Source organism: Streptomyces sp. P17 (genome assembly GCF_032436805.1).
Taxonomy (GTDB): domain Bacteria; phylum Actinomycetota; class Actinomycetes; order Streptomycetales; family Streptomycetaceae; genus Streptomyces.
Window position 1 is genome coordinate 1 of sequence record NZ_JAVRBF010000037.1, and the last position, 55,513, is coordinate 55,513.

The 55,513-nt window shown below is 68.3% G+C and carries 57 protein-coding genes and 6 pseudogenes (1 of these 63 cut by a window edge); 24 read left to right on the plus strand and 39 right to left on the minus strand.

Annotated elements, in window-relative coordinates; all coding sequences use genetic code 11:
- The 3 genes and pseudogenes from RMT89_RS23535 to RMT89_RS23545 all read right to left on the minus strand — a co-directional run.
- Positions 1–335, minus strand: a pseudogene (locus tag RMT89_RS23535) (hypothetical protein); the annotation flags it as partial.
- Positions 323–982, minus strand: a complete 660-nt coding sequence (locus RMT89_RS23540; protein WP_315885758.1) for a hypothetical protein — start codon at positions 980–982, stop codon at positions 323–325. The gene RMT89_RS23540 and the pseudogene RMT89_RS23535, both read right to left, overlap by 13 nt.
- Before the next feature lie 783 nt (positions 983–1,765).
- Positions 1,766–2,425 (minus strand): annotated as a pseudogene (locus tag RMT89_RS23545) (hypothetical protein).
- 255 nt (positions 2,426–2,680) lie between these two features.
- Here RMT89_RS23545 and RMT89_RS23550 point away from each other — a divergent pair.
- The 3 genes and pseudogenes from RMT89_RS23550 (at position 2,681) to RMT89_RS23560 (ending at position 3,870) form a co-directional block, all read left to right on the plus strand.
- Positions 2,681–3,056, plus strand: a pseudogene (locus tag RMT89_RS23550) (DUF192 domain-containing protein).
- A gap of 311 nt (positions 3,057–3,367) precedes the next feature.
- A complete protein-coding gene (locus RMT89_RS23555; protein WP_315885759.1) occupies positions 3,368–3,628 on the plus strand; it encodes a type II toxin-antitoxin system Phd/YefM family antitoxin in 261 nt (86 codons plus the stop codon).
- Entirely contained in the window at positions 3,625–3,870 is a 246-nt protein-coding gene (locus tag RMT89_RS23560) for a type II toxin-antitoxin system RelE/ParE family toxin (protein WP_315885760.1), read from the plus strand. The genes RMT89_RS23555 and RMT89_RS23560 overlap by 4 nt, the downstream gene beginning before the upstream one ends.
- A gap of 46 nt (positions 3,871–3,916) precedes the next feature.
- Here the strand turns inward: RMT89_RS23560 and RMT89_RS23565 are convergent, their stop codons facing one another.
- The 5 genes from RMT89_RS23565 to RMT89_RS23585 all read right to left on the minus strand — a co-directional run bounded on the left by RMT89_RS23565 (position 3,917) and on the right by RMT89_RS23585 (position 6,538).
- Positions 3,917–4,465: a hypothetical protein gene (locus RMT89_RS23565; protein WP_315885761.1), complete on the minus strand. Its 549-nt coding sequence runs from the start codon at positions 4,463–4,465 to the stop codon at positions 3,917–3,919.
- Entirely contained in the window at positions 4,462–5,160 is a 699-nt protein-coding gene (locus tag RMT89_RS23570) for a hypothetical protein (protein WP_315885762.1), read from the minus strand. The genes RMT89_RS23565 and RMT89_RS23570 overlap by 4 nt, the downstream gene beginning before the upstream one ends.
- On the minus strand, positions 5,157–5,729 hold the full coding sequence (locus RMT89_RS23575) for a hypothetical protein (RefSeq protein WP_315885763.1): 573 nt from the start codon (positions 5,727–5,729) through the stop codon (positions 5,157–5,159). The genes RMT89_RS23570 and RMT89_RS23575 overlap by 4 nt, the downstream gene beginning before the upstream one ends.
- A 201-nt stretch (positions 5,730–5,930) precedes the next feature.
- On the minus strand, positions 5,931–6,257 hold the full coding sequence (locus RMT89_RS23580) for a hypothetical protein (RefSeq protein WP_315885764.1): 327 nt from the start codon (positions 6,255–6,257) through the stop codon (positions 5,931–5,933).
- Positions 6,254–6,538 carry a hypothetical protein gene (locus RMT89_RS23585; RefSeq protein ID WP_315885765.1) on the minus strand — a complete coding sequence of 95 codons (285 nt, stop codon included), beginning with the start codon at positions 6,536–6,538 and terminating at the stop codon, positions 6,254–6,256. The genes RMT89_RS23580 and RMT89_RS23585 overlap by 4 nt, the downstream gene beginning before the upstream one ends.
- Before the next feature lie 425 nt (positions 6,539–6,963).
- On the opposite strand from RMT89_RS23585, the pseudogene RMT89_RS23590 reads away from it, so the two are divergent.
- From RMT89_RS23590 to RMT89_RS23620, 7 genes and pseudogenes are all read left to right on the plus strand, one after another.
- A pseudogene (locus RMT89_RS23590) lies at positions 6,964–7,224 on the plus strand (DUF192 domain-containing protein); the annotation flags it as partial.
- Positions 7,225–7,998: 774 nt separating this feature from the next.
- On the plus strand, positions 7,999–8,313 hold the full coding sequence (locus tag RMT89_RS23595; RefSeq protein WP_315885766.1) for a hypothetical protein: 315 nt from the start codon (positions 7,999–8,001) through the stop codon (positions 8,311–8,313).
- A gap of 3 nt (positions 8,314–8,316) precedes the next feature.
- Positions 8,317–9,621, plus strand: a complete 1,305-nt coding sequence (locus RMT89_RS23600; RefSeq protein WP_315885767.1) for a putative T7SS-secreted protein — start codon at positions 8,317–8,319, stop codon at positions 9,619–9,621.
- Positions 9,622–9,741: 120 nt separating this feature from the next.
- A complete protein-coding gene (locus RMT89_RS23605) occupies positions 9,742–10,089 on the plus strand; it encodes a hypothetical protein (protein ID WP_315885768.1) in 348 nt (115 codons plus the stop codon).
- Positions 10,086–10,772 carry a hypothetical protein gene (locus tag RMT89_RS23610; RefSeq protein ID WP_315885769.1) on the plus strand — a complete coding sequence of 229 codons (687 nt, stop codon included), beginning with the start codon at positions 10,086–10,088 and terminating at the stop codon, positions 10,770–10,772. The genes RMT89_RS23605 and RMT89_RS23610 overlap by 4 nt, the downstream gene beginning before the upstream one ends.
- Positions 10,773–10,795: 23 nt before the next feature.
- Complete coding sequence (locus tag RMT89_RS23615; RefSeq protein WP_315885770.1) at positions 10,796–11,422, plus strand: hypothetical protein; 627 nt, start codon at positions 10,796–10,798, stop codon at positions 11,420–11,422.
- On the plus strand, positions 11,419–11,556 hold the full coding sequence (locus RMT89_RS23620; RefSeq protein ID WP_315885771.1) for a hypothetical protein: 138 nt from the start codon (positions 11,419–11,421) through the stop codon (positions 11,554–11,556). Before RMT89_RS23615 ends, RMT89_RS23620 begins: the two co-directional genes overlap by 4 nt.
- Here RMT89_RS23620 and RMT89_RS23625 read toward each other — a convergent pair.
- The gene (locus RMT89_RS23625; protein ID WP_315885772.1) at positions 11,540–11,899 is read right to left on the minus strand and encodes a hypothetical protein; all 360 of its coding nucleotides are present in this window, start codon (positions 11,897–11,899) and stop codon (positions 11,540–11,542) included. The genes RMT89_RS23620 and RMT89_RS23625 overlap by 17 nt on opposite strands.
- Positions 11,900–12,059: 160 nt before the next feature.
- Between RMT89_RS23625 and RMT89_RS23630 the strand changes: the two genes are divergently transcribed.
- The 3 genes from RMT89_RS23630 (at position 12,060) to RMT89_RS23640 (ending at position 13,585) form a co-directional block, all read left to right on the plus strand.
- Positions 12,060–12,437 carry a DUF192 domain-containing protein gene (locus RMT89_RS23630; RefSeq protein ID WP_315885773.1) on the plus strand — a complete coding sequence of 126 codons (378 nt, stop codon included), beginning with the start codon at positions 12,060–12,062 and terminating at the stop codon, positions 12,435–12,437.
- An 87-nt stretch (positions 12,438–12,524) separates the two neighbouring features.
- Positions 12,525–13,409, plus strand: coding sequence for a helix-turn-helix transcriptional regulator (locus RMT89_RS23635; RefSeq protein WP_315885774.1), 885 nt, complete (start codon positions 12,525–12,527; stop codon positions 13,407–13,409).
- On the plus strand, positions 13,406–13,585 hold the full coding sequence (locus RMT89_RS23640) for a DUF397 domain-containing protein (protein WP_315885775.1): 180 nt from the start codon (positions 13,406–13,408) through the stop codon (positions 13,583–13,585). The genes RMT89_RS23635 and RMT89_RS23640 overlap by 4 nt, the downstream gene beginning before the upstream one ends.
- 193 nt (positions 13,586–13,778) lie before the next feature.
- Here RMT89_RS23640 and RMT89_RS23645 read toward each other — a convergent pair whose 3' ends face one another.
- The 14 genes from RMT89_RS23645 to RMT89_RS23710 all read right to left on the minus strand — a co-directional run bounded on the left by RMT89_RS23645 (position 13,779) and on the right by RMT89_RS23710 (position 25,345).
- Positions 13,779–14,411, minus strand: coding sequence for an OmpA family protein (locus RMT89_RS23645; protein WP_315885776.1), 633 nt, complete (start codon positions 14,409–14,411; stop codon positions 13,779–13,781).
- A gap of 8 nt (positions 14,412–14,419) precedes the next feature.
- Positions 14,420–15,001, minus strand: coding sequence for a hypothetical protein (locus RMT89_RS23650; RefSeq protein ID WP_315885777.1), 582 nt, complete (start codon positions 14,999–15,001; stop codon positions 14,420–14,422).
- A gap of 34 nt (positions 15,002–15,035) precedes the next feature.
- Positions 15,036–15,635 (minus strand): pilus assembly protein TadG-related protein, encoded by a 600-nt coding sequence (locus RMT89_RS23655; RefSeq protein ID WP_315885842.1) that lies wholly within the window; start codon positions 15,633–15,635, stop codon positions 15,036–15,038.
- Positions 15,632–15,808, minus strand: a complete 177-nt coding sequence (locus RMT89_RS23660) for a hypothetical protein (RefSeq protein ID WP_315885843.1) — start codon at positions 15,806–15,808, stop codon at positions 15,632–15,634. Before RMT89_RS23660 ends, RMT89_RS23655 begins: the two co-directional genes overlap by 4 nt.
- Before the next feature lie 104 nt (positions 15,809–15,912).
- Positions 15,913–16,686: a response regulator transcription factor gene (locus tag RMT89_RS23665; protein WP_315885778.1), complete on the minus strand. Its 774-nt coding sequence runs from the start codon at positions 16,684–16,686 to the stop codon at positions 15,913–15,915.
- A 14-nt stretch (positions 16,687–16,700) separates the two neighbouring features.
- On the minus strand, positions 16,701–18,080 hold the full coding sequence (locus tag RMT89_RS23670; protein WP_399498470.1) for a sensor histidine kinase: 1,380 nt from the start codon (positions 18,078–18,080) through the stop codon (positions 16,701–16,703).
- Between the two features lie 282 nt (positions 18,081–18,362).
- The gene (locus tag RMT89_RS23675) at positions 18,363–19,250 is read right to left on the minus strand and encodes a DUF5936 domain-containing protein (protein WP_315885779.1); all 888 of its coding nucleotides are present in this window, start codon (positions 19,248–19,250) and stop codon (positions 18,363–18,365) included.
- 12 nt (positions 19,251–19,262) lie between these two features.
- Complete coding sequence (locus RMT89_RS23680; protein WP_315885780.1) at positions 19,263–20,207, minus strand: type II secretion system F family protein; 945 nt, start codon at positions 20,205–20,207, stop codon at positions 19,263–19,265.
- 10 nt (positions 20,208–20,217) lie between these two features.
- Positions 20,218–21,555 carry a CpaF family protein gene (locus tag RMT89_RS23685; protein ID WP_315885781.1) on the minus strand — a complete coding sequence of 446 codons (1,338 nt, stop codon included), beginning with the start codon at positions 21,553–21,555 and terminating at the stop codon, positions 20,218–20,220.
- 13 nt (positions 21,556–21,568) lie between these two features.
- The gene (locus RMT89_RS23690) at positions 21,569–21,967 is read right to left on the minus strand and encodes a TadE/TadG family type IV pilus assembly protein (protein ID WP_399498472.1); all 399 of its coding nucleotides are present in this window, start codon (positions 21,965–21,967) and stop codon (positions 21,569–21,571) included.
- A gap of 103 nt (positions 21,968–22,070) precedes the next feature.
- Complete coding sequence (locus RMT89_RS23695; RefSeq protein WP_315885782.1) at positions 22,071–22,466, minus strand: pilus assembly protein; 396 nt, start codon at positions 22,464–22,466, stop codon at positions 22,071–22,073.
- 2 nt (positions 22,467–22,468) lie between these two features.
- Positions 22,469–23,707, minus strand: coding sequence for a P-loop NTPase (locus tag RMT89_RS23700; protein WP_315885783.1), 1,239 nt, complete (start codon positions 23,705–23,707; stop codon positions 22,469–22,471).
- A gap of 9 nt (positions 23,708–23,716) precedes the next feature.
- Positions 23,717–24,424, minus strand: coding sequence for a Flp pilus assembly protein CpaB (gene cpaB, locus RMT89_RS23705; protein WP_315885784.1), 708 nt, complete (start codon positions 24,422–24,424; stop codon positions 23,717–23,719).
- A 63-nt stretch (positions 24,425–24,487) separates the two neighbouring features.
- Positions 24,488–25,345 (minus strand): hypothetical protein, encoded by an 858-nt coding sequence (locus tag RMT89_RS23710; protein ID WP_315885785.1) that lies wholly within the window; start codon positions 25,343–25,345, stop codon positions 24,488–24,490.
- Between the two features lie 199 nt (positions 25,346–25,544).
- On the opposite strand from RMT89_RS23710, the gene RMT89_RS23715 reads away from it, so the two are divergent.
- The gene (locus RMT89_RS23715; RefSeq protein WP_315885786.1) at positions 25,545–27,230 is read left to right on the plus strand and encodes a glycoside hydrolase family 18 protein; all 1,686 of its coding nucleotides are present in this window, start codon (positions 25,545–25,547) and stop codon (positions 27,228–27,230) included.
- 32 nt (positions 27,231–27,262) lie between these two features.
- On the opposite strand, the gene RMT89_RS23720 is transcribed toward RMT89_RS23715, so the two are convergent.
- From RMT89_RS23720 to RMT89_RS23735, 4 genes are all read right to left on the minus strand, one after another.
- Positions 27,263–28,582, minus strand: a complete 1,320-nt coding sequence (locus RMT89_RS23720; protein ID WP_315885787.1) for an Nramp family divalent metal transporter — start codon at positions 28,580–28,582, stop codon at positions 27,263–27,265.
- 45 nt (positions 28,583–28,627) lie between these two features.
- Positions 28,628–29,041, minus strand: coding sequence for an ATP-binding protein (locus RMT89_RS23725; RefSeq protein ID WP_315885846.1), 414 nt, complete (start codon positions 29,039–29,041; stop codon positions 28,628–28,630).
- 76 nt (positions 29,042–29,117) lie between these two features.
- On the minus strand, positions 29,118–30,014 hold the full coding sequence (locus RMT89_RS23730; RefSeq protein WP_315885788.1) for an MEDS domain-containing protein: 897 nt from the start codon (positions 30,012–30,014) through the stop codon (positions 29,118–29,120).
- Positions 30,015–30,047: 33 nt separating this feature from the next.
- Positions 30,048–30,449 carry a LuxR C-terminal-related transcriptional regulator gene (locus RMT89_RS23735; protein ID WP_315885789.1) on the minus strand — a complete coding sequence of 134 codons (402 nt, stop codon included), beginning with the start codon at positions 30,447–30,449 and terminating at the stop codon, positions 30,048–30,050.
- Positions 30,450–30,929: 480 nt separating this feature from the next.
- Here RMT89_RS23735 and RMT89_RS23740 point away from each other — a divergent pair.
- Positions 30,930–31,226, plus strand: a pseudogene (locus RMT89_RS23740) (zinc carboxypeptidase); the annotation flags it as partial.
- Positions 31,227–31,375: 149 nt separating this feature from the next.
- Here RMT89_RS23740 and RMT89_RS23745 read toward each other — a convergent pair.
- The 4 genes from RMT89_RS23745 to RMT89_RS23760 all read right to left on the minus strand — a co-directional run bounded on the left by RMT89_RS23745 (position 31,376) and on the right by RMT89_RS23760 (position 34,273).
- Entirely contained in the window at positions 31,376–31,900 is a 525-nt protein-coding gene (locus RMT89_RS23745) for a hypothetical protein (RefSeq protein ID WP_315885790.1), read from the minus strand.
- Between the two features lie 161 nt (positions 31,901–32,061).
- Entirely contained in the window at positions 32,062–32,472 is a 411-nt protein-coding gene (locus tag RMT89_RS23750) for a RidA family protein (protein WP_315885791.1), read from the minus strand.
- Positions 32,469–33,230 (minus strand): IclR family transcriptional regulator, encoded by a 762-nt coding sequence (locus RMT89_RS23755; RefSeq protein WP_315885792.1) that lies wholly within the window; start codon positions 33,228–33,230, stop codon positions 32,469–32,471. The genes RMT89_RS23750 and RMT89_RS23755 overlap by 4 nt, the downstream gene beginning before the upstream one ends.
- Positions 33,227–34,273: a sugar kinase gene (locus RMT89_RS23760; RefSeq protein WP_315885793.1), complete on the minus strand. Its 1,047-nt coding sequence runs from the start codon at positions 34,271–34,273 to the stop codon at positions 33,227–33,229. The genes RMT89_RS23755 and RMT89_RS23760 overlap by 4 nt, the downstream gene beginning before the upstream one ends.
- Before the next feature lie 114 nt (positions 34,274–34,387).
- Here RMT89_RS23760 and RMT89_RS23765 point away from each other — a divergent pair, with 114 nt between their 5' ends.
- Positions 34,388–35,653 carry an amino acid deaminase gene (locus tag RMT89_RS23765; RefSeq protein ID WP_315885794.1) on the plus strand — a complete coding sequence of 422 codons (1,266 nt, stop codon included), beginning with the start codon at positions 34,388–34,390 and terminating at the stop codon, positions 35,651–35,653.
- Positions 35,654–35,663: 10 nt separating this feature from the next.
- Positions 35,664–37,250: a D-aminoacylase gene (locus tag RMT89_RS23770; protein ID WP_315885795.1), complete on the plus strand. Its 1,587-nt coding sequence runs from the start codon at positions 35,664–35,666 to the stop codon at positions 37,248–37,250.
- Positions 37,251–37,254: 4 nt separating this feature from the next.
- Here RMT89_RS23770 and RMT89_RS23775 read toward each other — a convergent pair whose 3' ends face one another.
- Both RMT89_RS23775 and RMT89_RS23780 read right to left on the minus strand, forming a co-directional pair.
- Positions 37,255–38,097 (minus strand): serine protease, encoded by an 843-nt coding sequence (locus RMT89_RS23775; protein ID WP_315885796.1) that lies wholly within the window; start codon positions 38,095–38,097, stop codon positions 37,255–37,257.
- A gap of 71 nt (positions 38,098–38,168) precedes the next feature.
- A complete protein-coding gene (locus tag RMT89_RS23780; protein ID WP_315885797.1) occupies positions 38,169–39,020 on the minus strand; it encodes a hypothetical protein in 852 nt (283 codons plus the stop codon).
- A gap of 164 nt (positions 39,021–39,184) precedes the next feature.
- Between RMT89_RS23780 and RMT89_RS23785 the strand changes: the two genes are divergently transcribed.
- The 3 genes and pseudogenes from RMT89_RS23785 to RMT89_RS23795 all read left to right on the plus strand — a co-directional run.
- On the plus strand, positions 39,185–40,396 hold the full coding sequence (locus RMT89_RS23785) for a pyridoxal phosphate-dependent aminotransferase (protein WP_315885798.1): 1,212 nt from the start codon (positions 39,185–39,187) through the stop codon (positions 40,394–40,396).
- 79 nt (positions 40,397–40,475) lie between these two features.
- The gene (locus tag RMT89_RS23790) at positions 40,476–40,886 is read left to right on the plus strand and encodes a hypothetical protein (RefSeq protein WP_315885799.1); all 411 of its coding nucleotides are present in this window, start codon (positions 40,476–40,478) and stop codon (positions 40,884–40,886) included.
- A gap of 264 nt (positions 40,887–41,150) precedes the next feature.
- Positions 41,151–41,474, plus strand: a pseudogene (locus RMT89_RS23795) (hypothetical protein); the annotation flags it as partial.
- Between the two features lie 104 nt (positions 41,475–41,578).
- On the opposite strand, the gene RMT89_RS23800 reads toward RMT89_RS23795, so the two are convergent.
- Positions 41,579–43,402 carry a phosphoenolpyruvate carboxykinase (GTP) gene (locus tag RMT89_RS23800; protein WP_315885800.1) on the minus strand — a complete coding sequence of 608 codons (1,824 nt, stop codon included), beginning with the start codon at positions 43,400–43,402 and terminating at the stop codon, positions 41,579–41,581.
- A 283-nt stretch (positions 43,403–43,685) separates the two neighbouring features.
- On the opposite strand from RMT89_RS23800, the gene RMT89_RS23805 reads away from it, so the two are divergent.
- From RMT89_RS23805 to RMT89_RS23820, 4 genes are all read left to right on the plus strand, one after another.
- Complete coding sequence (locus tag RMT89_RS23805; RefSeq protein ID WP_315885801.1) at positions 43,686–44,399, plus strand: hemolysin III family protein; 714 nt, start codon at positions 43,686–43,688, stop codon at positions 44,397–44,399.
- A gap of 98 nt (positions 44,400–44,497) precedes the next feature.
- Positions 44,498–46,024, plus strand: coding sequence for a DHA2 family efflux MFS transporter permease subunit (locus RMT89_RS23810; RefSeq protein ID WP_315885802.1), 1,527 nt, complete (start codon positions 44,498–44,500; stop codon positions 46,022–46,024).
- Positions 46,021–46,656, plus strand: coding sequence for a TetR family transcriptional regulator (locus RMT89_RS23815; protein WP_315885803.1), 636 nt, complete (start codon positions 46,021–46,023; stop codon positions 46,654–46,656). The genes RMT89_RS23810 and RMT89_RS23815 overlap by 4 nt, the downstream gene beginning before the upstream one ends.
- A gap of 33 nt (positions 46,657–46,689) precedes the next feature.
- Complete coding sequence (locus RMT89_RS23820) at positions 46,690–47,421, plus strand: Mut7-C RNAse domain-containing protein (protein WP_315885804.1); 732 nt, start codon at positions 46,690–46,692, stop codon at positions 47,419–47,421.
- Between the two features lie 96 nt (positions 47,422–47,517).
- Here RMT89_RS23820 and RMT89_RS23825 read toward each other — a convergent pair whose 3' ends face one another.
- The 5 genes from RMT89_RS23825 to RMT89_RS23845 form a co-directional block, all read right to left on the minus strand.
- Positions 47,518–49,920, minus strand: coding sequence for a galactose oxidase-like domain-containing protein (locus RMT89_RS23825; protein ID WP_315885805.1), 2,403 nt, complete (start codon positions 49,918–49,920; stop codon positions 47,518–47,520).
- Positions 49,917–51,110, minus strand: coding sequence for a glycosyltransferase family 2 protein (locus RMT89_RS23830; RefSeq protein ID WP_315885806.1), 1,194 nt, complete (start codon positions 51,108–51,110; stop codon positions 49,917–49,919). The genes RMT89_RS23825 and RMT89_RS23830 overlap by 4 nt, the downstream gene beginning before the upstream one ends.
- Complete coding sequence (locus tag RMT89_RS23835; RefSeq protein WP_315885807.1) at positions 51,107–52,732, minus strand: glycosyltransferase family 39 protein; 1,626 nt, start codon at positions 52,730–52,732, stop codon at positions 51,107–51,109. The genes RMT89_RS23830 and RMT89_RS23835 overlap by 4 nt, the downstream gene beginning before the upstream one ends.
- Entirely contained in the window at positions 52,729–53,997 is a 1,269-nt protein-coding gene (locus RMT89_RS23840; protein WP_315885808.1) for a glycosyltransferase, read from the minus strand. Before RMT89_RS23840 ends, RMT89_RS23835 begins: the two co-directional genes overlap by 4 nt.
- 202 nt (positions 53,998–54,199) lie before the next feature.
- Positions 54,200–55,513 carry the 3' portion of a thioredoxin domain-containing protein gene (locus tag RMT89_RS23845; RefSeq protein ID WP_315885809.1) on the minus strand. It continues 720 nt past the right edge of the window, so only the last 1,314 of its 2,034 coding nucleotides appear in the window; the start codon falls outside the window, past its right edge; the stop codon is at positions 54,200–54,202.

The following is a 55,513-nucleotide window of genomic DNA, read 5'->3' on the forward strand; positions in this document are numbered from 1 at the left end:
CACTCGTAGCCCGTCGAACCGGCCTCCCAGATCGGCTCCAGGTACTTCTGCAACTGCTCAGGGGTGTACTTCGGGGCGTACCAGCAGGGAGGAGGCGACCAGGAGGTCGACGAGGTCAGCGTGCCCGTGGAATTGCCGCTGCCGTTCTTCGAGTGGTCGAAGACAACGCCGCCGACGGACACGGAGACGGTGTCGCCGTTGGTATCGGCGTTCTGCTCCGTGTCACCGTTGTTGTCGTAGCCTCCTCGGGCGAAGGCTGTCTGAGCGGCGAAGATGGACGCGCATACGAGCGTCAGGACCGTTGCGGTCCTCGCTGAGTTCCTTACGGTTGGCACGCCTTGTCTCCCCCGTTCGAGGCGATGTTGGTGGTCTGCCAGACTCCCTTGTCGTTCTTGGTGAGGCTGGTGTTGTACAGCACGTAGGAGTCCGCGGTGGCAGGCGACTTGTCGACCTTCCCGGTCTTCCTGTTCTTGATGTAGGACTTGCTCTCATCGGAGCAGTAAGTCACATAGGCCTTGTCGGCGCCGGAAAGGGTCACCTTGTAGTCGAAGTACCGGGTCTCGCCGATCCAGGTATCTCCACCGTCGATGTACTGCTGCACAAAAGTGATCGACGACTCCAGGGCTTTGCCCGTGTTGTAGAAGCCGAGCGCCTTCGTACCCGTGCTCCCCTCGAAGATCGCTTCGTCCACGGAGTTCACGCTCAGGGCACTGTCCGCGAGGACAGCGTCTTTGGTCGCGTCGCCAGTCTTCTGGTCCTCGAAGACATTCTTGGCGTTGGACGGGAAGGTGATCTTCGGGCGGCCACCGGAGTCCGAGGCGCCGGCCGTCGGGGACGGGGACTTCTTGGTCCCTGTGTCGGCTCCCGCGATCTTGTCGTTGTCCTTCTTCTCGGAGCTGTCGTCGCTTCCGCACGCGGACAGCGTCAGGGCCGCTGCGGCGGTCAGCATGATCGCTGCGAGGACGGTGGGGCGGCGGTTCACGGTCGGCTCCCGGGTCAGGCGAGGCTTCTCTTGAGCGAAGCAACGCTATCCAGGAGGGTGTGCCGACACCAGGGTGAAGCTTGCCGTTCGGTGGGGCGTATGCCACCAAATCGGTCTCCTGTGAACAGCGTTGAGGCATAACGGTTGCATAACGCGACGCCCTGCTGCCCAAGCAATACTGCGAGCAGGCCGTTCCGCTTATGAACGAGCAAAGGAGATCGTTCAAGGGGTCCAGGGCAAGGGGGTGTTCGTCATTGCGATGCCGCACTCTGCTCACCCTGGTGGTGACTTGCTGGGCCGCGGAGAACAGGCGGAGCCGCAGGCATCGGGTTCCGGTCGATAACGTGTCAGCGCCGGACAAGGTCACCTTGTAGTCGAAGTAGCGGGTCACGCCGGTCCATGTGTCGCCGCCGTCGATGTACTGCCGCACGAAAGTGATCGACGACTCCAGGGCTTTGCCGGTGTTGTAGAAGCCGAGTGCCTTCGTACCCGTGCTCCCCTCGAAGATCGCTTCGTCGACGCCGTTCACCCTCAGGGCGCTGTCGGCGAGGATCGCGTCCTTCGTCGCATCGCCCGTCTCCTGGTCCTCGAAAACGTTCTTGGCGTCCGACGGGAAGGTGATCTCCGGGCGGCCACCGGAGTCCGACGCGTCGGCCGTCGGCGACGGGGACTTCTTGCTCCCTGCGCCAGCTTCCGCGACCTTGTCGTTGCCCGTGCTGGTTGCGTAGAGCACCATCCGTGCTCGTCAGCAAACTGGGCCTCTTCTGGTGCGCGAAGTGGCACTCAGGGCTGGCACTTGTCGCTTCCCCTCTGGGACTGGATCTTGTCGATGACCCATACAGCCTTGTCGTTCTTGCGTAATTGGGTGGTGTAGAGCACGTAGCTGTTCTTGGTGGCTGGCGTCTTGTTGACCTTCTCGGTCTCCAGGAACATGTCGTACGCCTTGCTCTGGTCCTCGCAGTACACGAGGGAGGCCTGGTCCTTCCCGCTCACGTTGGCGACCGCGTCGTAGTAGCGGTACGCACCAGTGACCCGCGCCTTGGCCTTGACGTACGCCTTGACGAACTCCTCGGTGGTGGCGGCCGCCTCACCCTCGTAGTATTAGAGGTACGCCTTGTCGAGCGCGTCCTGGTTGACGATCGCAAGGTCCACAGCCTTGATGGACTGCTCGCTGTCAGCGAAGACCGCGTCCTTCTCCTTGTCACCGGTCTTGGACCAATCGAAGGTGTAGCTCAGGTCGGACGGCAGCTCAATCTTCGGGCGGTCGGTGGCGGCCGGAGCGCTCTCGCTCGGGGACGCCGAGGTCTCGCTTCCGGTGTCGGCTCCCGCGATCTTGTCGTTGTCCTTGCTCTCGGAGCTGTCATCGCTCCCGCACGCGGACAGCGTCAGGGCCGCTGCGGCGGTCAGCGTGATCGCTGCGAGGAGGGTGGGGCGGCGGTTCACGGTCGGCTCCCGGGTCAGGCGAGGCTTCTCTTGAGCAAACCAACGCTATCCAGGAGGGTGTGCCGACACCAGTGTGAAGCCCGTCAACCGGCGGGGTTTATCGGAGCAAATCGACCATCGGCAGCCCCGATTGAGCCATCACGGTTCCGTAACGCGGCCACCCGGCCGTGAAGCTCATCAACGAAGCCGTCATCCCGCATACGAACGAGCAAAGGAGGTGGCGTAGCGGTGCTCAGATCGGGGAGACTCCTGGCCATGGGGCGGAAGTGGCGTGACGGGCGGGGGCATTGGTTGTTCCTGGGAACTCCGGCGGGGTTTCCGTGCCCCTTGAGATCGCCTCTTCGTACCGGGCCCGCGCACGAGGGCTTCTCGGTCGCGGCTACCTCGACGGCGCTCTCCTGCTCTGCCCTGCAAACAGCGTCCACACCTTCGGCATGCGGATCCCTATCGACGTCGCCTATCTCGATCGGCGGCTGCATGTCATCGCCGTGCGCACCATGAAGCCGGGACGCCTCGGGTTTCCGCGACTCAAGGCCGGCACGTGCTGGAGGCCGAGGCCGGATCCATGGCGGGCTGGGGCTTACGGGTTGGCGCGCGGGTGGCGGTCGAGGCGGACTGTGGCATGGGGTGAGCCGTGACCGTCGGTACGGCCGCAATGGGCCCCTCGTCATCGCGCACTCTGACAAGCAGGATGCCGCCGCGACCTGGGAGAAGCCCTACGTGAGGGAATCGCGGGGAGAGAGTCGGCCACCGGCACCCGAGCCATCCACAGCCCGCCGAGGCCATGACGCCGACGCCGTACGCGATCAGCCGCGCACCCTTCAAGCGTGGCGACCACTGGCACCTTCACCCGACGTGGACCCGAGTACCGGCAAGGCCCGTACCCCAGCATTGCCGATGGTTTGCCCGCCGAAATGTGCACACTTCTGTAAGGTGGTGTCTGTGACGGAGACGACTTACTCGATCGTGGAAGCCCGCGCTCGGCTGGGTGCCATCGCGCGCGAGGTGAGCGCTACCCGTGAACCGGTCGCGATCACCGACCACGGCCAAACCATCGCCATACTGGTCAGTCCCGCCGACGCCCTCGAACTACAGGAACTGCGAGCACTGGCTGCGTACCGTGCCCGCCAGACCCGCGGCGAGAACGCCGGCGTCCCGCACGACGAGGCCTACCGCCGTGTGTTCGGCGGAGCTGACGCGTGAGCTACGAGGTCATCTGGGAGCCCGAGGCACTTACCCAAGCCGAACGGCTCGCCAAGGACGACCCTGACGGGGTACGACAGGTGTTCCACGCAGTCGACCGTCTCGCCGACGATCCGCGGCCCGACGGCGCGTTCGGGAGCGCTGACGTGCTGCGCGTCCACGTCGGCCGATACCGCGTGATGTACGAAATCAGCGACCAGCAGATCCGCGTCAGCGTGATCCATCTCGGACGCGTGCGCTGACTTCTGCAGCAGAGCGGCAAGCTATCCGGACGCTGAGCCAGGGCCGTCAGACCCAGCGCAGTGAATACGCGATGACCTCGCACAGGTTGCCCATCGGGCTGTTCTTGCCGCTGAGGGGCAGGGAGAAGGCCAGGTGCAGGTAGCCCACGTCGCCGGGCATGTGGACGTGGAAATCCATGGTGGTCTCGGTGACGGCCCGGACCACCTTTCCCACGGGGAAGGCAACGACGTCCACGTCAGCGTCGGGTCCACCTCGGAGAGCCAGCCGCTGCGCCAACTCGTCGGGCTGCGGGGTGAGCCCAGAGGGCGTAAGCCGCAGTGAGATCAGAAGTGAGGCAGGCAGGGTCGCACTGTCGGGCGATTCCGTCTTCAGGAAGAACTCCAGGGCACCGTGGGCGAGTCCGCTCTCGGCGGTGTTGCGCAGCGTCGTCCAGATGCTTCGGGCGACCTCAGATGGAGCGCGCCCCTTCGCGGATTCCTTGTCCACAAAGGTCTTCAACTGGCGTCGCCATCGCTCGTGTGTGAGGTCGACGCGGAACCAGTCGCGGGGGACGAGGAGCCGGTAGTCCGACGGCGGAGCCTCGGATGTGGTCACGCCGTGGTCCCAGAGGTTATCAGTGGCGTCCCGTCCGCCCCGAACAGGCGGACGCTGCTCACTATGTTTCCGAACATGGTGGAAAAGGTTTCCCAGCCAGTCATGGTCGGGGTGTTCATCTCCATTACCACGGTGGTGCCATTGGGCAGGGGAATGTAGACACGTATGAACGAGGTCGGAAAGACAATGCTCTCGCCCGTCTCGGTGAGGTCGCCGATGAGCTTGGAATCGCGGGTGCCGATGCACGACACAGCCGCACCGCAGGGCAGCTCAAGCTCGGACGCCTCGTCGCCCTTCGTCCCGCGGAGGCTGGATGCGATCGCCTTGGCCTGGGCCGGAATGCCATCACCGTCGGGACTGTCGATGAGGGTTGCGAAGACCGTGGCGGTGCAGGGGGTGTTGTCCACTGCGATCACGCCGATGGCCGCGTACTCGGCTCCGGTCCCGTGGAGTTCGTCGAAGCCGAGAGCGCAGATCACGGCGAACCTGGTCTTGTCATCCTCACTCGCTCCGGGGAGAGGCTTGTCGGCGAGTTCCTCCAGCAGCCGGATCGCTTCGTCGTCGTCCTCCTCGTGGAGGGGCAGGTCGTAGAAGAGTTCGGGCATCACCCAGCGGACCTGAATGTCGTCCGAGTTGAGGGCCGGCGGCGCTGGGTGGGTGGGGACGAAAGCCAGCAGCTCGACCTGGGCTATCACGCTGGTTCTTCCTTCTCGGGGATGGGGCGTTCGGGGGCGTCGGGGAAGAACTTCCGGGAGGTCACGTACATCCCGTAGTACGGGTACAGGCTCGGGATGTCGGCACCACCCCTGCGGGCGATTCCGACGATCTTGCGGTACAGGCGCACCCGGCAGCGCATGTTCCGGATGGTCGGATCGAGCAGGGTGCGGCGTCGCGCCAGATAGGTCGCCAGGATGGAGCCGCACACGATCAGCGCGTCCACAACGATGAAGCCGATCTGGAAGGTTCGTGAATTCTGGGACGCGACCAGATCCCAGAACGGCCATGCGCCAAGGCCGAAGAAGAAGAGCGGAACAGCCAGAAGACACCCGAGAATGCTTCCCTTCTCCGTGTCCTCGCGGCGCTGGAACAGCATCCAGCGCACGGCCTGGTCGTCGAGGAAGTCGAAGCGCACCGCGCGTCCATACTGTTCTGCCGCCGCCTTGGCGGCCAGCACGGAGGCGATGACGGACGAGGGGACCATGTCGTGAACAGCACCCTGATCGTCGACGAACTCTCCGGGCTTCAGCGCATGGTAATCACCCATGGACGTATGTCCTCCTATCCGGCGGGCGCCAGGGCGGCGTGGAACGAAGTCGACGACGGAGACGGCTGTGGCGCCGGCGTGGGCGTGCCCGATCCAGTGGGGGAACTCGGAAACGTGTCCGGTTCCGGCGTGGGGCGGGCGTCACCGGATGGGGGAGAGACGTCGTGCACGGTGTCGTCGGCGCCGAACCGGGGGCGCAGCCTAATGAGGGAGTGCACGTAGGCGTTGCCCAGGGCAGCGCCCTTGAGCCACCGGGTCACAATCTCCGGCTGCGGACGCGGCCTCGTCATAACGGTCGTACGCCTTCTTCAGCCGACCCGCGGTGTCGCCCGCCAACTCGTGAAACGCCCGCCCGGCCTCGCTGTTCCACCCGTCGACCGATGCCAGCGCCTTGATGTTCCGCGCCTGCTTCTCAATCTCGTCAGCCATGCCGCGCAACTCCTTGCCAAGCTTGGCCACCTCGTCGGGATCGCCGGGTATCGGGTCGGAGTCGTACAGCGGCGACCAGTCTTTCGGACGGGCTGTCATTTCTTGCTCTTCTTCCCGTCCTTCTTGGCGTCCCGGAGCGCGTTGGCGAGTTCGTGGTCGAGCCCGTCGTAGGACTTGGCGGCATTCGCCGTGAACTTGGCCAGGTTCTCGATGTCCTTCATCAACTCTTTGCGGTTCTTCTTCCACGTGTCAGAGAAGTCGTCGAAGACGTCGCGGAGTGTGTCGCTGCCCAAGTCGTCGCCGTAGCCGTCGGCAGGGTTGCCGTGCTTGTCGAACTCCTTGTGGATGCCGAAGAGCGCGTCCGAGCAGTCCTTGATCACGGTCGGCTCCCGGGTCAGGCGAGGCTTCTCTTGAGCGAAGCAACGCTATCCAGGGGGGTGTGACGACACCAGCGTGAAGCTTGCCGCTGGGAGGGGACGTATGCTGCCGATGGCGTCCCGCCGGGTGGTGTAGCCGATCAACGGACCGGAACTCGCAGGTCACGCCGGGTACTTCGACCGGCTGAGGCACTCCCCGCGCCTGACCGGGCCACTTCGCGTGCCGCGCCAACGGAGAGATCATCGCGAGCCAGGTACCGGAAGGCGAAGCGCATGATCGCTTACACCACCTCGCGGGACGCGACCATGCTGCCAAATCGGTCTCACGTGAACCCCGTTGAGGCATAACGGTTGCATAACGTGGTGCCCTACTCCACGAGCAAGATCGCGAGCAGGCCGTTCCGCTTATGAAAAAACGAGCAAACGAGCGGGACTCCGTCGACTGGGCACTCCTACTCTCCCCCGCCAACAGCGTCCACACCTTCGGCATGCGGATCCCCATCGACGTCGCCTATCGATCGCCGACTGCGTGTCATGTCTGTAGGCACCCTGAAGCCGGCGCCGCTCGGGCTGCCTCGGCTGCGGGCCCGGCATGTGCTGGAAGCTGAGGCAGAGGCCATGGCGGCGTGGGGTTGCGGACCGGAGTGGCGGTCGGGGTGGAGACAGACGGGGGAGCCGGGCCGCCATGACCGGCCGGACTCTGCGGCTGTTGTCGTTCCGATTTTGAGGGGGCGTGCGTCGAACGGAAGTCTCGATCGGATGATTGCCACTGGCCGCGGGCATGGAGGCACCGCCTCTTGATAGCTCGGGGTTGCGAAGCCGATCGAGATCCAGGAGACCCTGTTCCCGCAGTTGTGCGTGCTCCCGCCGGTGGAGTTCAACTCGGCGTCTCCATCGTGCGATTGCGTCACCTACCGCTTCGAAACACAGCCGATCACCGGAACGTGTTCGGCGGTCTCCGTCGGACATGAAGGACGCTCAGTGGTCCGTGGTCCGTGGTCCGTGGTCCGTGGTCCGTGGTCCGTGGTCCGTGGTCCGTGGTCCGTGGTCCGTGGTCCGGCTACCGCGTAGCGCTCCGCGCGCAGATCCACGATCTCCAACCCAGCGACCTCGGCAGCGGGGCACCCTCGGGCGGGGCAACGGTGGCCTCGTCACGCCGGCGGAGCAGCGATGGCCTTGGCCACGTTGAACGGCCCGCCCTCGATGGCGACGGCGAGGGCGGGTACCTCCTCGTCGAGGGCCGCCCAAGGGCGGAGTCGAGCAGGCCCAGCACAGCTCGGCGATCCGGCCGGTTTCCAGCAGCCCGAGTTGCACTAGCACAGCAGGGATGGGAGAGGATGTAGCGGCCGACACGGCCGCTTCGTGATCATCCGGCTGGGAGCGGGAGGCGGTTGCGGTGACTGTGCCGGTGAGTTGAGCCCAACGGAAGCGTGCTGACGACGTAAGCGCAAACGGAGAGACCCATGGGGGAGCACGACCGCCTGGTAGTCGACTACACACTCCTGGAGTCTTCGAAGACGAATCTCAGGGACATCAAGAAAGCCCTCAAAGGCATCGACAAACGCCGCGCCGACATCCATGACATCTGGGGCCATGACAGCATCGCTGGCAAGATGGACGATTTCGTCAGCAACTGGGACAACTACAGGCGTGAACTCCTCGAAAACGTCGAGGAGTTGGGCAAGCATGTAGAGACCGCACTCAAGAGCTTCGAGAAGCTGGACCTCGATCTCAAGAACGCGAACGAGAAGAAGCGCGGCAAAAACGGGGGAAATTGACCGATGGCTACGGGCAAGGGCAGGCGCCGGCCGGTCGACTGGCATCCGCTGGCGGAGAAGGACCCGATCCCCGGCGATCCGGAGGACATCCGCGACGAGGTAAGCAGGATGACAACCCTCGCCTCAACCCTCCGCGACCAGGCCCGCATCCTACGCCAGGCCGCCGCTGGCGACACACTGCAGGGCAAATACGCCGACAAGATCCGCGAGAAGTCCGGCGACCTCGAAAAGCGCTTCCGTGAGACGGCGGGCCGCTACGAACGTGTGGTCGGCGACCTCGGCGATTGGGCCAACGAACTGGAGGGCTTCCAGGAACGGGCCGACGGCGTCCTCCGAGCCGCGAAGCAGGCCGACGAGGAACACGCCGCCGAGGCGAGGAAAAGGGAAGCCGAGGCCAAGAAGGACGGCACGGACAGCGACAAGAAGGCGTCGGAGGAGTCCGACCCCAACAGCCACCTGGACCCGTACCACAAGCGGCTCAACCAGGTCATCGCCGAACGCGACTCCCGCGCCGAGTATTACGCCGTGAACATCGGCCGCGACATCTCTGACATCATCAAGGACAGTCCGTGGGAGAACTTCAAGGACTGGGTGCAGGAGCAGGCGGATACGATCAAATCCGTCATTGAAGTCTTGAGTTGGGCAGCAACCATCATCGGGGTTATCGCCCTCCTTTTCACGCCGGCCGGATGGCTGGCGACCCTCATCACCGTGACCGCCATCAGTCTCACGGCGCTCGTCGGCGTCGGGCACACGATACTGGCCCTCTCCGGTGAGGGGAGCTGGACGGATGTAGCCATGGATGTCTTCGCGCTGGCGACGCTGGGATTCGGCAGCGTCGCGATGAAGGGCGTGAAGGCCGCGACGACAGCGCTCAAGACCGCAAGTAGGGCGGAACGGTTCCAGCGCTACGCGAATCTGCGCAAGCTGCTCGACAAGAACATCATGCGATACGGCACGGACTCTGCCCGCGGCGCGAAAGCAGTGCGCGCGAAGGATGCGCTGCGCCAGATCGGGGCGAAGGAAACACGGCCCGGGACGACCCGACTGGACCGCCTGCTGGGCGGCGACAGGGAGGTTGTCAGCGCAACAAAGTTCGCCAAGGCGATGCGGGCCGAGTTCGGTGGGAATACCGATGTGGTGAAGGCGGCCGACGCAGTGGAGAAGGCCGCAAGAAAATTCCGCTCGAACTACCTAGCAGCCACCTCCGTAGACCTCGGAGACAAGGTCGGGGAAAAGGGCCCCTACGCGAACCAATACGGTGATGCCAAGGACGTCCTGACGCGTGAAGTCGGGAGCCGCTGGTGAAAATATCCCGCACTAGGTTCGACCGACAGTAATCAGGCACAATACAATTCGCAGCCAAGTTTTCTGGAGTGGAAGATAGTGGCAACAGTCCCGATGAAAAGTCCAGAAGAGTCTCGGGCCATGAAATACCTTGCCGTTTTCACTTTGACACCGATCCTCTGCTTTGCCTTCCAGGACCTCGGAAGTGAATATGGAGGGATGGACTGGCTAACCTATGGATACGCGGCTTGGCCGATGATGATTGGGCCAGTCCTGATGCTGCTCCTGTTCATCAAGAACCAAGAGCTGATCCGCGACCCACAGAAGGGCGCCAACTTCTCCCAGGTGATCAAGATGGTTGCCTTCCTTTTCCTGATCCCGAACGTACTCGCGGCGCTCGGCTACAACTGGTTGGCCTGGATTTCAGTGCTCTCCTCCCTGACGATCCTGGTGGCCGACCGGCAGCTCAAGAAGCAGGCCCGCGCGTGAGCACGTCCGATCTGGAGCAACAGTCACCCCCCGTCGAGGTGACGACTCCCCGCCGCTATGAGCTCGTCCTGCCACCCGGGTGGGTCCGCATCCCTCTGCGCGAGGGCACGAAAGAAGCACTTGAGAACATCCTCTTCTCGCACATGGGGCAAGTCCCGGAGGGCATTCCCCGGGACGACGCGATGCGCTTCCGACTGGACATGCGTCGCCAGTTGGAAAAGCAGGCCCGTGCGGCCAGAAGGAACGGTGGCCTTGACCTCTACCTCCCGGTGCTCCCGCGCGGGGGGATCTTCCTCATGGCCTCTTTCATCGTCGCCGAGATGCCGATCGGCTATGGCCATGCGGTTCCTCCACAGGCAGTGATCGCTCAACTGGCCAGCGAGGACGTCCGCGGCGGAACGGCGACAAAGGTTGATGTGGCAGGGGCACCCGCACTCCGCCGCGCCTACCGCACCACCCCTCACGAGGAGAAGCCGAGTTCCGACGCGCCCGAAGCCGTAGAGCAGGCCGCCCTGCCGACGCGGCGGGTCGATTATGTGATCCCCGTGGCAGGCGATCCCGGTCGCTGGATCAGCATCAACTTCTCCACACCGGGTGATGGCGATGTCGACAGTGAATTCACCGGCGTGCTGGTCGAGTTGTTCGACGCGGTGGTCGGCACGTTCAGATGGAGTTATGAGTGAGCTGGCTCAACGTAAAGCACGTCATGGAACTGTCCCCTTGGATCCGCATCCCGCTCATGTGGCCGGAACCGGGACTTGAGGACGTCGAGGAGGCGCAGACGCCTGAGGCGTGGGCACGCTACTTCGCCGAGGGTCTCTGGGAGGATTTCGCGTCGGAGGAGCCAGAACCGGGCGAAGTCGATCTGCTGACCAACATCCTTTTGATGTACGCCCTCAGGGCCCCCGCAGCCTTTCCGGACTTCGAGGTCTTCCTCCATCTCCCTCACCCACGGGAGATCCCGCTTCCCGCGTATGTCGACCTGGTGGAGATCGAGGAGGGCGAAGCACGGAGAACGGCACTGCGTGAGCTGACCCACGCCGATGCGAGCTACACCGTCGAACCCCCCATCGTCGAGGACTTCGACTCCCCGCATCTGGGAACCGGCTTGCGGGTGCTGCGCTACTACCAGGACGAGGACAGCAACGAGGTTCACGTCGGCCTCCGTTACGCCTGGCGGTACGAGAAGGGCACGGAAGCCGCGGACGTCCTGATCATCCTGGCGGATCCCGACGCCGGCCGGATCCTCCGGGCTCTCGACGATGTCGACGAATTCGCCCGCACCATCCGGATCAGCCCGGATGAGGAAGCGGATACCTGGAAGTCCTCATGACCCTGGCCATTGATGTGGTGAAGGACGAGAACGACCAGTCCGAAGTGTCCTGCGACGGTGAGCGCGTCGGTGATCCGCCGCACGGTGGACGGGCCAGGGCTAAGGGCTTGCAGATCATTAACAAGCCGTCTTGATCAAGCGGTAGGCCTCGTGCAGCGCATCCTGCTCGGCGATGGCCATGTCCACCGCCTTGATGCGCTGTTCGGCGTCGTTGAGTACGGCGTCCTCGTCCGGGTCGCCGGTCTTCTTCCACTCGAACTCGTACGTGACGTCCCACGGCAGCTTGATATCCGGACGCTCGGCGGGGGCCGAGGACGACACGATCGGAGCCGCCGACTTGTCGTCCCTTGTGCCTGCGCCCGCGATCTTGGCGTCGTCCTTGTTCTCGGTGCTGTCCTCGCTTCCGCACGCGGACAGTGTCAGGGCCGCTGTGGCGGTCAGTGTGATCGCTGTGAGGAGGGTGGGGCGGCGGTTCACGGTCGGCTCCCGGTTGGGCGAGGCTTCTCTTGAGCGAAGTAACGCTATCCAGGGGTGTGATGAGTGAGGGCGCCTGGGCTCATCAGCGAACAGGTCGCGCCGCCCGCATGGACGAGCAGGCGGTGGCGTAGCGGTGCTCAGATCGGGGAGGTTCCTGGCCATGCGGCGTAAGTGGCGTGATGGACGAGGGGCGTTGGTCGTTCCGGGGAGCCACGTTGGGGATTCCGTGCCCCTTGAGATCGCCTCTTCTTACCGGGCCCGTACGCGAGGGCTTCTCGGGCGCGATTCCGTCGACGGGGCCCTCCTGCTCTGTCCTGCCAACAGCGTCCACACCTTCGGCATGCGGATCCCCATCGACGTCGCCTATCTGGATGGCGACCTGCGCGTCATCGCCGTACGCACCATGCGGCCGGGGCGACTTGGGTTGCCGCGGTTTCGGGCCCGGCTTGTGCTGGAGGCCGAGGCTGGGGCCATGGCGGGGTGGGGGGTGCGGGTCGGGGTGCGGGTGGTGGTCGAGGTGGACGGCGGCTTGGGGTGATTTCGTCGTTCGTGTCACCGAGAGTGGCGGGTTGTCTCTACCCTGACCAGAAGGGAATCGTCGACTCTGGGTAACTGTACGAGTGCGATGAGTTGCCGACCATCGGGAGGTGCGGGTGTGATCAAACGGGGGCCGGAAACACCGGCGGAGGCGGACGGCACGACCGGGTTGTTCACGGCTGTGGGCAAGATGCTCAGGCTGCTGCGGGAGCGGAAGGGGCTGACCCAGAGGGAGTTCGGGGCGCTGGTGGGGTACGGCCCGGATGCGGTCTCGGCGATTGAGCGGGGCGTACGGACGCCACAACCCGAACTCTTGGAGAAGGCCGACGAACTCCTGGACGCCGGAGGCCTGTTGAAGGAGGTCATCCCCGAGGTCAAGGAGGCGATGGTGAAGGCTCGGACCCGCCATCCGGAGTGGTATCGGGACTACGCCGGGCTGGAGGCGGAGGCCGTTTCGCTGTACGACTACAGCACGATGGGTGTGTTGGGGTTGCTGCAGACGGAGGACTACTCGCGGGCCGTGTTCACGCAACGGCACCCGCCGCTGGACGAGGCCACCATCGAGAAGCGGGTGGCCGACCGGCTCTCCAGGCAGCAGCTCTTCGAGAAGTGGCCGCCGCCGGAATGCAGCTTCATCATCGAACAGGCCGTGCTGGAGCGGCCGATCGGCGGGCCCTCGGTGCACTCCGGGCAGCTTCGGCAGTTGCTGCGCATCGGGCGCTTGCGGAACGTGCAGCTTCAGATCATGCCGACCGCGCGGACCGAACACCCCTGCCTGGACAACTCGTTCACGTTGCTGATTCCCAAGGGGAGGGAGCAGGTGGCGTACATGGAGAGTCAGGGGTACCCACGTTTGGTCGTCGACCGAGAAGAGGTGCGTATCCTCGCCGCCCGCTATGGGATCATCCGGGCTCAGGCCCTCACCCCGGACGAGTCCCTGGACCTGATCGAGAGGATGCTGGAAGAGCGATGAACATAGACAAGTTGAGCTGGTTCAAGTCGAGCTACAGCAGCGGCGAGGGAGGTCAGTGCCTGGAGGTCGCCGTGACCCCCTCCATCATCCATCTCCGCGACTCCAAGAGTCCCGAAGCACCGCATGTCACGGTGGCGCCTGCCACGTGGGTTGCCTTCCTCGGCGTTCTCAAGTGACCGTTGCGGCCGTCCGCTTCGGGCGCCGTGCTCGGGGTCGGGCAGGCTTCAAGTGCTGGGGGCCAAGTAGCTCCGAGTGCTCACTGGGCCCAGCTCATCCTGGCCCACGCCGTCGCCTTCGAGCTCGGCGTCGAGGACCAAGCGCCCCGGAGGGGCTTCGATGCCCTCTCCTCGGGGTGGCGTCGCATCTGCGTCAGTTCTCTGAGCGGGGGAAGCTGACCTCTACCCGTCGGTTCTTCTTGCGGCTGGCCTCTGTTGTGTTCGACGCGATGGGGTATTGCTCGCCGTAGCCTCGGACTTCGTAGGTGATGTTCGGGTCGTTCAGTTCGGATTTCAGGATGTCTTCTACGGCGTTGGCGCGCTGTTTCGACAGGACGTCGCCGTGGGCCGAGGAGCCCAGGTTGTCCGTGAAGCCGAAGACTCGGATCTTTGTTGCGTTCTGGGTTTTGATCTCTTCCGCGATCGCTGCGATTCGGGCCTTTGCCTCGCCGTTCAGCTTCGCGCTGTCCTTGGGGAACAGGACCTCCGCCTGTAGCGCGAACTTCACGTCCGCGTTGGTGTCTTCTCGGCGTTCGTCGCCGCTTTGGTCTTCGACGACCTGCTTGATGTCCAGCACCTTGGCTTCGGCGAGTGTGGCGCCCTCGGGGAGCTTCAGGTCGGGGTCGTTGGGGTCGACTTCTACGGGGGCGGTGGCTGTGGCTTCGGTGCCGGGCGGGACGCTCGGTTTTTCCTCCGCGTGTGCGGTCGCAGCACCGATGAAGTTCGTGGCGACCATCACCGAGACAGCAGTGAGAGTCAGGGCGAGGCGGGGTGACGTGTGGGTCATATGGGGCCTCACCCAGAGATCGTGATGTCTGCAGGGGCGAACATCGGCAACTGGAAGGTGACTTCTGTCGTGTCGTTCGGCGGCGCGGGGAACTGCATGAACACCGGGATGGCCTCACCAGACTTGACGGATGTGATGCCCGTGCTCGTGAGGGGGCGGCCGTCCGTGTCCCGCAGGACGTAGTAGCGCTTCTTTCCCTTCGAATCGACCAGGGTGGCTCCGCCGAACGATCGACCGTTTCTGATGATCTCGGTCTCGTTACCGCTCAACTGGGCTGGGAGGGCCAAGGTCTTGTCGCCGTCGTTCTTCAGCGTGCCACTGACTGTGACGAATCCGCCCGAGTCACGTTGTGCCGCGGCGAGTTGAAGCAGCAAGCCGTCGGGCCCCTTCAGCTCGGCCAGGGGCTCGTCTGCCTGTCCTTCCTGGGCGCTCGGCTCGGATCCATCATTCTCTTCTGAGGCCGAGGCGCGAGGCTTCGGCTTCTGCTCGTCGTCACCGCCGCCGCAGCCGGCCACACCGAGGGCCAGACCGGTCGCAAGAGTCAAAGCGACCATCCCCCTACGGGCCTTCGTAGTGAACCGAATGCTCATGCCTGTGATTCCTTCATCACTCGTCGTTCGCTTGTCAGTTGGCAAGATGGACGTCGAAGAGGTCCTCGGGGCCTGGCAGATCCGTGAGGTCGTCCGGATCCAGATCCCAGTTCCTGTCCTTGCAGGTCAACTGCGGCAGCGCATCGTCTCCGGCGTCGTCTTCAGGGAGTTCGAACGTGCAGCGCGGCTCAATCACGGCGACTGCTGACTCCGTTGAGTGCATTCCCTCCGTTCCAGGGACGATGGAGTCTCCGACGGACTTGTCCATCTCGACCGCAACCTTGTACTCCAAAGGTCCTGGATGCTCGCATCTGGCCACGTGCGCATCGTTCAGTCCGGCAAGTTGATCTGCCCGCGCGCACGATGACACGAGCCCAGGCGCGTAGCCCTCGAAGATGTCCTGCCACTGGGTCGGATCGAGTACGGCTTCAAGCCACTTGCCCGCAAGTTGGTCCCGGGTGTCCTGCGCCGCCGCGAGGGCAGCGGCGTCAGCTGCTGTCTGGGCTCCGCTCCGATTGACTCCAGCCTGGCCGACCGCCAGGTAGGCGAACGCGAGAAAGAGCAGGCCTCCCACCACCGTGATGTAGATGGGGAATGCCTGCCCTGTGTCGCCGTACCTACGCTGGCGCGTCAGCCACCGGTAACCTCGATGATCTTGTCGGTGATGGCGTTGTAGATCGTCTGACCGATGTCCGTCCCCGTAATCGCCAACACAATCGCAACGACCACCGCAATGATCCCCAGGTACTCCACCGCCGTCTGCCCCTTGTCGTCGCGGGCTGCGTGGGTGTTGAACCAGTTGTTCATGGTGTTCCCCTCCGGTAACGGCTGCGGTGCGGGCACCGTAGGGGTGGGGGGTGTGGGGGGACGAGGGTCCCTGGGCCCAAAGGCGGGCCCAAAGATGGGGCATGTCAGGTCACCCCCAGCCACTTTGCGGCGGCCTGGGCGCGGGTGGTGCTGTGGAGTTTGGCGAAGATGCGGTTGATGTGGTTCTTGACCGTCTTCTCGCTGATGAAGCAGGTGGCGGCGATCTGGTGGTTGGTCATGCCGGATGCGATGAGGTCCATGATCTCCGCCTCCCTCGCGCTCAGTTGGAACTTTGCCCTGCCGGAGGACTGTCCCACATTTGGTTGCACTTGCGAAAGGGGTTCGCGATTATTGGGGGGTGGAGCGGATCCCTCCGTATGCTGGTGCGAATCCGCGGGCCTGCGGAGTTGCGCGAGGAGTGCGTCCGCCGCCGTTGTGGTGAAGTGGGGTTTGCCCTGCTTCATGCCCTTTACCGCGTCCACCAGTTGGGCTGCCGTGAACTCGCCATGGACCAGGTAGCCGTTGGCCCCTCTGCGCAGGGCCTCCTCCACCGTGGCCGATTCCCTGCTGTACGTCAGCATCATCACCGGCGCTATGCCCACCAGGTACGGGAGGGCCGCGATGCCGTCCACGCCCGGCATCTGGACGTCCAGCAACACCACGTCCGGGCGGTGCTCGCGCGCTGCCTCGTAGGCTTCCCTGCCGTCCGCCGCTTCCGCTACGACCGTGATGTCCTCGCGGCCTGTCAGCAGTGCCGTCAGTCCTGCTCGGACCACCGGGTTGTCGTCCGCCACCACCACCCGGAGGGGGGTGGTCGGTGGTGTGGGTGGGGGGAAGGAGGGGGTTGGCGGTGGGGTGTGGCTTGTCGCGTCTGGCATGGGGGGTGCCTCCGTCAGTTCCTCAGGGGCGGGAGGGGGAGTTCCAGTAGGACTTCCGTGCCCTTCGTGTGGTCGCCTCGGCCCATGCGGAGGCGGGCGCCCACCGATGCGGCTCGTTCGACCATGCCGACCAGTCCGAAGTGGCCTGTGCTGCGGAGTTGTTCGAGGGAGGTGTTCGGGGGGAGGCCTCTGCCGTCGTCGTAGACGCTGATGCGGAGCAGGTTGCCGTGTACTCCCGCGCTGACGTCCACGGTGGTGGGGGTGGCGTGGCGGTGGGCGTTTTCCATGGCTTCCGCGGCGATGGAGAGGAGTTGGTCGGCCACGTCGGGGGGCAGCGGCAGCCAAGGGATGGGGAGGCTCGTCAGGTTGTAGGTCGTAGGGACGCCCGTGCGGCTTGTGAAGTCCCTTGCCTGGGACTTCAGTCGCGTCAGGACATCTGTCGTGGGGGGCGGCGTCTGCTCTGCGCGTAGGTCCGTCAGGAGTTTGCGGGACTCCCCTGCCGCTTGGCGGGTTGCATTCGCTACCAGTTCCGCTTGGTCCTTGATCAGGGTGGGATTCAGGGGGGTTCTGGTTGCCGTCGCCGCCAGGCCGTCTGCCGCCAGGGCTACTCCGTGCAGTGTCTTCGCCACCGAGTCGTGCATGTCCCTTGCCAGGCGGGCCCGTTCGGCGTTCACGGCTTCTGTCGCGGCCAGGCGGGCTCTCGTCGTTGCCAGGGCTTGGGTTGCTTCTCCGAAGCGGAGCATCAAGTTGCGCAGGGCTGAGCCTGCCGCGCCTGTGATGACGCAGAAGCCGGGGAGCAGCAGTTTCTCCGCGAGGCTTGTGTCTGCGTCCGCTGTGGTGGCGTAGACGAGGAGGAGGATCAGGGACTGGAGGCTGGCGAAGACCGCGGCGGCTCGGTAGCCGTAGGCGATGCCGGCGAGCAGAGGCGTGCAGACGCTCACGTAGGCCAGGGGGGTGTCCGGGCCTGCTGAGACCAGGAGCAGGGCGCCGAAGAGGGTGTCCGCTGCCAGGAGGGTGGGGTGGCGGAGGAGGAGGGGGCCGAAGCGTTCCCAGTCCCTGAACAGGGCGTAGCTGACCATGAACGTGGCTATTACGGCTGCGCCTACCAAGTTGGTGCCCAGGCCGGGGGCGGCGTTCAGGAGGGCCGCGGGGGCGGAGAGGGCGAGCATGGCGAGGCGGAAGGCGAAGACCATGCGGGTGGTTGCCTGTAGGGCGTTTATCTGGAGGGGGATGGTGGGTTCGTTGGGGGCGGGGTGCGCGGGGGACGCGGGGGACGCGGGGGACGCGGGGGACTCGGGGGACGCGGGGGACGCGGGGGACGCGGGGGACGCGGGGGACGCGGGGGACGCGGGGGACTCGGGGGACGCGGGGGACTCGGGGGACTCGGGGGGCATCCGGCCTTCGGTCGGATGTGGGTTCCCGCCCGGACCACGCATGGGGTGAGCGCCTTCGGCGGCCAACGGTGCGTTCCACGTCAGCTGTCCGCTCAAGCCCTGCGGCTCGTTGAGATCCAGAGGCGTGGTCAGCCTCATCGGCACACCCACCCTCAACCCCCTCACCCGCATCCCCATCTCCATCCCCATCTCCATCCCCATCCCCAAGCCCATCCCCATCCCCAAGCCCATCCCCAAGCCCATCCCCATCCCCAAGCCCATCCCCAAGCCCATCCCGACCCCCTACTCCCCCGTAATGGACCCGAAGTCCGTCCCCGACCCCAGCAACAGCCCCGCCCCCAGCAGGATCATCGTCGCCGGGACCATGAACGTCGTGATCATCATCGTGGCCTTGGGAACCGCCCTCGCCGCCTTCCGCCGGGCGTTCTGCGCGTCCGTTCTGCGCATGTCCTTCGCCAGTGCCACCAGCGTGTCCACGATCGGTGCCCCCAGTTCCTCCCCCTGCTGGAGGGCCGTCACGAACATCGCGACCTGTTCGGAGTCGTTGCGGCGGCGGAGTTCCGCGAAGGCCTGGCGGCGGCTCATGCCGAGGTCCATCTGGCGGAGGGTGATGCGCAGTTCGTCCGCCCAGGGGCCCTCGTAGCGCGATGCGACGCGGTCCAGGGCCTGCCGGAAGCCAAGTCCCGCGCTCACCACCACCGCCAGGACGTCCAGGAAGTCCGGCAGCGTGCGTTCGATCACGTCCTTGCGGATGCGGATCGCCGACCAGATGCCGACCTCCGTCCAGAAGGCTCCGAAGGCGAAGAGGAGCAGGGTGACCAGGTACTGGCCCCTCATCAGGAACACCAGTCCGCCCACCGCGCCCAGGAAGCCGTACACCGCTCGGCGGGCCGCGTAGCGGTCGATCGTGAGGCCCCCGGGGTTGCCCGCGAGGTCGATCTTGCGGCGGTACTTCGCCACCTGCTTCGGGCCCATCAGGCGCAGCACCGCCGGCGCGTACCGCATGCCCATGCGGTCGATGAGCGAGTCCACCGCGCCGGTGCGGGTCGAACCGACCTCCAGCGCCAACTGCAAGTCCCCCGGCAGCTTCGCGTCCGCGCGGTACATCCGGATGCCCGCGAAGACGCCCCACACGCTCACGCCCATCAGCAGGGCCAGCAGCAGTGCCATGTCCAGCCCCTCTCAGACGTCGATCCGTGAAAGCCGGCGGATCATCACGAAGCCGATCGCGTACAGCGCGAACGCCACGATCACCGCCACCTGTCCGGCCGGTGAGCCCGTCATACGGTCGAGCGCGCCGTCCTTCATGCCGTTCATGAGGAACAGCGATCCGACGCCGAGGGCCGGGACGGCGTACGACGTCATGCTCACCTGGGAGAGTTGGGTGCGGATCTCCCGGCGGGTCTCCTTCCGTTCCTCCAGGGTCTCCGTGAGGTTGCGCAGGGCGCTGACCACCTGGCCGCCCGCCCTGTTCGACAGCACGAGCGTCGTCACCAGGACGACCAGTTCGCGGGACGGGAGCCGGTCCGCCAGCTCGCCCAGCGCGTCGTCCATCGAGGCGCCGATCGCCAACTGGTTGGCCACTTTGGCCAGTTCCTCGCCCGCCGGGGCCTCCAGCTCGTCCGCCGCCATGCCGATGGCCGTACGGAGGGCGAGGCCCGCCTGGGTCGCGTTCGCCAGGATGCGGGCCAGTTCCGGGAGTTGGTTGATGAAGCGCTCGATGCGCTTCTGGCGCTGCCAGTTCAGGAACTGGATCGCCGCCCAGATGCCCAGCAGCCCGGCGATCGGGCCGAAGAACGGCGCCAGCGTCGCCTGGCCCACCAGCCACAGGCCCGCCACCGCCATCAGCATGCAGACGAAGAACTCCCCGGGCGTCACGTCCAGGCCCGTCGCCGCCAGCCGCAGTTCCAGCTTCCGGCCGAGCTTCGTACGGCGCAGTCTGCGGTCCAGGTCCCCGAAGCGGCGCCGGCGGCCACCCGCAGCGATCTGGCCCGAGGACGAGAGTCGCTCCACCAGCGCCTGGCGCTGGGCCCGGCCGGCCGCGTAGGCGTGTACGCCCGCCACCGCCAAGGCGCAGGTCAGCAAGGAGATACCCGTCGTCAGCGTGATCAGCGTCTCGAACTCCATCGGTTCCTCCCTACCTCGCCGCTCGGATGGCCAGCTGCTCCGCGGACCGCGCCACCCCGAACGCCTGCGGCACCGGCTGGTTCGCCATGTAGAGGCGGTCCGCGGTGCGGGGCGGGAGGGGGTAGTACTCGAAGGCGCCGTAGACCCGGCCGTCCGGTGCCATCGGCCGGGCGTTGAAGCGGGCGACCGTGGCCAGTCGGTACGGTTCGCCGCCGTGGCTGTCGAGGATGGCGATCTCGGTGATCCGGCGGGCGCCGTCGGCGAAGCGGGTGAGCTGGATGATGACGTCGATCGCGCTGTTGATCTGGTCGTGCAGCGCCTCGAAGGGGACCTCGACGTCGGACATGGACGCCAGGGTCTTCAGGCGCATCAGCGCGTCCTCCGTGCTGTTGGCGTGCACGGTGGCCAGGGAGCCGTCGTGACCGGTCGACATCGCCTGGAGCATGTCGAGGGACTCGCCGCCTCGCACCTCTCCTACGACGATGCGGTCGGGGCGCATCCGCAGGGAGTTGCGGACCAGGTCACGGATCGTGACCCTGCCCTGGCCCTCGACGTTCGGGGGGCGGGACTCCAGGCGGATCACATGGCCCTGCTGGAGCTGGAGTTCCGCGGAGTCCTCGATGGTGATGATGCGTTCTACTTCGGGGATCAGGCCCGACAAGGCATTCAGGAGCGTCGTCTTCCCCGTGCCCGTCGCGCCCGAGACGATGATGTTGAACTTCGCCTGCACCAGGCCCGCCAGCAGGTACACCATGTGCTCGTCGAGCGAGCCCAGGCCGATCATCTCGTGCAGGGTGAAGGAGCGGGGGAAGCGGCGGATGGTGAGGGTCGCGCCGGTCAGGGACAGCGGCGGGATGATCACGTTCACCCGCTCGCCCGACGGCAGGCGCGCGTCCACCATCGGGTTGGACTCGTCCACCCTGCGGTTCACCGTCGAGACGATCCGCTCGATGGTCTGCATCAGCTGGTCGTGGGAGGGGAAGCGCAGCGGCAGCTGCTCGACCCGCCCTCCCCTTTCCACGAAGATCGCGTCCGGGCCGTTCACCATGATCTCGGTGATCGACGCGTCCTCCAGCAGTGGCTCCAGGATGCCGAGGCCCAGCGCCTCGTCCACCACCCTGCGGATCAGCTGGGAGCGCTCCACCGTCGACAGCACCGGGCCCTCGCGGCTGATGATGTGGCCGAGGACGCGTTCCAGACGGGCCCGGCGTTCGGCCGCGGCGAGCGAACTCATCTCCGCGAGGTCGATCTCCTCCAGGAGCTTGGCCCGGTAGGAGGCGACCAGATGGCCGTCCTCGCCCCTGTGTCCGTTCTCCTCGGGGGAGTTGATACGTGCCCGCAGGCTCATGGCTCGGTGCTCCTCAGTGGTCGAGCGGCATGGTGGCGGACTTGGTGGCGTCGCCGAAGTCCCAGCCGGGGACTATGGACGGGATGCCGACGGTCGCCGTGACCCGCACCTCGTCGCCGAGGCCGGCGCTCGCACAGGCGGTCCCGCCGGCCAGCCAGCCGCTCACCGCGGCCTGACAGTCCTGGGCGAAGGGCCCGTCCAACGAGGCACTGCGCGCTCCGGCACGCGCGGCGGTGCCCGCCTGCTGGGCGGTGTACGCGATGAGGCCGATCTGTACGGCCGCCATGGCGACCAGGATCAGGACCGGGATGAAACCCAGGTACTCCAGGGCCACCTGGCCACGGTCACGGTCACGGTCACGGTCACGGTCACGGTCACGGTCACGGTCACGGTCACGGTCACGACGAAACAGGGCCACCTGGCCACGGTCACGACGAAACAGGGCCACCTGGCCACGGTCACGACGAAACAGGGCCACCTGGCCACGGTCACGACGAACACTCCAGTACGACATCTCAGTCCGTCGCCTCCTCTACCGCCCCCGCGCGCCCCTCCACCGTGAACGGGAAGCCGATCGACCCCGGGAACAGGACCGGCACCTTCAGCCGGACCTCGGCCGTCACATACCCCCCGCCCGTCGCGCAGGTCACCTCTGCGCCGCCCTCCCACGCCCCGGGCAGCTTGTCGAGCCCGGCGGTCCGGCAGGCGCCCTGCCGGGCGCCGGGGTCCGCCGCGGTTCCCGCCCGTACGGCCTCGTCGGCGGCGTTTCCGGCGAGCGTGAAGGTGTAGCCGAGCAACGCGCACTGCCACAGCAGCACCAGCGTCAGAATGATCAGCGGGGTCATGCCGAGGAACTCGATGGTGACCTGGCCCCGGTCTCTGTCCCGGGAGCGACGGCGGAGCGCGCGCATACCTACCCCCCGATCTCCTTGCGGCGGCGGAAGCTCACCGAGCCCCGACCACCCCTGCGGTCGACCGCCGCGGCCTTGACCAGGCCCAGTTCACCCGCGAGGGTCCACAGGGCCTGTTTGACGGTGCTCTTGGCGTCCAGTTCGTGGAGGCGGCCGGCGTCCACAGCGCCCTGGAGTTCCTTGAAGTTCGACGGGATCGCGGTGGCCGCGAGACCGGTGCCGGTGATCTTCTGGACCAGCGGGGGCTGGATCTCGGTGCCGCGGGTGTGCCGGTTGACGACGACCGTGGTCTCCTCGGCCTTGCGGACCTGGAGGCGGTCCCACATGCGTACGGCGCGCTTGGCGCCGCGGACGGCTATCACGTCGGGGGTGGTGACCAGCAACGCCATGTCCGCCATCTCCACGACGGCCGCGCCCGCGCCGCTGAGCTGGGCTCCGCAGTCGACGATCACGACCTCGTAGCGGGAGCGCAGGGCGCCCACGATCTGGCGGGCCGCGCGGTCGGTGACCTCTTCGCCGCGTTCGCCCTCGCCGGGGGCGAGCAGCAGGGCAAGCCCGGTGTCGTGGCGGAAGACGGCGTCGGCCAGGACGCGCGGGGTGATGTCGGTGATGGCGGCGAGGTCGACGACCGAGCGGCGGAACTGGACGTCCAGGTAGGAGGCGATGTCCCCGGTCTGGAGGTCCATGTCGAGCAGGGCCGCGCTGCGGCCCGACGCCTGGGCTGCGAGGGCGAGTTGGATGGCGACCAGCGTCGTCCCGACCCCGCCCTTGGCGCCGCTCACCGTGACGACGGTGCCGCCGACCCCGGTGAACACCTCAAGGGCGCCCCCGAGATGGCGCCGTACGCCCGCCGACCAGGAGGCGACGGCCTGGACGCGGATGGCGAGTTCCTCGTACGACAGTGGCAGCGCCACCAGGCCCCGCGCGCCGTAGTCCATCGCGGCCTGGAAGAGGCCGGGGGACGCGTCCGAGGTGACGAGGATGACGCCGACCGCCGGGAAGCGCAGGGCGACCTCGCGGATCAGTTCCAGGGCCGGGACCGGGCCGATGCGTTCGTGGACGACCACGACCTCGGGCAGTTCGTCGACGGACTCGGCGGCCAGCCGGGCCAGGGTGTCGATGAGCTGGGTGGAGTCGACCACCGGGGCGACCGGCTCGGCGTCGGGGAGTTGGCTGAGCAGGGTCGTGACCGAACGGACCGCGTCCGCGTCACCGACCGCCGGGAGGATCCTCGTGGGCATGCGGGCCTCTCACTTGTCCTTCGCGAGTTCGTACGTCCGGTCCGACTCGGGGACCGTGGTGTCGCTGCCGGGCGCCACCAGCGCGAGCCGGACCCGCTGGGCGAACGACTCGGCGTACGTGAGGCGCTGGGCGTCGATGGTGGACAGCGCGAAGGTGATCGGGACGGCGTCGGTGGGCTGACGGGTGCGGTCGTCGGCGTCGGGTTCCAGCGGGGTCAGCTCGCCCACGTCGAGGACCTGGGCATTCGTGACGATGATCTTGGACTGGGCGGGGTCGCCCTCGCGCGCGCCCTCGAAGGTGGCGTAGACGTTGACCTTGGCGCCCGGCGTGATCTTGCCGGCGACGCCGGTCGCCGCGTCGATCATGATGGCGACCTCCTGCTGCCCCGGCGCCAGCTCGGGCTGGGCCACGATCATGTCGCTCTGGAGCAGGGACCCCTTCTTCAGGGTCGTCACCGCGATCTTGCCCTGGATGTCGCGGAGATCGGTGACGGCGGTGTCGGACAGCCACCGCTCGGGCATGGAGATCTTCTCGAACTGGCCCGCGCCGAGGGGCTCGTAGGGGTCCACGTTCGTCTTGAGCCGGTAGGCGGTGACCTCGGGGCCGACCTTGGACTCGGCGTCGTTGATGACGGACAGCACGCCGGCGAAGGCGCCGAGGGCGCAGACGACCGACAGGATCAGGAGTATCACGCCGCGGCGCTGACGGGAGTTCATGAACCGTGCAACCTCATTGGGGGAATCGGTCGGGATCGGTCTGATGCGGCTTGCCGGGTTCGGTCAGCCTGCGCGGGTCTCGGGTACGGGCGGGGTCGCGGAGCAGAACACACAGCGGTCGCCGATGACGTCGATGCCGCACCAGTGGCAGGCGCTCTGGCGTACCGAGGTGACGAGCTGGTACAGCACGGACAGGTCGGACAGGTAGGCGCAGAACTCGATCAGCCGTTCCGTCCCCCACCACCGCTCCGACTCGGCGGGCAGCGGAACCTCGCGAAGTCCCTGGACACTCCAGGACTTGGCGAGGGTGTCGGTGACCCAGCCGGACTGGAGCCGGCCTCTGGCGACGAGCATCCGGGTGCCGAACTCCGGTCCGGTGAGCGCGGCCTCGGGGCCGATCCGGACGAGCTGCGGCTCGGGGTGGGCGAGCACGCCGAAGTGGGTGCCCGGAACCCAGGACTTGGCGTGGGACTTGAGCCCGACGGGGACCCGGTCGAGCTTGGCGACGGAGCCGAGGAGCGCCCCGGCGTGGATGTAGTGGGTGAGCAGCCGGCCCGCCGAGGCGAGCACGCCGGGGCTGAGGTCGCAGGAGGCGAGCTGGCGCAACTGGCGGACCAGGACGGCGAGTCCGAGCGGGGGCAGTTCAGGGCGGAACAGGGCGATCCGGTCGCTCTCCATGAGCGCCCGGAGGGTGTGCAGCCGGCGTTCCACGGCGGGGTCGAGGGCCCCGGAGCAGACGACGATGACATGGCCGTACTGCTCGACGACCGCTTGAAGGGCGCTCAAGGACCGGTCGAGCGGTTGCCGGTCCAGGCCCTGGAGCACGACGGCGGGGACGGTCCGTTCGTCCTGTGGTGCCAGCGCCAGGTCGGCACTGGTCACGGCGATGGCAGTTGGCACGCGCAGCTCCCCACTCCCCATGCCCGGTACACCCAGGACACACAGTCGACTTCACTGCGTGACTACCTGAGCACTGTATCCACGGGTCCATGACCGGAGAACAGCGTTTCTGCAGCTATGGAGGAACTGCCGTTTCACAAGTTGCGCCAAAACGGGGCAGGTTGAGCATCTTGACGGCACCTCTTGACAAGAGGATTGGTCTGGACCAACTTAACTTGGCATGTTCATACGCAGACGATCGAAACGTCTCATGACGGGCGCCGTCCTCGCGGCCCTCGCCCTCTCCTTCGCGGGCGCCGGCCAGGCGTCCGCCGCCGATGTCGACAACGCCAAGAACGCCGGCTTCGAGTCCGGCCTGACCAACTGGACCTGCTCCGCGAGCAGCGGTACGACCGTCTCCTCGCCGGTGCACGGCGGCTCGGCCGCGCTGAAGGCGACCCCGGCCGGGCAGGACAACGCCCGCTGCACGCAGGCCGTCGCGGTCCAGCCGAACTCGACGTACACCCTCAGCGCTTGGGTGCAGGGCGGGTACGCCTATCTGGGCGTGACCGGCACGGGCACCACGGACGTGTCGACGTGGACGCCGGACTCCAGCAGCTGGAAGCAGCTGACCACCACCTTCACCACCGGCTCCGCGACCAGGTCGGTCACCGTGTACACGCACGGCTGGTACGGACAGGCCGCCTACTACGCCGACGACGTCTCGGTGTTCGGCCCGGACGGCGGCGGTGGCGGTGACCCGGCACCGACGATCCCCGGTGCGCCGAGCGGGGTCACCGTCTCCGGGCGGACCTCGTCGTCGGTCTCCCTGGCCTGGAACACGGTCTCGGGCGCGACCGGCTACAACATCTACCGGAACGGCACCAAGGTCACGGCGGTCAGCGGCACGTCGGCGACCGTGACCGGGCTCGCGGCCTCCACCTCGTACTCCTTCCAGGTCACGGCGACCAACTCGGCCGGTGAGTCACCGAAGTCGGCGGCGGTGACCGGGACGACGACCGCGACTCCGACGGGCCCCGTGCTGCCGAAGCACGCGGTGACCGGGTACTGGCAGAACTTCAACAACGGCGCGACCGTGCAGAAGCTGTCGGACGTGCAGGCGCAGTACGACATCATCGCGGTGGCCTTCGCGGACGCGACCGGGACTCCGGGCGCGGTGACCTTCAACCTGGACTCGGCGGGGCTCGGCGGCTACACCGTCGCCCAGTTCAAGGCGGACATCCAGGCGAAGAAGGCGGCCGGGAAGAAGGTCATCATCTCGGTCGGCGGTGAGCGGGGCACGGTGTCGGTGAACGACTCCGCCTCGGCCACGAACTTCGCCGACTCGGTGTACGCGCTGATGCAGGAGTACGGCTTCGACGGCGTCGACATCGACCTGGAGAACGGGCTCAACGCGACCTACATGACCCAGGCGCTCCGGTCGCTGTCGGCGAAGGCGGGACCGTCGATGATCCTGACGATGGCCCCGCAGACCATCGACATGCAGTCGACGTCGAACTCCTACTTCCAGACGGCGCTGAATGTGAAGGACATCCTCACGGTCGTCAACATGCAGTACTACAACAGCGGTTCGATGCTGGGCTGCGACGGCAAGGTGTACAGCCAGGGCTCGGTCGACTTCCTGACCGCCCTCGCCTGTATCCAGCTGGAGGGCGGCCTGTCCCCGTCCCAGGTGGGCCTGGGTCTGCCCGCCTCGACCCGGGGCGCGGGCAGCGGGTATGTGTCACCGACGGTGGTGAACAACGCGCTCGACTGTCTGACGAAGGGCACCAACTGCGGTTCCTTCAAGCCGTCGAGGACGTATCCCGATCTGCGCGGCGCGATGACCTGGTCGACGAACTGGGACGCGACGGCGGGCAACGCGTGGTCGAACGCGGTGGGTCCGTACGTGCACGCGCTGCCGTAGCGCCGCGTCAGGCCGTGGTCGGAGCCTTGGGCTCAGAAGAACTCCGACCACGGCTGGTCCCAGATCTGCTTCACGCACAGGACCAGGAAGAGCAGTCCCGCGATCACCAGCATGGAGTTGCTCAGGGAGCCGTTGCGCCACTGCCTGGGTGTGCGGGACGAGTTGAGCAGCCAGAGCAGGGTGCCGGCCAGGAACGGCAGGAAGGCGGCGCCCAGGACGCCGTAGATGATGATCAGGCGGAAGGGCTGGCCCTGGAAGAGCAGGACGATCGGGGGGAAGGTCAGCCACAGGAGGTAGAGGCGGAAGGGCAGGCTGCGTTCGCGGCTGCCGGTGGCGATCTCCTCGCCGCGTGCCGCGTCGCCCTTGCGGTAGCGCTCGACGAAGTCCGCGAACATCAGGCTCACTCCGTGCCAGACGCCGATGAGTGAGGTGAACGACGTGGCGAAGAAGCCGATCAGGAAGAACTTCGCCGTGGCCGTGCCGTACTCGTCCTCCAGGATGTCGCTGAGCTGGAGCAGGCCCTTGTCACCGCCCGCGATGGCGACGTTCGCCGAGTGCAGGAGTTCCGCGCCGACGAAGAGCATCGCGACGACGAAGATGCCGGTGGTGGCGTAGGCGACCCGGTTGTCCAGCCGCATGACCTTCATCCAGCCGGTGTTCGTCCAGCCCTTGGCGTTGACCCAGTAGCCGTACGCGGCCAGCGTGATGGTGCCGCCGACCCCGCCGATCAGGCCGAGGGTGTTGAGGACGGAGTCCTTCTCGTCGGGCAGCACCGGCAGCAGGCCCGCGAAGGCCTCGCCGAGGTTCGGGGTGACCCGGATCGCCAGGTACACCGTCACCACGAACATGACGCCGACCAGGACCGTCATGACCTTCTCGAAGACCGAGTACTTGTTGAACCAGACGAAGACCAGGCCGACCAGACCGCAGGTGATGCCCCACCACTCCAGGTCCATCACATCGGGGAACAGCGCCTGGAGGGGCAGCGCGCTCGACGACATCGCCGCAGCGCCGTACACGAAGCCCCAGATCACGACGTAGCCGACGAAGAACCAGGTCGTCCACCGGCCGAGGCTCGCCCAGCCGTCGAAGAGGGTGCGTCCGGTGGACAGATGCCAGCGCCCTGCCGCCTCGGCGAGGGAGATCTTGACCAGACAGCCGAGGACCGCGGCCCACAGCAGCGTGTACCCGAAGCTGCTGCCGGCGATCAGCGTGGCCACCAGGTCCCCGGCGCCGACGCCGGTCGCGGCGACAACGATGCCGGGGCCGATGTACTTCCAACTGGACTTGCGGGGGGAGGAGTCGATTCCGTCGGCCTGTGTCGTCTGAGTGTTTGCCTCGCTGTCCGCCATGCAGATCAAGAAACCGCAGCGGGCGCGGACGGACAAGAGGGCGCGTCAGAGTTCGAACCACACCGTCTTGCGCTGACCGTCGTGATGGCACCCCCATCTTCGGGCCAGCGCGTCCACCAGGAACATGCCCCGCCCGCTCTCCGAGGTGCCCGCCTCCAGCACCTGCGGAGTGCGCCGGCCGGCGTCCTGGACCTCGCAGCGCAGGACGCCCTGCGCGGCGGACAGGGTCACCCGGAACCGGCTCGCCGAGTGCAGCAACGCGTTGGTCGCCAGCTCGCTGACCAGCAGCTCGGCCGTGTCCAGTACGTCGTCCTGGCCCGCGAGCCCCCATCCCTCCAGCTGCCTGCGCACCTCCGCCCGGGCCTCGCGGACCGCGGAGGGGCGGGGGTCGTACTCCACGGTCAGATGACCTGCTCCGACGGGCGGTTGACGGTGGGGGCCGTTCCGGAGTTGCAGCATGGTGTCCATGGTGGCCGCGCCCGGGATTCGGCGCACGGGTAGATATACCTGCTTCTCTACCTGCGTCCCGTGCCCCCTACCCGTACTGCAGGCGTACGGTCGCCCCCTCCGCGTCGTCCCGGACGTCGACGTAGGCGCACACCTGGCGGGCGTACCACAGGCCCTGCCCCGGTTCCAGTTCGCCGGTGTCCGGCGGGACGAAGCCGGCCAGCGGGTCATCGACGCGGCGGGAGGAGCGTAGCTCACCGACGCAGGCCGGCGCCTCGCCCCACAGCCGGACCCCGGTGACCGGGCCGAGGGCGGCCGCCGCCTCGGTGACGGCCAGCGTGAACAGCTCCGCGTCCGCGGCAGGCAGCCCGCTCCCGCTCGCCCAGGCCCGCACGGCCTCGGCATCCGGCCGGGCGAGCGGATGCGCGTCGGCGGGGGTCGGCGGCAGGGGTACGGCGTCCAGCTCGGCGGCGAGCCGGACCGGGTCCTCGTACACGCCCGTGCCGGGGTGGGCCCTGCGGGCCTCGGCGATGAGGGCGGGGCCCGCCGTGCGGGAGTCGTAGACGCACAGGGCGGTGGTGGCCATCGGAGCGAACAGGAGGTTGGCGAGGGCCTCGTAGCGGATCCACTCGGCGCTCTCGCGCGGCGAGCGTCCGGCTCTGCCGCTCCAGACGGGTTCCATGAGGAGGTGGATACGGCCGCCGGGGCCGCCGTGCGCTGTCAGGTAACCGGCCGCCTGGGCAACGGCGTTGGCGGCGGAGCCGGTGTACCAGTCGGTGTGCGGGACGAGGACCGCGCTCTTCGCGTCGCCGCCGAGGGCGTCCCTGAGCAGATCCAGCTTCTCGGGGGCGGCGATGGCGACGGGCGGGGGTTCGTCGGGGGTGTCCAGGGCCTCCCTGAGGAAGGGGACGGCGGCGGCGACGAACGCGTCGTCGGCGCCGAGGACGGTCATACGGTGGTCGAACACCTGAGGTTGGCTGGTCACGCGATCCCCTGTCTGTGCCGTGTCCGGTGGTGGTCAGCGCCTCGCCGTCACCCAGGCGGCGAGCTGGCTGCGGTTGTTGAGGCCGAGCTTGCCGAGGATGCGTTCCACATGACCCTCGGCGGTGCGGCGGGCGATGACCAGGCGGTCGGCGATCTGGTGAAGGCCCAGCGCGTCGGCGGCGGCGAGGGGGACGAGGGCCGGGTCGTCGAGCCCCGACAGATGCACGAAGCGGACGCCGTCCGGGAAGGTACGGCGGACCCGGTCCGCGAGACGCGTGGCGAGGCGGGTCTTGCCGACACCGCCCGGCCCGGTCAGCGTGACCAGTCGCGATCCGGCCAACATCCGGCGCCCGAAGGCCAGTTCGGTGCGCCGGTCGACAAAGCTGGTCGACTCGGCCGACTCCTGGCCGTCCCGTCGTGGCGCTGATCCGTCCATGATCAGCCAGTCCAGTCCTCTGGGGTTGTGGTCCGAGGAGCGAGCCGGAGTGCGGCGCTCCTCTTGTCCGCGGACCCTCACTGTCCCCCGCTCCGCCCCGGACACGCACACGAGGCTCACACGCCCGGGTGCAACTTCCGCCAGGCCCGTGTCACTTGCCGACCGCACGCGTACACTGCGCGGCCCTCACCCCTGGAACGGTTCGCGCCGTCGCGGCCCGTTTCACTCTTGACCTGCTCATGCCACGCGCCGACGATGAGCGCCACCCGCACGAGCACGTCGCTGAACCACCCCCCTGCTCCACTCCCCACCTTCCGGAGATCCCGGAAGTCCTGGAGACACAAGGAGAATTCATGCGACTTCGCATACGAGGCTCAGGCGCCCGCAGCGGCAGACGCACCGCCGCGCTCGCCGCCGCCCTCCTCGCCCTGGCCCTCGCGGCACCCCTCTCCGCGAACGTCACGGCGAGCGCCGACAGTCGCCACGGTCGGCGGAAAGACGGCGGCCAGCAACGGCTACACGCCGGAACAGTCCAGCGACCAGTACATCACCGACGGGTCGATCGACGACTATCTCTGGGGCGCGTACAAGATCTTCGGGTACACCTTCGAGATGTATCCGCGCTCCAGCTCCGGTGGTGGGTTCTACCCGCCCGACGAGGTGATCGAGCGGGAGACCTCACGTAACCGGGACGCGGTGCTGCAGTTGCTGGAGAACGCGGACTGCATGTACCGGTCGATCGGGAAGGAGTCCCAGTACTGCGAGGGGGTGTTTTGAAAGTCCCGCACAGCACCCACGGCGCCCGGCACGCACCCTCGCCGCACCGGCCAAAGACCCAAGTACGTCCAGTACGAGGGCCTTCGTCCGGCACGCCGAGGGCACGCACCGAACACCGCGGGCACCGCACAGGACTTTCAAAACACCCCCTAGTCGGAATCCTCCTCGGATTCCTCTTCGGACTCCTCGAAGTAGGCGTCCAGCACGGCGTCGAGCTGTGACTCCCACTCGCTGAAACGGCTCCTGGCCGGCGCCTCGATCTCGATCGGGTACCAGCGGCGGTCAGGAGTGTGCACCGTGAGCGTGAACCGCTTGCCGAAGCGGGCGGTCTCCGTCTCCACGGCGCCGATCTCGTCCCAGCGGAACTCGCACTCCTGGTCGTCCAGGGCGAGCCGGACCCCGCGGTGGTCGGCGACGATCTTCGCCCGGCGGTCGGAGGCCTCGAAGACGGGACCGTCGGCACCCTCGTCGTCGGGGGCGTCTGCTGCCTCCGCCACCTCCCCCACGGCGGTCTCCTCGACCTCTTCGGAGGAGGAACGGGCTTCCTCCGCGGTCTTCTCCGGCTCCTCCGCCTCCGTCTCCTTGGACGCGGGCGAGGTGAGCCCGGGGACGAAAGCCGGGTCGAATCCGGCGCCCTCCAGGGGCTGGCTGCTCGATCCTATGCGCTGCTCCACAGCGGGCAGTATGGTCGACGATCCTGTGCCGTACACAGCCAGCCCCCTTCATCGTTATACGAAGATGCTCAACCCGGCGGCCACCACCCCTCGCATGGCGGCCCCGTTGACCAGATCAACGACACCTCCCGAAGAAGGCCACGCACTCGGCAGGCGAACAATCAGCCGAGCACGGCCAGAGCATCCATCTCGATGAGCAGGCCCGCGGGCAGGCCGACGTAGACCGTGGTGCGCGCGGCGGGCGGGGCGGTGAGGTTCTGCGCCTCGAAGTAGGCGTTGTAGATCTCGTTCATCTCGGCGAAGTGGGCCACGTCGGTGAGGTAGACGCGGATCATCATCACGTCGTCCCAGCTCGCGCCGCCCTCCTCCAGGATCGCCTTGACGTTGGCGAGGGTCTGGAGGGTCTGCTCGCGCAGGGTGGGGCCCGCGGGCGTGGGCGGCTTGCCCTCTTCGGCCGGCAGGAAGCCGACCTGGCCGGCGACCTGGAGGATGTTGCCCTTCTTCACGCCGTGCGAGAACTTCGCGGGCGGGGTGGTGTGGGTCTTGGGGGTGAGCGCGATCTTGTCCGTCATACGGGGTCCTTTGGTGGGGTCTTGCCTGAGTACTCGCCGCTGATCTCGTCCGCCGTACGGCGCACCAGCGGGAGCAGCGTGAGGAGTTCGTCGGCGGTGACGACGACGTTGGGGGCCGAGACCGACATCGCGGCGACGACTCTGCCGTCCGCGCCCCGGACGGGGGCGGCGACGCAGTTGATGGACTCCTCGTGGCCGCCGAGGTCGGTGGCCCAGCCCTGTTCGCGCACCTTGTCCAGCTCCCGCAGGAAGGCGGGGGCGTTGGGTGTCGAACGGGACGTGTACATGGGGTAGTCGAGCTTCTCCGCGAGGGCGCGGCGCTCGGATTCGGTGAGGTCGGCGAGGAGCAGCTTCGCGACGGCGGCGACGGTGATGGCCACCGGCTTGCCGATCCGCGAGTACATCCGTACCGGGTAGCGGCTCTCGACCTTGTCGATGTAGAGCACCTCGTCCTCCTCGTACACGGCGAGGTGGACGGTGTGTCCGCACTGCTCGTTGAGGCGTACGAGGTGGGGGTGGGCGATCTCGCGGATGTCGAGGTTCTCCATGGCCTCCTGGGCGAGGGCGATGAGGCGGGCGCCGAGACGGTAGCGCTGGTCGGACTGGCGGTAGACCATGCCGTGCTCGTGGAGGGTGCGCAGCAGGCGGAGGGCCGTGGACTTGTGCACCCCCAGCCGGTCGGCGACCTGGCCCAGGTCTGCGGGGCCCTCGGCGAGCAGCGGCAGGATGCTCAGCGCGCGGTCTACGGTCTGGCTCATGGGGTGCGTACCTCCTCCTCGGCCCGCTGACCGGCCTGTGTCCAGCCGGGGCCGAGTCGAAGTGTCCCCCACGCGTCGTCGCCGAGAGCGGCGAGGCGGTCGGCGGTGTCGCGGGCGGGGGGCGGGGCGAGGTCGCCGGGGGCGGTGAGCGCGGCGGCGGCCCAGAGGTGCCCGTGCCGGATCCGGTCCCGCAGGGGGAGGTCCCGGAGGGTGGCGGAGAGGAATCCCGCGGCGAAGGCGTCGCCGGCGCCGGTGGTCGCCACGACGTCGACCTGGAGGGCGGGTTGGAAGACGGAGGCGGACTCCTGGAACACCGTCGCACCCTTCGCCCCTTCCTTCACCACCAGCACCTCCGGCTCGGGAAGCAACGCCCTGATCTCCTCCGGGCCGCCCCGCACCCCCCACGCCGCCCCCGCCTCGTCCTCCCCCACGAACACGACGTCGGCCCCCCGCGCCAGCTCCAGCAGCACCCGGGAGTCGGTGCCGTCGGGCCACAGACCGGGCCGGTGGTTCACGTCGAAGGAGACCAGCGGGCGGCTCTCACGCGGCGCCGTCAGTTCCCGCAACAGGCTCAGACAACCCCCGGACAGAGCCGCCGTAATCCCCGACACATGCAGGATCCGCCCCGCCCGCACCGCCACCGGATCCACCCCCGTGGCGGACATCGCCGACGCCGCGGAACCGGCCCGGAAGTACACCACCTCGTGCGCGTCCGTCCCGCGGTCCCCCGCCGTACGGAAGTACACGCCCGTGGGCCGCACCGGGTCCCGGCGGACCGCCGACACATCGACGCCGTAGGAGCCGATCGTCTCGACGAGGTGGTCGCCGAAACCGTCCGCCCCCACTCTGCTGACCCAGCGCACCGTGTGCCCGGCCCCGGCCAGGGCGCAGGCCACGTTGGATTCCGCGCCGCCGATCGACCGGTCGAAGGAGGGCACGTCGGCGAGGCGGCCCGGCCGGGTGGGCAGGAACGCGACCATGGACTCGCCGAGCGCGACGACGTCCACGACGTCGGGGGTGTTGCCGGTCCCGGTGATGGTCACGATCGTCGTAGCTCCCCGACCTTGTGCTCGTGTTGGCCGAGATGTTAGACAGCAGTAAGCGACATACGCAATGAACGTTGCAGAAAGCGCAACGCTCTAGATCAGGGAGGCCCCATGGCCGCTGAAGCGCTCGCCCGTCTGGCCGAGGAGCGCGTCGACCACCGCTTCAAGGGCCTCCCGCCGGACGCCGCGGGCCGCACGGTCGCCGAGCTGACGGCCGAGCGGCGCAACCTCTTCAGCGACGGCTTCGCCACCCCCGTACTGGCCCTCTCGGCCGAGCGGCTGGAGCACAACCTGCGCCTCATGGAGACGTACGCCGAACGCCACGGCCTCGCCTTCGCCCCGCACGGCAAGACCTCCATGGCCCCGCAGCTCTTCCAGCGCCAGGTCGAGCACGGCGCCTGGGGCATCACCCTCGCCGTGCCGCACCAGGTGTGGGTGGCGCGGGAGTTCGGGATCCGGCGGGTGTTCCTCGCCAACGAACTCGTGGACGCGGCGGCCCTGCGCCGCCTCGCCCCGGAACTTGCCGCCGACCCCGACTTCCGGTTCGTCTGTTACGTCGACTCCGTGCGCGGGGTGCAGCTGATGGACGCGGCGCTGAAGGGGGCGGCGCGGCCCGTGGACGTGGTCGTGGAGCTCGCGGCGGGCGAGGGCGCGCGCACCGGGGTCCGCACCGAGGCCGAGTGCGCGGCGGTCGCCGACGCGGTGGCCGCCGCGGCGGCGCTCCGGCTGGTCGGTGTCGCCGGGTACGAGGGCGAGGTCCCGGGGGCCACCCCGGAGCGGGTGCACGACTGGCTGCGACGGCTGGTGGCGCTGGCCGTCGGCTTCGACAAGGCGGGGCGCTTCGCGGACACCGACGAGATCGTCGTCAGCGCGGGCGGCAGCGCCTGGTTCGACGCGGTGGCCGACGTGTTCGGGGAGATCCCCGGACTCTCCCGCCCCGTCCTGAAGTTGCTGCGCTCGGGCGCGTACGTCTCGCACGACGACGGCCACTACCGCAAGCTCACCCCGTTCAACCGGGTCCCCGAGGAGGGCGCCCTGGAGCCCGCGTTCCGGCTCTGGGCGCAGGTGGTCTCCCGTCCCTCGGCCGAGCAGGCCTTCCTCAACGCCGGCAAGCGGGACGCCGCCTACGACCTGGACCTGCCCTTCGCCCAGGTGGTCCGCCGGGACGACGTGGAGCGCCCGGCGGCCGGGATCGAGGTGAGCGCCCTGTCCGACCAGCACGCATGGCTGCGAACGGCCCCCGAGGCGGACCTGGAAGTCGGCGACTGGGTCGGCCTCGGCCTGTCCCACCCGTGCACGTCCTTCGACAAGTGGCCGCTGATCCCCGTCGCCGAGGCGGGCGGCACCGTCGTCGACTACATCCGTACGTTCTTCTAGGAGGCCCGCCGTGCAGGACCTGGTCATCCGGGACGCCGAGGTGGTGGACGGCTCCGGCGCCGGCTCCTACCGCGCCGACGTGGTCGTGGACGACGGCCGGATCGTCTCCGTCGTGCGCGAGGCAGCGGCGGCGGGCTGTCAGCGCCCCTCCGCCATGCGCGAGTTGGACGCCGAGGGCCTGGTCCTCTCCCCCGGCTTCATCGACATGCACGCGCACAGCGACCTGGCCCTGCTGCGGGACCCCGACCACAGCGCCAAGGCCGCGCAGGGCGTGACGCTGGAGGTGATCGGCCAGGACGGGCTGTCGTACGCGCCGGTCGACGACCGTACGCTGGCCGAGGTGCGCCGCGCGATCACCGGCTGGAACGGCCACGGCGACGACATCGACTTCGACTGGCGGTCGGTGGGCGAGTACCTGGACCGCCTGGACCGCGGTATCGCCGTGAACGCGGCCTACCTCATCCCCCAGGGCACGGTCCGCGCGCTCGCCGTCGGCTGGGAGGACCGCGAGGCGACGCCCCAGGAGCTGGACCGGATGCGGCAGTTGGTCGCCGAGGGCCTGGAGCAGGGGGCGGTCGGCATGTCGTCGGGGCTGACGTACACCCCCGGCATGTACGCCAAGGACGCCGAACTGACCGGACTGTGCCGGGTGGTGGCGTCGTACGGCGGCTACTACTGCCCGCACCACCGCTCGTACGGGGCGGGCGCGCTGGAGGCGTACGAGGAGACGGTGGCCCTGACGAGGGAGGCGGGCTGCGCCCTCCATCTCGCCCACGCCACCATGAACTTCGGCGTGAACAAGGGCCGGGCGCCGGAGCTGCTGGGCCTGCTGGACAGGGCGCTGGCCGCCGGGGCGGACATCAGCCTCGACACGTACCCGTACACCCCCGGCTGCACGACGCTCGCCGCGCTGCTGCCGAGCTGGGCGAGCGAGGGCGGACCCGAGGCGGTGCTGGCGCGGCTGCGGGACGAGGAGACGGCGGAACGGATCCGCCACGACGTGGAGGTGGTGGGTTCGGACGGCTGCCACGGGGTGCCGGTGGAGTGGGAGACGATCGAGATCTCGGGGGTGAGCGACCCGGGGCTGGCGTCTTGTGTCGGCACCCGCCTGGACGGCTGGGCCGCCGCCCGCCGCCTGCTCCTGGCGGACCGCCTGGGCACCACGATCCTCCAGCACGTCGGCCACGAGGAGAACGTCCGGGCCATCATGCGCCACCGGATCCACACCGGCGGCTCCGACGGCATCCTCCAGGGCACCAAGCCGCATCCACGGGCGTACGGCACGTTTCCGCAGTATCTCGGCCGGTACGTGAGGGAGTTGGGCGTGCTGTGGCTGGAGGAGTGCGTGGCGCATCTGACCGGCCGGCCCGCCGCCCGCCTCCGGCTCCAGGACCGGGGCCTGATCCGCGAGGGCTACCGGGCCGACCTCGTCCTGTTCGACCCGCGGACGGTGGCGGCGGGCTCGACGTACGAGGAGCCGAGGAGGCTGCCCACCGGCATCCCGTACGTCCTGATCGACGGCCGTTTCGTGATCGAGGACGGCCGTCGAACGGACGTACTGGCGGGCCGGGCGGTGCGTCGCACGCCGGTGAAGTGAACGGTTACGGCTTGGGCAGGACGCAGCCGCTCGCGCTCAGGTCCAGCTTGTTGTCGATGCCGAAGCAGGCGGGGAACTGGTAGGTCTGCTGGGCGTAGTTGATGCCCTGGCGGACGGTGACGTTGCCGCTCGCGTCGACCTCACAGGGGTTGTTGACGCTGCAGCTCTGACCGTCCTCGTTGCCGGTGTTGTTCACGGCGACGACCTTGTTGGTGGCCTGGTCGATCACCGGCGAACCCGACGTACCGCCGATGGTGTTGCAGGAGGAGGTGTAGCGGACGGAGTCCTTCCAGGTCCAGTCGCCCTCCTTCAGGCGGTAGGCGAAGCCGTCGACGGAGCAGTTGTAGATCCGCTTCCAGTAGCCGGAGACGACGCTGATGGCGGTGCCGGCGACGGGGCGGGTGTCGTTCAGGGTGAGCGCGCTGATGCCGTACGAGGACCTGATCTGCGCGTAGGTGCGGGTGAGTTGGTAGACCGCGGCGTCGGTGTCGGTCATCGTCGCGTAGGCGATCTTGCTGGCGCGCAGGGTGGCGACACGGGTGCCGGAGGAGTTGAGCAGCCCGAAGGAGCGGGTGGAGGCCTGGTCGACGATGACCTCGCCGGGTTCGGGGAATCCGGACTCCAGGCAGTGGCCGTTGGTGAGCACGAGCGCGGGGTCGTTGTCCTCGGAGTCGGGCATCCGGATCACGGAGCCGGAACAGTTGCTGAGCGACACGGTCCCGGCGAAGTTGACGGCCTGGATCGCGGGTGCGGCGCTGTCGCTCCTGTCGGGAGCAGCCACCGCGGGTGCCGCGCCGGCCCCGGCGATCACCAGGGCGAAGAGCGCGGCGACGAGAGGCTTTCTCATGTGGGGGTCCCCTCTTGCAACAAAGGTGACCGGAGATCTTCCGGCCACCCGCTGATTTGTCATGCGCATTGTCATGTGAGGGGGCCGTGAGAACAAGCGGCCGTTTCCGGCCAAGACCGGTTCGGCGCGGGGGCGTTGCCCCGGGCGCCGACTGCAGGACCGGGCACCCCCGCAGGGGTGCGCTCAGTGCTTGCTTCGGCCCTTTGGTGCCGCCCACCCCGTGACCCGGCTTTCCGTTGGCGTTGCCCGGACCCGAGCCGTCGTCCGGGTCGGCGGTCCTCTCGGGCGGTGGCGGTGGACGGCTCGACCGGAGCCGCGGTGGCCGGCTTCGCCGACGGGGACGCGGACGTCTTGTCGTCCTCGGCCTCACCCGCCGACGCACCCGCGCCGGAAGGCGTGGTGGCGGACGGACCGGAGGCCGGGGAGGACGGGTCGACCGTCGTGGCCGGGTCCACGGGCGAGTCCGAGCCGTCCGTCGCCGAGCGAGCCGCCGGATCCTTCTTGTCCGAGCCGCCGGAGGAGGAGTCGGAGGAGAACGCGAATCCGGCGACGAGGGCGGCGACGGACGCGGCGCCTACGGCACCGGCGGCCATCAGCGCGCGGCGCCGGTTGACGCGTCGGTGCCGTGCGCGCCGGGCGGTCCGGCTGCCGCCGTCGGGCTCCCAGTGGGTCTCCCATCCGACGCGCTCTTCCACGTCCGCGTCGACGGGCTCGCCAGGCGGGGGCGGAGCCGCGGGCGGCTCCTCGGGTATGTGTGGCAGCTCGCTCGTCTCGTCGTAGGCGTTCTGCCAGCCGTGCGCCACGGCCGGATCGGCGTACTCCTGGTAGTCGGGGGACGGCACGGCCTGCGGGACGTACACGTTCGGCGGGCCCTGGAGCCCGTCATCCTCCAGAGAGCCCGTCCCACCATTCGCGGCATTCACACCATTAGCCCCGTTCTCGTACTGAGGTGGCCTGGACATGGCCGCGCATCGTGGAGACGGGAGGGGCCCACGGGACAGCTACCGGCGATAACCGCCCAAATCACCCGTCCCACGTGGTGGAAAACACGGCCCATGCGGCGTTACCGGGCCGTAAGCTCCCTGACATGCAGGTGATCCAGTCGACCAAGCTCGCCAATGTCTGTTACGAGATCCGGGGTCCGGTTCTCGAAGAGGCCATGCGGCTTGAGGCGGCGGGACACCGCATCCTCAAGCTGAACACCGGCAACCCCGCCGCCTTCGGGTTCGAGTGCCCGCCCGAGATCCTTGAGGACATCCTGCGGAACGTGTCCTCGGCGCATGGATACGGGGACGCGAAGGGGCTGCTGGCCGCCCGGCGCGCCGTGGTCATGCACAACCAGACGCTCGGTATCGAGACCGACGTCGAGCATGTCTTCATCGGCAACGGCGTCTCCGAGCTGATCGTCATGGCGATGCAGGGACTCCTCGACGACGGCGACGAGGTCCTCGTACCGTCGCCCGACTATCCGCTGTGGACCGCCGCCGTGTCGCTGTCCGGCGGGACGGCGGTGCACTACCGCTGCGACGAGCAGTCCGACTGGATGCCCGACCTCGCCGACGTGGAGCGGAAGATCACCGACCGCACCAAGGCGCTCGTCATCATCAACCCCAACAACCCCACGGGCGCGGTCTACGACGAGGCGATGCTCAAGGGCCTCACCGACATCGCCCGCCGCCACAATCTGCTGGTCTGCTCCGACGAGATCTACGACAAGATCCTCTACGACGGCGCGACCCACACCCCGACCGCCAAGCTCGCCCCCGATCTGCTCACCCTCACCTTCAACGGCATGTCCAAGGCCTACCGGGTGGCCGGCTACCGCGTCGGCTGGATGTCGATCTCCGGTCCGCGCGCCCACGCCGACTCCTACATCGAGGGTCTGACCATCCTCGCGAACATGCGGCTGTGCGCCAATATGCCCGGACAGCACGGCGTCGTCGCCGCGCTGAGCGGGCGGCAGACCATCAACGACCTGGTCCTCCCGGGCGGCCGGCTCAAGGAGCAGATGGATGTCGCCTATGAGCTGCTCACACAGATTCCCGGTGTGAGCTGCGTACGGCCGAAGGGTGCTCTCTATCTCTTCCCGCGTCTCGATCCCAAGGTCTTCAAGATCAAGGACGACCGCCGGCTCGTCCTCGATCTGCTGCGCCGCGAGAAGATCATGGTCGTCCAGGGCACCGGCTTCAACTGGAGCGAGCCCGACCACTTCCGGGTCGTGACCCTGCCGACGGTCGGGGATCTCAGGGACGCCGTGACCCGCATCGGGACCTTCCTCGACGGCTACAGCCAGCTCTGACAGGCAGTTCCAGGGATCGCTCAACTTTAGACGGAATCTAAGCTAGGATGGCTTCCTGAGAGCACAGGAGGCCATCCCCATGTACGAGCCGATCCGCAGCAAGTCGGTCCACAGCACGATGGCCGGCACCACCTCCGACTTCCCGCACCGGACGCGCGAGGAGGAGCTGGACATCCAGCTGGCGGGCCATCTCGCCGCGCTGCTGGCCGTCACCGACGAGCTGCGCGCCCTGGCCCCGTCCGCCGATCTGGACGCCGCCGCCGAGCGGCTCGCGGAGCAGGTGACCCGGCTTCGGGGCGGCCTGGTCCGTGCGGCTCCCTCGGGTGCGGACCGCGACCTCACGGCGCTGCACCAGCGGGCGCACCCGCTCGCCGGCCGTGCCCTCGTCGTCGCGGCATCCCGCGCCGACACGGCGGTCGCCATCCTGGCCGCCGAACGCATGGACGCGCACGCGGCGGCCCTGGAGCCGCGCGAACTCGCGTCCCACTGAGCCCCACCGGGGTTCCCGCAGACGGCCCCGGTCCGCGTGCACCCGCAGCGACGCGCGGACCGGGCGCCACATCACTGCGTTGGCTCGGGCCGACAGCGCCGTTTCGCCATAGGTGTTTCTGGTGTGCGGCGGCCGTGGTCTGTTTGTGGCTGATCGCGCAGTTCCCCGCGCCCCTTGGCGGTGTTGCAGGACCGGAGTCGGTATGACACCCCCCGTTCATCGCCCACGACGGGGAATGTTGGATTCCGAGAGCACGCTCCCCGCGTGAGACGAATCGCAGGAATCGTCCTCGCGGTGTTGCCGATCGGCGGCGTGGTGGCAGCTGTCGTGGCGGGCCGGGAATCCGGGGACACGGGCACGGCAACGAAGACCGTGCGGGCAGTGATCGGATCGGAGAAGGCGGAGTTCTTCGCCGGTCCCGACGTGGTGGAGGCCCTTGCCGCCGAGGGCTACACCGTGCGGACGGAGACGTCCGGGTCCTGGGCGATGGAGGGGCTCGACCTCAAGGGGTACGACTTCGCCTTCCCCTCCAGCAAGGCGCCCGCCGACGAGCTGGCCGCCAAGTACGAAGTACACGGCAGGGCCCCGCACTCCGTTGTGCGAGGCCCTGCCGGATCCGCACCGCGGCCGGCCGTGACGATGTAGCTGGTCAGGGCACAGTCGGTTCTGACCGGCCGCGGAGTCCTACGGGTTCAGCCCAGGCGCTGCACCAGTGCCCGGTACTCGTCCCACAGCTCCTTCGGGGTGTGGTCACCGAAGGTGTTGAGGTGCTCGGGGACCAGCGCGGCCTCCTCGCGCCAGACCTCCTTGTCGACCGCGAGCAGGAACTCCAGGTCGGAGTCGGCCAGTTCGAGGCCCTTGGTGTCGAGCGCGTCCTTCGTCGGCAGGATGCCGATCGGGGTCTCGACGCCCTCGGCCTTGCCCTCCAGACGCTCCACGATCCACTTCAGGACACGGGAGTTCTCGCCGAAGCCGGGCCAGACGAACTTGCCCTCGTCGTTCTTGCGGAACCAGTTGACGTAGTAGATCTTCGGGAGCTTCGCGGCGTCCTTGTCCTTGGCCACATCGACCCAGTGGCCCATGTAGTCGCCCATGTTGTAGCCGCAGAACGGCAGCATGGCGAACGGGTCGCGGCGCAGCTCGCCGACCTTGCCCTCGGCGGCGGCGGTCTTCTCGGAGGCGACGTTCGCGCCGAGGAAGACGCCGTGGTTCCAGTCGAAGGACTCCGTCACCAGCGGTACGGCGGTGGCGCGCCGGCCGCCGAAGAGAATCGCGGAGATCGGCACGCCCTTGGGGTCCTCCCACTCGGGCGCGATGATCGGGCACTGCGAGGCGGGGACGGTGAAGCGGGCGTTGGGGTGGGCGGCGGGCGTGGCGGACTCCGGCGTCCAGTCGTTGCCCTTCCAGTCCGTGAGGTGGGCCGGGGTCTCCTCCGTCATGCCCTCCCACCAGATGTCGTTGTCGTCGGTCAACGCCACGTTGGTGAAGACGGAGTTGCCCCACAGCGTCTTCATCGCGTTGGCGTTGGTGTGCTCACCGGTGCCGGGCGCGACACCGAAGAAGCCGGCCTCGGGGTTGATGGCGTACAGACGGCCGTCCTCGCCGAAGCGCATCCACGCGATGTCGTCGCCGATGGTCTCGACGGTCCAGCCGGAGATCGTGGGCTCCAGCATCGCGAGGTTCGTCTTGCCGCAGGCGCTCGGGAAGGCGGCGGCGACGTACTTGGACTCGCCCTGCGGGGGCGTGAGTTTCAGGATCAGCATGTGCTCGGCGAGCCAGCCCTCGTCGCGGGCCATGACGGAGGCGATGCGCAGGGCGTAGCACTTCTTGCCGAGCAGGGCGTTGCCGCCGTAGCCGGAGCCGTAGGACCAGATCTCGCGGGACTCCGGGAAGTGGGAGATGAACTTGGTCTGGTTGCACGGCCAGGCCACGTCCGCCTCCCCCTCCGCCAGCGGGGCACCCAGGGAGTGCACGGCCTTCACGAAGAAGCCCTCGGAGCCCAGCTCGCCGAGGACCGCCTGGCCCATGCGGGTCATGGTGCGCATGGAGACGGCGACATAGGCGGAGTCGGTGATCTCGACGCCGATCGCGGACAGCGGAGAGCCGAGCGGGCCCATGCAGAAGGGCACGACGTACATCGTGCGGCCGCGCATCGAGCCGCGGAACAGGCCCTTGTCACCGGCGAAGATCTCCCGCATCTCCGCGGGGGCCTTCCAGTGGTTGGTGGGGCCCGCGTCCTCTTCCTTCTCGGAGCAGATGAAGGTGCGGTCCTCGACCCGGGCGACATCGGTCGGGTCGGAGGCCGCGTAGTACGAGTTGGGGCGCTTGATCGGGTCGAGCTTCCTGAAGGTGCCCTTCGCCACGAGCTCCTCGCACAGGCGCTCGTACTCGGCCTCGGAACCGTCGCACCAGACCACGCTGTCCGGCTGGGTCAGTTCGGCGATCTCGTTCACCCACGAGATCAGTTCCTGGTGAGTGGTGGGAACGACGGGGGGAGCCGCGATGTCGCGCGCCACGATTGCTCCTAAATGAGGGATTTTTGGTTGGAGGCCCCGTGGGGGCTGCGACCCGGATGCTTGCCAGAGGGGTACCTGGCGCTCATCCGGTGCCGACCGCACTCATTTGATCATCCGACGGGAGTGCCCATATGTCCAGAGGGCGTCACAGGTGAGCGAGCGTGAGGCTGGCCACGTCCGCTTCGGGGGAAGGCCGCACCGACGTCAACTCCCGTGAGACGATGGCCACTCTTGACCGTCGGACTGATACGTAACCTACGGTTCCGTAGGTACGATTCGGCCCATGACTGCGTCCGCCCCCGACGCGAACACGGACCTGCCGGCCGCCGGCCGCGGTCCCGTCGCGCTCTCCCTGCCGCATCCGGTCAAGCCCAAGCTCCGGGGCTGGCTGCATCTGGGCATGTTCCCGGCCGTAATCATCGCGGGCCTGGTGCTCACCGCGCTCGCCGACTCTTCCAGAGGCCGTTTGGCCTGCGGGATCTACGCCCTTACGGCGTGTCTGCTGTTCGGCGTGAGCGCGCTGTACCACCGGGGCAACTGGAGCCCGCGGATGGACGGCATCCTGCGCCGCCTCGATCACGCCAACATCTTCCTGATCATCGCGGGCACCTACACCCCGCTGACCATGCTGCTGCTGCCCGGCGCCAAGGGGCGGTGGCTGCTGTGGGGGATCTGGGGCGCGGCCGCGGCGGGGATCATCTTCCGCGTCTTCTGGGTCGGCGCCCCGCGCTGGCTCTACACGCCCTGCTACCTCGCGATGGGCTGGGCGGCCGTCTTCTTCCTGCCCGACTTCATGCGCACGGGCGGCATCGCGGTGCTGGTCCTGGTGATCGTCGGAGGCCTGCTGTACAGCGCGGGCGGCGTGGTCTACGGCATCAAGCGGCCGAACCCGTCACCGCGCTGGTTCGGCTTCCACGAGGTTTTCCACTCCCTCACGCTGGCGGCCTTCGCCGTGCACTACGTCGGGATCTCCCTGGTGGCGTACCAGCACGCGTGACCCCTGGAGGCTCCACAGGGCCACGGCAGCCGCCGTGGCCCTTTTTCATGCCCGGATACGATTGACAGTGAGACTCTTTTGAGAGTTACTCTCATTTCATGGACGCTGTCACTCCAGACCCTCGTCGTTGGTGGGCCCTCGGGGCCCTGGTCGCGAGCATGCTCACGCTCGGCTTCGACATGACGATCCTCAACGTGGCGCTGCCGACCATGGCGGCCGACCTGGGCGCCACCACCGGTCAGCAGCAGTGGATGGCGGACGCGTACGTCGTCGTCTTCGCGGCGCTGATGCTCCCCGCCGGACTGCTCGGCGACCGGTTCGGGCGACGGCTGATGCTGATCACCGGCCTGGGGATCTTCCTGGCCGGTTCCGTCGTCGGCGTCCTCGCCGGGGACGTGAACACGGTGATCGCCGCCCGCGCCGTGATGGGCGTGGGCGCCGCGCTGGTCACCCCGCTCGCGCTGTCCGTGCTGCCCTCGCTGTTCGGTCCCGACGAGCGCACCAAGGCCGTCGGCGTCATGTCCGCCGCCTCGGCGCTCGGCCTGCCGCTCGGCCCGATCATCGGCGGCTGGCTGCTGGACCACTTCTGGTGGGGCTCGGTCTTCCTGGTGAACGTCCCGATGGCCGCGCTCGGCATCGCCGCCTGTGTGTTCCTGCTCCCGGAGACCCGGGACCCCGCCTCCCCCAAGGTCGACACCGTCTCCACCGCGCTCACCGCGGCCGGGCTCGGCGTCCTGGTGTACGCGATCATCGAGGCGCCGGTCCGGGGCTGGGGCGACCCGCTGGTGCTGGTGATGCTCGCCGGTGCGGCCGTACTGATCGCCGCCCTGGTGCTGCGCGAGCGGCGCCTGACCCGCCCGATGCTCGACATGACGCTGCTCGCCCACCGCGGTTTCCTCTTCAACACCCTCGCCGCGACCCTGGTGATGTTCGTCCTGTCAGGACTGCTGTTCGTGCTCCCGCCCTACCTCCAGGCCGTCCTCGGCAACGACGCCCTCGGCACCGGACTCAGGCTGCTGCCGATGATGGGCGGCCTGCTGGTCGCGGCACGCACGGCTCAGCCGGTCGTCGCCCGGCTCGGGGCGCGTGCGGTGGTGAGCGCGGGACTCGCGGTGCTGTCCTTCGCCGCGCTCCTGGGCAGCCGTACGACGGTGGAGTCCGGCTACGGCTTCACCGCGCTGTGGCTCTCGGTCGCCGGGCTCGGCTTCGGTCTCGCGGTCGTCCCCGCCATGGACGCGGCCCTCGGCACCCTGCCCGCCGACCGAGCCGGCTCCGGATCCGGGCTGCTGATGACGCTGCGCCAGGTCGGCGGCGCGATCGGCATCGCCTTGCTCGGCAGTCTGCTCGCCGGGGTCTTCCGGGACCGGCTCGACGTCACCGGGCTGCCCGCCGGGGTCGCCGACACCGCCGGGGAGTCGGTGGTCGCCGCCCATGTCGTCGCCGAACGGGCGGGCGCGGAAGGTCTCGTGGCTTCCGCGAACAGCGCCTATGTGCACGGTATGGGTGTCGTCCTGCTGGTGTGCGCGGTCGCGTCCCTGGTGGCGTCCGTGCTGGCCGCGGTGTTCCTGACCGACGCCAAGGAAACCGAGGAGTTGGTCCCGGCCTCGGCCGATGCCCGACAATGACCCGCATGACGGCCGCACGCACCTCCTCCGCCGACCTCTCCCAGCTGGGACTCCGTGAGCGGAAGAAGATCAGGACCCGGACGGCGATCCGCACCGCGACCTACGCGCTGATCCGGGAACAGGGCTACGACGCCACCACCGTCGAGCAGATCGCCGAGCGCGCCGAGGTGTCGCCGTCCACGGTCTTCCGGTACTTCCCGACCAAGGAGGACATCGTCGTCACGGACGAGTTCGACCCGATCCTGGTCGAGGAGATCCGCAAGCGGCCGGCCGACGAGCCGTGGATGGACACCCTGCGGTATGTGACGACGACGGCCCTCGGCCTCAGTCTTCAGGAGGATCCCGAGGTCCTGCGGCTCCGGTCGCATCTGATGGTCCAGGTGCCCGCGGTGCGCTCCCGGATGCTGGAGTCCATGTCGGTCACCGGCCGGATGTTCAGCGAGGCCATCGCCGAGCGCACCGGCCGGGACCCGGAGGGCTTCGAGGTCCGCGTCTTCACGATGTCCCTGATCGGCGGCCTCGCGGAGATCACCCAGTACTGGGCGGAGCACGACTTCCGCGACGACCTCCACGACCTCCTGCACCGCGCCCTGGACGTCATCGAGCACGGCCTTCCCACCGAAAAGCCCTGAGCCCACGGGCCTCCCCCATGACATCCTGACCGGGTGAGCGCACCGGAGATCCACCTCGAATTCGCCCCCGAGCTGGCCCTGTTCGTCCCGCACGGCCGCCGGTCGGGCGTCACCCCCCTCGTCACCGACGGAGTCTCCTCCCTCGGCCATGTCGTGGAGTCCCTCGGCGTGCCGCTCACCGAGGTCGGGGCGCTGGAGGTGGACGGCCGCGAGGTGCCGGTGTCCTACGTCGCCAAGGCGGGCGACTCGGTCCGGGTGAAGACGGTCGAGCGCCCCCAGCGGGTGCCGGGCGCCCCCCTGCGCTTCCTGCTCGACGTCCACCTGGGCACGCTCGCCCGGCGCCTGCGCCTGCTCGGCGTGGACACCGCCTACGAGTCGACGGACATCGGCGATCCGGCGCTGGCCGCACTCTCCGCCGCCGAGCGGCGGGTCATGCTCAGCCGCGACCGGGGCCTGCTGCGGCGCCGCGAACTGTGGGCCGGCGCGTATGTGTACAGCACCCGCCCCGAGGACCAACTCCGGGACGTCCTGGAGCGCTTCCGCCCCGAGCTCCACCCGTGGACACGCTGCACCGCCTGCAACGGCCTGCTGAAGGAGGCCACGAAGGAGGAGGTCGCGGACCAGCTCCACGGCGGGACGCAGCGCTCGTACGACGTGTTCGCGCAGTGCCAGGATTGCGGACGGGCGTACTGGAAGGGCGCGCACCACGAGCAGCTGGTAGCCATCGTGGAACGCGCCCTTGCGCTTCGCTCCGAGCGCGGTTGACGGTACGCGCCGTGGGGAACTGCGGGCCGGCCGCGGCTGGTCGCGCCCGCGCGGCGGAGCCGCATACCGACACAGCCCCGCGCCCCTTTCGGGCGCTCAGCGCCTCGTCAGATCCTTCTTGCCGCAGGCGACACCGTCCCCGTTCCGGTCCAGCCGCAGTGGGTCGTCCTTGCCGTTCATCTTCAGGCGGCCGTATTCGTTCCGCTTCAGCCAGTCGCAGCGGGCCTGGGTCGTCGCCTGCACTCCCGGCGGGAAGGCGGTCGGGACACACACGTTCGCCGAGCCGTAGTGCCGGTCGCAGCCCGAGACCGTCGGGCTGACCTTCTGCGACGCGCGCTTCTTGCCGGGCCCGGTCACCTTGCCGGACAGGTCGTGCGCGAAGGAGTGGACTTGGGCCGAGGCGTCCGTCGGCTTGAGGGCCGTAGGGCCTTGGAGGTGGACCCACTTGGCGACCGACGGGACGCCGTTGGCGTCGACCGCGAAGAGCATGTACCAGCCGGGCGGGGCCAGGTTGGGGTTGCTCGTCACGTTCAGGTCGATGTTGTTGCCGTCGACCGACAGCGGCAGATCGACGAACCGCTGGTTCGGGTCCGAGGAGTGGGTCACCGCCGCGGGGCGGATCAGTTCCGCCTTCGCGATCGGGCGGTCCACCGTGATCCGCTGCGTGTCGCCGTAGTTCCACTCGGTGTCGATCACCGAAGTGATCGTCGGACGCTCGCCCTTGAGGAGATAGGGCGGGGTGTAGACCGACACGTTGTGGTTCCAGGAGCCGTTGCCCGGGTTGTCACCGGTGGTCATCACCCGGCCGTCCGGGAGCAGGAACGCCGAGGAGTGGTAGCCGCGGGCCTCCGGGTCGGTGGCGACCTGGTCGAAGGTCTCCGTCGCCGGGTCGAAGATCGACGTCTCGAAGACGGGGTCGGCGCGGTTGTGCAGCGCGCCGCCCGTCTCCAGCACCTTGCCGTCGGGCAGCAGCACGGCGGAGACGTACATCTTGCCCTGGCCGACGGTCTGCGCCACCGGCCCGTTGCCGAGGTCGACCATGCCCTGCGGGATCGGCGGCCCCGCCACGTACGACGGGTTCGGCTGCTTGAGGTCGATGATGTCGGTCAGCCGGTTGGCGTCCGGGTTGGAGTCGATGTTGCCGCCGCCCAGGGTGAGGACCTTCTGGTCCTGCGCCGGAGGCAGCAGCACGCTCGCCGACTGGTCGCGCTCGTCCTTCTTCTGGAGCCCCGGCACCTGAGTGATCGTGTTGGCGCCGTAGTCGTAGATCGCGGAGCCGGTGCCCGGGATGTTGTTGCCGAAGACATGGCTGCCGGAGTAGAAGAGGCGGCCGTCCTGCATCAGGATCATCGACGGGTACAGACCCCAGTACGACCAGGTCTGGTTGACCTTCCACAGTTCGAGCCACTTCTGCTCGGCCTGCGAGAACACCTCGGTCGTCACCGACCCGGTGGAGTCCTCCTTGAGCCCGCCGAAGGAGATCACATCACCGTTGCCGAGGATCGTCGCCGACGGGTACCAGTGCCCGTCGTTCATGTCGTTGGTCTTGATGTAGCTCTCGGTCTCGGGGTCGAAGATGTACGAGTCCTTGTACCCCTGATAGCCGATCGTGCCGTCCGCCGAGGGATAGCCCTTGTTGCCGCTCATCACCAGCACCCGCCCGTCCTGGAGCTGGACATGGCCGGAGCAGAACATGTCCTTCGGGGTGGGAACGATCTTGTACGAGCCGTTCTGCGGGTCGTACACCGCGGAGGTGAACTTACCCGCCTCGAACATCTGCTGGCTGTTGCCGGAGCCCGCGATCATCAACACCTTGCCGTTGTTCAGGACGACGGAGTGCATCGAACGCACCGGGTTCTGCACGGGCAGCACCTCCCAGCGGCCGTTCGCGCACTCCTCGGCGGTGCCCGTGCAGGTGGGCGGCGGGGTGACGTCGGGGACCTGCTCCATCGTGTAGTCGTCGGTGGTCGCCGAGCCGGTGCCGTAGACCGAGACGCCCCAGCTGATCCGGTCGGTGCCGACCGGGACCTCGGGGGTGCGGACAGTGGCCTCGGTCCAGTTCCCGGCCATCTCCAGCGTCTTGAGGTCGGTCCAGTACTGCCAGCCGGCGGTGGTGTCGTGCCGGAAGAGAGTGAGGTTGGCGTCCGGGGTGGTCGTCTTGTACCAGAGGCCGAGGTCGTACTGCTTGCCCGGTGTCACCACCGGCGCGCAGTCCGCGGACTCGGTGATCAGCGCCTTGCGGTCGCCCTCGACCCGGCGGGTCAGCGTGACCTTCATGGCCTTGGAGCCGGAGTGGGCGTCGGCGACGGTCTCGTAGGAGAAGTCGTTGTCGCCCCAGCCGGACTTGGACCAGCAGAACGGCATGTCGCCGGTGCCGGCGGTCTCGAAGCCCGCGTTCTTGATCAGGTTGGCGGCGGAGGCGGGGTGAGGTGTGGTCAGGAGGAGGCCTGCGGTGAGGACGCCCACCGCGAACAGGGCCGTTCTCCGTCGGTGTCTCATGCGGTGCTCCTTGCTGTGCGGCTCCTGCGCGGCTCCCCGCCGGCATTCCTGCGGGGCAGGTAGACCAGCGCCTCGGTGGCGGCGAAGCGCAGGACGAAGGTGGTGACCAGGGCGAGCGCGGTCGCCGACAGGGCGCCCATCCCGAACTCGCTGACCAACAGCGCGATCAGCGGGATACGCAGCACCAGATCGGCGTTGGCGAGCAGCGCGAACCGGCCGGCGCGGTCCCACCAGCGCCGGTGCAGCCGTCGGTCACGGAACAGCAGGTGTTCGATGAGCAGGAAGTTCCAGGCCACGCCGAACTGGTTGGCGACGATCTCGGCGGGCAGGTAGTGCATGCCGAGGCCGGTCAGGATCCACAGCGCGAGCAGGTTCGGCAGGAACCCGGAGGCGCCGATCAGCCCGAAGCCGATCAGGCGGGCGGCCGGGGACGCGGTGCGCAGGCCGACCAGATGGCACAGGAAGCGCAGGCCCTCCTGGGCGGTCGACTTGGACTCGCCCGCGAACCGGTCCTGGAACACGAACGGCACCTCGGCGACTTCGCGCGGGCGGCTGCGGACCGCGAGTTCGAGGAGGATCTTGTAGCCGAGGGGCTTGAGCACATCCGCGGTGACGGCCTGGCGGCGGATCGCGAAGAAGCCGCTCATCGGATCGCTGATGCCGTGCAGCCGGCGCGGAAACAGGGACTTGGTCAGCCAGGTGGCGCCGCGGGAGACGGCGACCCGGTAACTGCCCGCGAGCCCGGCCCTGCTGCCGCCCTTGATGTACCGGGAGGCGACGACGAGTCCGGCGTTGGACCGCTCGCCGGTGGCCACCAACTCCGGGACCAGGGAGGGCGGATGCTGGCAGTCGCCGTCCATCACGACGATCCAGTCCGAGGTGGCCGCCGTCAGCCCTTCCACGACCGCGCCGCCGAGCCCGCCGACGGGCTCGTCCCGGTGGATCACGGCCACCGGGAACGGACAGTCCTTCGCCGCATCCTTGATCACCTCGGGGGTGTCGTCGGTGGAGTCGTCCACGAAGACCACCTCACAGGGCAGCCGGGTCGGCACCGACTCGGTGATCTGGTGCAGCAGTTGGCGGATGTTCGCGGACTCGTTGAAGGTCGGTACGACGATGGTGACCGCCCCGGGCTCCGGAACCTCGGAGGCCTCCAGATCCGGTACGGGCGCGGTGTATTCCTGGCTCATCGGGCGCCTCCCGCGGTCTGGATCTGCCGGATCTCGATGCGGTCCTCGCCCTTGCCGAAGACGGCGACGGGCGTCGAATGCTCCATGGCCGCCTTCACGTTCGGCAGGTCGGCCGCGTCGCGCCGTACGGTCGGGGAGGCGACGACGTAGTCGATGTCGCGCCAGCCGCGGGGCATGGTCTTGCTCACCGCGGGGTCGAGGTCGGCCTTGTAGAACCAGATGACGCCGTCGCCGGGCCGGTACCCGGAGTGCACCAGGTCCAGCCAGAGCGCGTCGTCGACGAGGACCCGGGTCTCCTCCGGGTTCTCCACCTCGGTGCTGAGCCACTTCGAGGCCGCCCGGTAGGGGGCGTTGGCGTCGGCGGTGACGGCGGTGCGGTCGCCGTCGTACCAGCGGGGCACGACATAGGCGCCCGCGCCGAGCGCGAGGACGGCCGCGAGGGTGTACCGGCCGGCCGGATGCAGTCGCCCCTTGCGCAGCACGGCATGGGCGACCGAGGCGGTGCCTCCGGCGAGGACGAGGGCGAGGAAGGGCAGCGCCTGGATGATGTACATCGCGGGCAGATAGCCGCTCGACCGCATCGCGACCAGGGCGAGGATCGCCACGGCCGCGCAGGGCCCGGCGAGTGCCCGGGCGGTGACCGACCAGCGCCAGGTGGCGAGCAGCAGCAGCGCGCCCGCGAGACCGCCGAGGGGCAGGACACGGTCGTAGTAGAGCCACGACTGGAGCACCCCGTACGAGCTGGACCCCTGGTCGAGGATGAAGCCCGAACCGGGCCTGGTCATCTGGTACTTGATGCCGTCCCAGAGGGAGACATGCCCGCTGCCGGGGACCAGCTCGCCCTTCAGCAGGGCGAAGAGGGGGTACGACAGACCGATCAGGACGCAGGCGGTGATCGCGCCGGTCACGGCGAACTTACGGGTGTCGCGGTGGCTGTGCCGCCACATCGTGACGAGGATCGCCGGGAGGACGAAGATCATCGTCTCCTTGGTCAGCACCGCGGTCGCGGCGGCGATGCCCGCGCCGAAGTGGTGCCAGAGGTGGCGGTTCGGGGAGGCGGCGAGGGTGAACGCCAGCAGCGTCCACATCACCGCGAGGTTGTCGAGGAAGATCTCGCGCTGGAGGATGACCGACAGCGGCGAGAGCCCGAACAGGACCATGCCGAGCCCGGCGGCCCAGCGCGGCAGCGAGAGCCGGCGCCCGAGCACATACACCAGGGCCGCGCTGATCCCGCTGACCACCAGCATCACGGCCCGCATCGAGCCGACGGTCATGGAGTCGGGGCTGATCAGCGACGGTATCCAGGTGAGCAGGGCTATCTGCACCCAGCCCAGGGGCGGGTGGTCGTACCAGTACGTGTAGTGGGCGAGCCCCCGGCCCTCCTGGACCGCCCAGGCCTGGGCGAGATAGGTGCCCTCGTCGTCACTGAAGGCCGGGTAGGCGGCGATGTTCCAGCCCTGCACGACGAGGATCGCCGCGAGGAGCACACAGCACAGGATGAGGTCGGGTCGGGAGGTACGCAGCTTCTTCGGCGGGGCCGTTCGATCGGTCGAACCGGTTTCCGGCGCAGGCTGCCGCTGCGCGGGGACCTCGGTGGTCACCGCGGGGAGGGTGGAGGTCACGCAGGGACGTCCTCTCGGATCACTTCGGCCTGGTTGAGGTGTGCGCCGACATGGGAGGTCAACTCCCAGTCGTCACGGCCGCGTTGCTCGCGCCAGACGGCACGGATCGCGGCTCCGGCGAGCAGCACCTGGTAGAAGGGACCGCCGATGATGAGCTTCAGGTAGTGCACGAAGCGGACGCGAAGTCCGTACTGCTTGCCGAAGTCGTGCAGTCCGACGACCTCGAACGCGAAGGTGACGAGCGCGGTGACGGCCGGCAGGAAGGTGATGAACGCGATGGACACCGGCACGTCGAGGAAGAGGGCGATCGCCACGTTGAACGGGATGATCAGACCGGTGAAGGCCTGGAGGAACGGGGTGACGAGGGTGTAGCGGGCGAGCATCCGCTGCCCGAAGGTGGGCAGTTGCTTCCAGTCCTGCTTCCGGTAGACCTGCAGGAAGCCCTGGTTCCAGCGGGTGCGCTGCTTGAGCAGCGACATCAGGCTGCCGGGGGTCTCCTCCCTGGTCACCATGTCGGAGTCGTAGGCGACGACGACCTTCTTGCCGACGCTGGACAGCCGTACGCCCAGGTCGCAGTCCTCGGCGAGGCAGTCGGGGTCCCAGCCGTCCGCTTCCCGCAGCACGTCCGTCCGGAGGAAGACGGTGTTGCCGCCGAGCGGGATGAACCCCTTCTGCGCGTGCAGATGGAGCCGGGAGCGGAACCAGAAGAAGTACTCCAGGCAGTTGCGCAGGCTGTACCAGCTGGAGTGGAAGTTGATCAGCTGCACCCCGCCCTGGACGACGTCGGCGCCGGTGGAGCGGAAGGCGTGGTCGACGTGGGCGAGCAGCTCCGGGTGGACCTGGTCCTCGGCGTCGAAGACCCCGACGACATCGCCGCGGCAGTGCGGCAGCGCCGTGTTCATGGCCTTCGGCTTGTTCTTCTTCTCGTGGGTGTCGACGACCACCCGGACCCGTGGGTCGCGTGCGGCGGCCCGCTCGGCGACCTCCGTGGTCTCCGGGTCGTCGTGCCCGACGATGACGATGATCTCGAAGTCGGTGTGGCTCGACTCCAGCAGCCGCTGAATGGTGTGGTCGAGCACGGCTTGTTCGTGCCGGGCCGGAAGCAGCAGCGAGAACGACAGATGCTCGCCGCCGTCCGGTCTGCTGAACCGGGTGGAGGCGAGCACCTCGGGCGTACGCCAGGCGTGCATCTGCCACCACAAGGTGAACGCCGCCATCCAGAACAGGCCCAGCGAGACGACAGCGATGAAGACAGACGTGAGCAACAGATCCCCCCAGATCCCCAGAACCCCCTGTCGCGACGGACAGTCACACCCGTCGCGTCACTGTGCAGAGATTAGGGGGGAAGTGTGAAGCGCGAGAGCTGTTCCGATAAATAGCTTGTTTCGGAACGGTGCGGCGAGTAGCGGGATCTAACCGAACACATGCCCAATTTGGGCAACGCCAGACCGCCCCCGACCGCTGTTCTCAGCCGCTCAGCGCCTCGCGCAGTCGCTCCGGGTCGGTCGTCGGGGCGTCACAGGTGAAATTACGGCAGACGTACGCGGCCGGTTCGCCGCCGACCAGCGGCCGCCCCGCGAGCAGCGGCAGCTCGTCACTCTCCGGAGTTCCGAGGGCGACCACGGCCCCGGGCGCGGTGCCCAGCAGTGCCGTCCGGTGCATGGCCCGGGTGGCCGGATCGTCCAGCGAGGGTCCGACGACCGCGACCTCGCGTGGCCCGTCGAGCCGAGCCTCCGCGGCGGCGAGCCCCCAGCCGATGAACCGGGGCACCCGCGGCCCGAGCGCCTTCACCACGCCGAGCGCCCGTTCCGCCGCGGTGCGATGGGTCCCGGCGCCGGTCTGGGCCGCGTAGCTCAGCAGGGCGTTCGCGGCGGCGGTCCAGCCGGAGGGGGCGGCGTTGTCGGTGGGGTCCTGCGGGCGGCGGATGAGCCGCTCGGCGTCCACGGCCGTGTCGTACAGGGCACCCGACTCCGCGTCGACGAAGCGGGCGAGGACGTGGTCGAGCAGGAACCCGGCGAACTCCAGCCAGACGCCCTCACCGGTGACGGACGCGAGCGCGAGGAAGCCTTCGGCGACGTCGGCGTAGTCCTCCAGCACCCCCGCGTTCACGCCGACGTGGCCGTCCTTGCTGGTACGGGAGATCTGCGCGTGCTCGTCCAGATGGAGCCGTACGAGGAGATCGGCGGCGGCCACCGCGGCCTCGACGAGGTCGGGGCGGTCGAAGTAGGCGCCGGTCTCGGCGAGCGCGGCGATGGCGAGGCCGTTCCACGCGGCGACGACCTTGTCGTCCCGTCCCGGCGCGGGCCGCCCGGCGCGGCTCGCGAACAGGCGCTCCCGGATGCCGGCGATCTTCTCGGCGTCGAACATGCCCTCGTGCTGCGGAAGTTGGAGTACGGAGGCGCCCTCCTCGAAGGTGCCCTCCTCGGTGACGCCGAAGTACTGGGCGGCGAGTTCGGCATCTTGGGAGCCGAGAGCCCGGGTCAGCTGATCGGGCGTCCAGACGTAGTAGGCCCCCTCGACGTGCTTTCCGGTCCCGTCATCGCTGTCGGCGTCGAGCGCGGAGGCGAACCCGCCTTCACTGGTGCGCAGTTCGCGGACCATGAAGTCGGCGGTCTCCAGGGCGACACGACGGGCGAGCTCGGAGCCGGTGGAGCGCCAGAGGTGGGCGTAGACCCGGCAGAGAAGGGCGTTGTCGTAGAGCATCTTCTCGAAGTGCGGCACGGTCCAGTCCCGGTCGACGGAGTAGCGCGCGAACCCACCCCCGAGCTGGTCGTAGATACC

Bases quoted from the DNA above. Each gene is read 5' to 3' on its own strand.
- RMT89_RS23755 (WP_315885792.1), bottom strand. From the start codon at position 33,230: ATGAGCCAGACCGTAGACCGCGCGCTGAGCATCCTGCCGCTGCTCGCC.
- RMT89_RS23595 (WP_315885766.1), top strand. From the start codon at position 7,999: ATGGGGGAGCACGACCGCCTGGTAGTCGACTACACACTCCTGGAGTCT.
- RMT89_RS23720 (WP_315885787.1), bottom strand. From the start codon at position 28,582: ATGGCGGACAGCGAGGCAAACACTCAGACGACACAGGCCGACGGAATC.
- RMT89_RS23765 (WP_315885794.1), top strand. From the start codon at position 34,388: ATGGCCGCTGAAGCGCTCGCCCGTCTGGCCGAGGAGCGCGTCGACCAC.
- RMT89_RS23735 (WP_315885789.1), bottom strand. From the start codon at position 30,449: ATGGACGGATCAGCGCCACGACGGGACGGCCAGGAGTCGGCCGAGTCG.
- RMT89_RS23715 (WP_315885786.1), top strand. From the start codon at position 25,545: ATGTTCATACGCAGACGATCGAAACGTCTCATGACGGGCGCCGTCCTC.
- RMT89_RS23695 (WP_315885782.1), bottom strand. From the start codon at position 22,466: ATGCGCGCGCTCCGCCGTCGCTCCCGGGACAGAGACCGGGGCCAGGTC.
- RMT89_RS23815 (WP_315885803.1), top strand. From the start codon at position 46,021: ATGACCCGCATGACGGCCGCACGCACCTCCTCCGCCGACCTCTCCCAG.
- RMT89_RS23725 (WP_315885846.1), bottom strand. From the start codon at position 29,041: ATGCTGCAACTCCGGAACGGCCCCCACCGTCAACCGCCCGTCGGAGCA.
- RMT89_RS23785 (WP_315885798.1), top strand. From the start codon at position 39,185: ATGCAGGTGATCCAGTCGACCAAGCTCGCCAATGTCTGTTACGAGATC.
- RMT89_RS23640 (WP_315885775.1), top strand. From the start codon at position 13,406: ATGAACATAGACAAGTTGAGCTGGTTCAAGTCGAGCTACAGCAGCGGC.
- RMT89_RS23650 (WP_315885777.1), bottom strand. From the start codon at position 15,001: ATGAGCATTCGGTTCACTACGAAGGCCCGTAGGGGGATGGTCGCTTTG.
- RMT89_RS23675 (WP_315885779.1), bottom strand. From the start codon at position 19,250: ATGGCACTGCTGCTGGCCCTGCTGATGGGCGTGAGCGTGTGGGGCGTC.
- RMT89_RS23605 (WP_315885768.1), top strand. From the start codon at position 9,742: ATGAAATACCTTGCCGTTTTCACTTTGACACCGATCCTCTGCTTTGCC.
- RMT89_RS23635 (WP_315885774.1), top strand. From the start codon at position 12,525: ATGAGTTGCCGACCATCGGGAGGTGCGGGTGTGATCAAACGGGGGCCG.
- RMT89_RS23615 (WP_315885770.1), top strand. From the start codon at position 10,796: ATGGAACTGTCCCCTTGGATCCGCATCCCGCTCATGTGGCCGGAACCG.
- RMT89_RS23750 (WP_315885791.1), bottom strand. From the start codon at position 32,472: ATGACGGACAAGATCGCGCTCACCCCCAAGACCCACACCACCCCGCCC.
- cpaB (WP_315885784.1), bottom strand. From the start codon at position 24,424: ATGAACTCCCGTCAGCGCCGCGGCGTGATACTCCTGATCCTGTCGGTC.
- RMT89_RS23710 (WP_315885785.1), bottom strand. From the start codon at position 25,345: ATGGGGAGTGGGGAGCTGCGCGTGCCAACTGCCATCGCCGTGACCAGT.
- RMT89_RS23645 (WP_315885776.1), bottom strand. From the start codon at position 14,411: ATGACCCACACGTCACCCCGCCTCGCCCTGACTCTCACTGCTGTCTCG.
- RMT89_RS23575 (WP_315885763.1), bottom strand. From the start codon at position 5,729: ATGGGTGATTACCATGCGCTGAAGCCCGGAGAGTTCGTCGACGATCAG.
- RMT89_RS23670 (WP_399498470.1), bottom strand. From the start codon at position 18,080: ATGCCCCCCGAGTCCCCCGAGTCCCCCGCGTCCCCCGAGTCCCCCGCG.
- RMT89_RS23790 (WP_315885799.1), top strand. From the start codon at position 40,476: ATGTACGAGCCGATCCGCAGCAAGTCGGTCCACAGCACGATGGCCGGC.
- RMT89_RS23830 (WP_315885806.1), bottom strand. From the start codon at position 51,110: ATGAGCCAGGAATACACCGCGCCCGTACCGGATCTGGAGGCCTCCGAG.
- RMT89_RS23580 (WP_315885764.1), bottom strand. From the start codon at position 6,257: ATGACAGCCCGTCCGAAAGACTGGTCGCCGCTGTACGACTCCGACCCG.
- RMT89_RS23660 (WP_315885843.1), bottom strand. From the start codon at position 15,808: ATGAACAACTGGTTCAACACCCACGCAGCCCGCGACGACAAGGGGCAG.
- RMT89_RS23805 (WP_315885801.1), top strand. From the start codon at position 43,686: ATGACTGCGTCCGCCCCCGACGCGAACACGGACCTGCCGGCCGCCGGC.
- RMT89_RS23630 (WP_315885773.1), top strand. From the start codon at position 12,060: ATGCGGCGTAAGTGGCGTGATGGACGAGGGGCGTTGGTCGTTCCGGGG.
- RMT89_RS23700 (WP_315885783.1), bottom strand. From the start codon at position 23,707: ATGCCCACGAGGATCCTCCCGGCGGTCGGTGACGCGGACGCGGTCCGT.
- RMT89_RS23825 (WP_315885805.1), bottom strand. From the start codon at position 49,920: ATGAGACACCGACGGAGAACGGCCCTGTTCGCGGTGGGCGTCCTCACC.
- RMT89_RS23620 (WP_315885771.1), top strand. From the start codon at position 11,419: ATGACCCTGGCCATTGATGTGGTGAAGGACGAGAACGACCAGTCCGAA.
- RMT89_RS23680 (WP_315885780.1), bottom strand. From the start codon at position 20,207: ATGGAGTTCGAGACGCTGATCACGCTGACGACGGGTATCTCCTTGCTG.
- RMT89_RS23810 (WP_315885802.1), top strand. From the start codon at position 44,498: ATGGACGCTGTCACTCCAGACCCTCGTCGTTGGTGGGCCCTCGGGGCC.
- RMT89_RS23600 (WP_315885767.1), top strand. From the start codon at position 8,317: ATGGCTACGGGCAAGGGCAGGCGCCGGCCGGTCGACTGGCATCCGCTG.
- RMT89_RS23685 (WP_315885781.1), bottom strand. From the start codon at position 21,555: ATGAGCCTGCGGGCACGTATCAACTCCCCCGAGGAGAACGGACACAGG.
- RMT89_RS23775 (WP_315885796.1), bottom strand. From the start codon at position 38,097: ATGAGAAAGCCTCTCGTCGCCGCGCTCTTCGCCCTGGTGATCGCCGGG.
- RMT89_RS23665 (WP_315885778.1), bottom strand. From the start codon at position 16,686: ATGCCAGACGCGACAAGCCACACCCCACCGCCAACCCCCTCCTTCCCC.